A 57,671-nucleotide genomic window follows, 5' to 3' on the forward strand; every position below is an offset into this window, starting at 1 on the left:
AAGGGCCTGCCGCTGGCACTGCTCATCTTCCTCGTCGTGGTCGTCGGCGCGGACTTCGTGCTGCGCCGCACCGGCTTCGGCCGGCGGATCTTCGCCCTCGGCGGCAGCGTCGAGGCCAGCCGCCGGGCGGGCATCAACGTCGACCTGATGCGGATCGCGGTCTTCTCCGTCTCCGGTACGCTCGCCGCGGTCGGCGGCCTCTTCATGGCCTCCACCATCGCCGCGGCCAACCAGGGCGCGGGCGGCGGCACGCTGCTGATGAACGCCATCGCGGCGGCCGTCATCGGCGGCACCAGCCTCTACGGTGGCCGCGGCAGCAGCTGGTCCGCGCTGCTCGGCGTGCTGGTCATCATGTCCATCCAGTCGGGCCTGGCGCTCAAGGGCATCGACGCGCCGGTGCAGTACATGATCACCGGCTCGGTGCTGCTGGCGGCGGTCGTCATCGACTCCGTCTCCCGCCGCACCCAGAAGACGGCCGGACGCGCCTGACCGACGCCCCGCCCGCCACCCGCCGCCGCGCCCCCGTGCCGACCCCGGCACGGGGGCGCGTTGGTGCGGACGTGTGGCATACATCGCACTGTCGGATCAGCGGCCGGACATCGGGAACATTAGACTCGACCGGACGCTTCGGGCCGGGCACCTCCGCGTGGCCGTCGGGCCCGTGGCCGTACGGCCCGAAGGCAGGCTGCGACAGCAAGGAGGCACGGGTGGCACTTCTGACCCGTATCAACGGACCGCGCGATCTGGACCGGCTCGGTCCCGAGCAGCTGGAGCGGCTGGCCGCGGAGATCCGCACCTTCCTCGTCGAGTCCGTCGCCCGCACCGGCGGCCACCTCGGCCCCAACCTCGGCGTGGTGGAGCTGAGCATCGCGCTGCACCGGGTCTTCGACTCGCCCCGCGACCGGGTGCTGTGGGACACCGGACACCAGAGCTACGTCCACAAGCTGCTCACCGGCCGCCGGGACTTCGCCGCGCTCAAGCAGAAGGGCGGCCTGTCCGGCTACCCCTCGCGGGCGGAGTCCGAGCACGACGTGATCGAGAACAGTCACGCCTCCACCGTGCTGGGCTGGGCGGACGGCCTCGCCAAGGCGAACGAGGTCCGCGGTGGCGAGCACGCGGACCGGGCCGTGGTCGCCGTCATCGGCGACGGTGCGCTCACCGGCGGCATGGCCTGGGAGGCGCTCAACAACATCGCCGCCGCCAAGGACCGCCCGCTGGTCATCGTCGTCAACGACAACGAGCGCTCGTACGCCCCCACCATCGGCGGCCTCGCCGACCACCTCGCCACCCTGCGCACCACCGAGGGCTACGAGCGCTTCCTCGCCCGCGGCAAGGAACTGCTGGACCGTACGCCCGTGGTGGGCAAGCCGCTGTACGAGACGCTGCACGGCGCCAAGAAGGGCCTGAAGGACTTCATCGCGCCGCAGGGCATGTTCGAGGACCTGGGGCTGAAATACGTCGGCCCCATCGACGGCCACGACATCGCCTCCGTCGAGTCCGCGCTGCAGCGCGCCCGCCGCTTCGGCGGCCCCGTCATCGTGCACTGCCTGACCGAGAAGGGCCGCGGCTACCTGCCCGCCCGCCGGGACGAGGCCGACCAGTTCCACCAGGTCGGCGTCATCCACCCGGACACCGGGCTGCCGGTGGCCGCCGGCGGCGCCGACTGGACCTCCGTCTTCGCCGACGAGATGGTACGGATCGGCCACGAGCGCGACGACGTCGTGGGGATCACGGCCGCGATGATGCGCCCGGTGGGCCTGCAGAAGTTCGCCGACGCCTTCCCCGACCGGGTCTACGACGTGGGCATCGCCGAGCAGCACGCCGCGGTCTCCGCCGCCGGCCTGGCCACCGGCGGGCTGCACCCGGTCTTCGCCGTCTACGCCACGTTCCTCAACCGCGCCTTCGACCAGGTGCTGATGGACGTCGCGCTGCACCGCTGCGGGGTGACGTTCGTCCTGGACCGGGCCGGCGTCACCGGCAGCGACGGCGCGTCCCACAACGGCATGTGGGACATGTCGATCCTCCAGGTCGTCCCCGGGCTGCGCATCGCGGCCCCGCGCGACGCCGACCAGGTACGCGCCCAGCTGCGCGAGGCCGTCGCCGTCGACGACGCGCCGACCGTCGTGCGCTACTCCAAGGGCGCCGTCGGCCCCGCCGTCCCCGCGGTGGGCCGGGTCGGCGGCATGGACGTGCTCCGCGAGCCGGCCGGCGGCACCGAGGGCGCGGAGCGCCCCGACGTACTCCTGGTCTCCGTCGGTGCGCTGGCGCCGATGTGCCTGGAGGCCGCCGACCTGCTCGACAAGCAGGGCATCACGACGACGGTCGTCGACCCGCGCTGGGTCAAGCCCGTCGACGAGCAACTGCCGCCGCTCGCCGCGCGGCACCGCGTGGTCGTCACCGTCGAGGACAACATCCGCAGCGGCGGCGTCGGCTCCGCCGTCGCGCAGGCGCTGCGCGACGCGGACGTCGACATCCCGCTGCGCGACTTCGGCATCCCCGAGCGGTTCCTCGACCACGCCTCCCGCAAGGAGGTGCTGGCGGAGATCGGACTGACGGCGCCGGACATCGCCCGCCAGGTCACCGGCCTGGTCGCCGGGCTCGACCGGCGCGCGGGCGAGGACATCACGGCCGGGGGCCCCGGGGACGGCACGGTGCCCGAGGTCGCCAGGGACTGACGCGCGCGTCAACGCGGACGGCTCGCTCACCCGTACGTGCGGTGCGCTCCGGTTCCCGGCCGATACGCTGGACGGACCGGCGAGACTCGCGTCCATGGGAGTACCGATGACCGTGCAGCCCGAGAAGGCCGACGAGCCCGCCCCGAGCTGGCCGACGCCGCCCGTGGGCGGATACACCGCTGACGACCTGGACCGGCTCCCGAATCTGCCTCCGCACACGGAGCTGATCGACGGGAGCCTCGTCTTCGTGAGTCCGCAGACCTTCTTCCACATGCTCGTGGTGGATCTCTTCAGGAGCCGGCTGGCCGCGGCCGCTCCTCGCGATCTCCGGGTGATGCGGGAGTTCACCATCGACGTCGATCGCCAGAACCGCCCCGAGCCAGATGTCCTCGCGGTCCGCCGAGATGCGGCCAGTGACCTGGCGCTGACGCGTGTTCCAGCGGAAGCCGTGGTGCTCGCCGTCGAGGTGATGTGCGCGGAGTCGGTGACGCGCGACCGCGAGACGAAGCCCACTAAGTACGCGCGGGCCGGTATCCCCCACTACTGGCGGGTCGAGAACGACGGGGGGCGCGCCGTGGTGCATGCCTTCGAGCTGGAGCCGACCATCGGCGCATACGCCACGGCGTGTGTCTTCCGCGACCGCCTGAAGGTGTCGGCCCCGTTCCCCGTCGACATCGACCTCACGTCACTCGATCCGGATGAGGAAGACGGCGCGTAAGCGCCGTCACGGCCGCACCGTGCGCGGGCCCGCCGTGGCCGCGCCGTGGCGGTGTACTCGGTCGCGCAAGGCGCGGTCCGCCGTGACCACGAGCATCTGGCGCCCCGGGTCCCGCTCCGCGGCCTCCGCGACGACCGCCACGATCCGGTCGTCCCCGCTGCCGTCCGCCGCGACGACCCGTACCCCCGGCACCTCCGCCACGCCGCGCGCCGCGCCCTCCACGACGAGCACCACCTCCACCGGCCCCGGCAACCCCGCCACGCCCGTCTCGCCGTACGGCACGAGCCCGTCGCGCAGCCGCTCCGCCGCCCCGTGCCGGTCGCGCCACCAGCCGTCCGGCACCGATCCGACGACGTTGGCGGCGTCCACGACGAGCAGGGGGAGCGGTGCGTTCATGCCGCCCAGCCTCCCATGCCCGTACGACACACCCGTGCCCCGGCCGCCGCTGCGGCCGGGGCACGGGGGGACGTACCAGCCGCTACTCCGGGACGCTGGCGGCACCCGGCGACAGGAACCGGCGGCCCGTCACGCGCTCGCTCACGCCCGCCCGGTCCAGATACGGCGTGATGCCGCCCAGGTGGAACGGCCAGCCCGCGCCGGTGATCAGGCACAGGTCGACGTCCTCGGCCTCGGCCACCACACCCTCGTCCAGCATCAGCCGGATCTCCTGCGCGATGGCGTCCAGCGCCCGGTCGCGTACCTGCTCCTCCGTCAGCACCGTGTCGCCGACCTCGAACAGCGCCGCCACCTCCGGGTCCAGCTCCGGCTTGCCGGAGTCATGGACGTACAGCGTCCGCTTGCCCGCCTCGACGACCCGGCCCAGGTTCGCCGACGGCGTGAAGCGGTCCGGGAACGCCGCGGCGAGGGTGCCCGCGACGTGGTGGGCGACCGCGGGGCCGACCAGGTCCAGCAGCACGATCGGCGACATCGGCAGCCCCAGCGGCGCCAGCGCCCGGTCCGCGACCTCCACCGGCGTGCCCTCGTCCACGGCGCCCAGCACCTCGCCCATGAAGCGGGTCAGGATGCGGTTGACGACGAACGCCGGAGCGTCCTTGACCAGCACGGCCGATTTCTTCAGCTTCTTGGCGACGGCGAACGCCGTGGCCAGCGAGGCGTCGTCGGTGCGCTCGGCCCGTACGATCTCCAGCAGCGGCAGGACCGCGACCGGGTTGAAGAAGTGGAAGCCCACGACCCGCTCGGGGTGCTTGAGCCCGGCGGCCATCTCGGTCACCGACAGGGACGAGGTGTTCGTCGCGAGGATCGCCTCCGCCGGGACGACCTCCTCCAGTTCGGCGAAGATCCGCTGCTTGAGGGAGAGTTCCTCGAAGACGGCCTCGATGACGAAGTCGGCGTCGGCGAACGCCGCGGCCTTGTCCAGCGAACCGGTGACCAGCGCCTTGAGCCGGTTGGCCGCGTCCTGGTTCACCCGGCCCTTCAGCAGCAGCATGTCGATCTGCTCGTGGACGTAGGCGACGCCCTTGTCGATGCGCTCCTGGTCGATGTCCGTGAGCACGACTGGCACTTCGAGGCGGCGGACGAAAAGCAGCGCCAGCTGCGACGCCATCAGCCCGGCGCCGACCACGCCGACCTTCGTGACCGGCCGGGCGAGGCTCTTGTCCGGCGCCCCGGCGGGCCGCTTGGCGCGCCGCTGCACGAGGTTGAAGGCGTAGATGCCGGCCCGCAGCTCGCCGCCCATGATCAGGTCGGCCAGCGCCTCGTCCTCGGCCGCGAAGCCCTGCCGCAGGTCGCCGTTCTTGGCCGCGGCCATGATGTCCAGCGCCCGGTACGCCGCGGGGGCGGCGCCGTGCACCTTGTCGTCGGCGATGGCCCGGCCGCGCTCGATGGCGGCGTCCCAGGTCTCGCTGCGGTCGATGTCGGGGCGTACGACCTCCAGTTCGCCGCCGAGGACGGCGGCGGTCCAGGCGAGGGACTGCTCCAGGAAGTCGGCGCCCTCGAAGATCGCGTCGGCGATGCCCAGGTCGTAGACCTGCTTGCCCTTGAGCTGGCGGTTCTGGTTGAGGGAGTTCTCGATCACGACGGTGACCGCGCGGTCCGCACCGATCAGGTTCGGCAGCAGCGTGCAGCCGCCCCAGCCCGGCACCAGCCCGAGGAAGACCTCCGGCAGCGAGAACGCGGGCAGCGCGCGGGAGACCGTGCGGTACGTGCAGTGCAGGCCGACCTCGACGCCGCCGCCCATCGCGGCGCCGTTGTAGTAGGCGAACGTCGGCACGGCGAGGCCGGCCAGCCGCTTGAACACGTCGTGCCCGCCCCGGCCGATGGCCAGCGCCTCGTCGCGCCGCTTCAGCAGCTCGACGCCCTTCAAGTCCGCGCCGACGGCGAAGATGAACGGCTTGCCGGTGACCCCGACGCCCACGATGTCGCCGTCCGCGGCCTCCTTCTCGACCTGGTCGAGAGCCGCGTCGAGGTGCGCGAGCGACTGCGGGCCGAAGGTGGTCGGCTTGGTGTGGTCGAAGCCGTTGTCGAGGGTGATCAGCGCGAACCGGCCCGCGCCGCCGGGCAGGTCGAGGTGGCGTACGTGCGCCTGCGTGACGACCTCGTCCGGGAAGAGTTCGGCGGCGCCCCTGAGAAGTTCCGCGGTGCTGCTGCTCACTTGCCTGCCCCCTCGAAGTGCGGGTTCTCCCAGATGACCGTGCCGCCCATGCCGAAGCCGACGCACATGGTGGTGATGCCGTACCGCACCTGCGGCTGCTCCTCGAACTGCCGCGCCAGCTGCGTCATCAGCCGCACCCCGGAGGAGGCGAGCGGGTGGCCGAAGGCGATGGCGCCCCCGTACTGGTTGACGCGGGCGTCGTCGTCGGCGATGCCGAAGTGGTCGAGGAACGCCAGCACCTGCACGGCGAACGCCTCGTTGATCTCGAACAGACCGATGTCGGAGATGCCGAGGCCCGCCTTGGCGAGCGCCTTCTCGGTGGACGGCACCGGGCCGATGCCCATCACCTCGGGCTCCACGCCGGCGAAGGCGAACGACACGAGCCGCATCTTCACCGGCAGCCCGGCCTCCCGCGCCACGTCCTCGGCGGCGATGAGGGAGGCGGTGGCGCCGTCGTTGAGCCCGGCGGCGTTGCCGGCGGTGACCCGGCCGTGGGCACGGAAGGGAGTCTTGAGCGTCGCGAGGTTCGCCAGGGTGGTGCCGGGACGCATCGGCTCGTCCTGGGTGGCGAGGCCCCAGCCGGTCTCGCCGGCTTCTTCGTTTGTGCGGCGGACGGAGATGGGCACCAGGTCGGCCTGGATGCGCCCGTTCGCGTACGCCTTGGCGGCCTTCTCCTGCGAATGCACCGCGTACTCGTCGGCGCGCGCCTTGGTCAGGTGCGGGAAGCGGTCGTGCAGGTTCTCCGCGGTCATCCCCATGAACAGCGCGGACTCGTCGACGAGCTTCTCCGAGACGAACCGCGGGTTGGGGTCCACGGCCTCGCCCATCGGGTGCCGGCCCATGTGCTCGACGCCGCCGGCGACGGCGATGTCGTACGCGCCGAAGGCGGTGGAGGCGGCGGTCGTCGTCACGGCGGTCATGGCGCCGGCGCACATCCGGTCGATGGAGTACCCGGGCACGGTGGCCGGCAGGCCGGCGAGGATGCCGGCGGTGCGGCCGATGGTCAGGCCCTGGTCGCCGATCTGGGTGGTGGCGGCGACGGCGACCTCGTCGACGGCGGCGCGGTCGAGGGCGGGGTTGCGGCGCAGCAGCTCGCGGATGCACTTGACGACGAGGTCGTCGGCGCGGGTCTCGTGGTAGATGCCCTTCGGGCCCGCCTTGCCGAACGGGGTCCGGACGCCGTCGACGAAGACGACGTCCCTTGCGGTACGAGGCACGGGCTCTCCTCCGGAGGGGGTGCGGGTTCTCGTGGTGCCGGCGTCGCCGGAGCGGCGCTGCTCTGGGGTCATCCTACTCGTGGGTAACAGCAGGCGCCCAGGGGCCCGCCCGGAGGTGTGCCTCACAGTGCCCTCCCCGGGCGGGCCCTACCGGGTGCGGGGGGTGGGGGAGCCGGGAGCCGTGCGGCACCGGGGCGGGGACGGAGGGGGGGTGGTGCGCCGGACTGCCACGCCACGCCACGGCTGTGCCGGGCCGGCGTGCCGCGCGGGGTGTGCCGGCGTCCTGCGGCCGGGAAGCGGTCGGCGCGCGTCGAGCGAACGCTGCACTACGGCTGCGCCGGGTGAGGGTGCGGGGGCGTTGGTGGGGCGGCGGGACCGTCCGGCGCCGGGGGCGGGGACGAAGGGAAGGGGCTGGACACCGGGCGCGCCACGGCTGCGCCGGGCGCGGCACGTGTGGGCATGCCGACGACTCGCGGTTGCCGGGGGTGGCCGGCGCGCCGGGCGGGGTCGTGCGCCGCGGCTGCGCCGGGCGCCGGTCCGTGGTCTCGGCCGGTCTCCCGGGCTGCGCCGACCCGTGGTCTCGGCCCGGGCGTCAGGCCTCGCCGGGCGCCCCTCTCAGTCCTGGACCGCTGCGGTCAGGAGTGGGGTGACCTGTTCGATCTGCCAGGGGCGGGCGCCCAGGCGGGTCAGGTCCGCCGCCACCGACTGAGCGGTGGGCTCCTTCGGCGGCTCCCAGCAGATCCGCCGCACCGTGTCCGGCGCGATCAGGTTCTCCTGCGGCAGGCCCAGCTCCTCCGCGCGCGCCGTCACCGCCGCCCGTGCCGCCGACAGCCGCGCCGCCGCGGCCGGGTCCTTGTCCGCCCACGCGCGCGGCGGCGGCGGGCCGTTCAGCGGCAGCCCCGGCTGCGGCAGCTCCGACTCCGGCAGCGCGCGGGCGCGCTCCACCGCGGCGAGCCACTGCTCCAGCTGCCGCCGGCCCATGCGGTGCCCGAAGCCGGGCAGCGCGGCCAGCGCCCGGGTGGACGTCGGCATGGCGAGCGCCGCCTCCACGATGGCGGTGTCCGCGAGGACCTTGCCCGGCGAGATGTCGCGCCGCTGCGCGATGCGGTCCCGGGCCGTCCACAGCTCCCGTACGGTGCCGAGCTGGCGCCTGCGCCGTACCTTGTGCATCCCCGACGTACGCCGCCAGGGGTCCCGGCGCGGTTCCGGCGGCGGCGCCGCGGCGATCGCCGCGAACTCCTCCTCCGCCCAGTGCAGCTTTCCCTGCGCCGTCAGCTCCTCGGCCAGCGCGTCCCGCAGGTCCACGAGCAGCTCGACGTCGAGCGCGGCGTAGCGCAGCCACGGCTCGGGCAGCGGCCGGGTCGACCAGTCGACGGCGGAGTGGCCCTTCTCCAGCGCGTACCCGAGGACGTTCTCGACCATCGCGCCGAGCCCGACCCGGGGGAAGCCGGCGAGCCGGCCGGCCAGCTCCGTGTCGAACAGCGCGCCCGGGTGCATGCCTATCTCGCCGAGGCACGGCAGATCCTGGGTGGCCGCGTGCAGAACCCATTCCGCATCGCCGATCGCCGCCGCGAGGCCGGAGAGGTCCGGGCAGGCCACCGGGTCGATCAGCGCGGTGCCCGCGCCCTGGCGGCGCAGCTGTACGAGGTAGGCCCGCTGCCCGTAGCGGTAGCCGCTGGCGCGCTCGGCGTCGATCGCGACCGGGCCGCTGCCCGCGGCGAAGGCGCGGACGACCGCGTCGAGCGCCCCGGCGTCCGCGGTGACGGGCGGGATGCCCTCGCGGGGCTCGAGAAGGGGGACCGGCGCCGATCCGGAGGTCGGTGCTCCGGGTGCGGGGAGTCTGTCCTCTGCTGCGGTTTCTTGGGCGTCGGTCACGTGACAAGGGTATCTGTGAGTCGTGCACGACAGCGCCCGTCGACGGAACGTTCCGTCGACGGGCGCCGCGCGGCTGCCGGGGCGGGCCTGACCCGGGCCCGGGTCAGTGGATGATGCCGGTGCGCAGCGCGACCGCCACCATGCCGGCCCGGTCGCCCGTGCCGAGCTTGCGTGCGATGCGGGCGAGGTGGCTCTTGACGGTCAGCGCGGACAGCCCCATCGAGACGCCGATGGCCTTGTTCGACTGGCCCTCCGCCACCAGCCGCAGTACCTCGACCTCGCGGCCGGACAGCTCGCGGTACCCGCCGGGGTGTCCGGGCGGGCCGGAGTTGCCGCCAGCGCCGGGGGAGCCCGGCGGGCGGCGGTGGTGCAGCCGGCCGGCGGCGGCGCCGATGTGCGCGGCGTTCGGGCGGGTCGGCAGGCCCATGCCGGTGCGGGTGCCGGTCACGACGTAACCGCGGACGCCGCCCGCGAGGGCGTTGCGTACGGCCCCGATGTCGTCGGCGGCGGAGAGCGCGAGGCCGTTGGGCCAGCCCGCGGAGCGCGCCTCGGAGAGCAGCGTGAGTCCGGAGCCGTCGGGCAGGTGGACGTCGGCGACGCAGATGTCGCGGGGGTTGGCGATCCGGGGACGGGCCTCCGCGATGGACGACGCCTCGATCACGTCGCGCACGCCCAGCGCCCACAGGTGGCGGGTGACGGTCGAGCGTACGCGGGGGTCGGCCACGACGACCATGGCCGTCGGCTTGTTGGGGCGGTAGGCGACCAGGCTTGTGGGTTGCTCAAGGAGAACAGACACCAGGTCCCTCCAGACGGTGGTGCGGGGACGGGGCCGGCCTTGGGGGAGCCGGGACGTTCCGTGTCGCGTACGGAAGGTCTCTCACGTCTTCGGCAGGAGCCCGGAGGGGCTTTAGACAATGATCACGGACGAGTGAGGAAAAAACGGACAATTCGGATGGGCGATCGACTGCGCTCAGCGCTTGTGCGGGCCGCGGCGCTGTGGCAGCGGCACGATCGGCGCGGTGTCCGGCTCCTCGGCCGCCGGCGGCGCCGCCGACGGCGGCAGGCCGGCGCACTGGCACAGCATCTCCACCCACGCCGCCAGGTGCCCGGCCGCGTCCGGGGCGCCGTCCCCGGCCGCGCGCGAGGGCCGCGGCGTCCAGGACGCCCGGATCTCGATCTTCGTCGTCGTGCCGCGCTCCGCGAGCCCGCCGAAGTAGTGCGAGGAGGCGCGCGTGACCGTGCCGCCGGGCTCGCCGTAGCCGAGGCCGCGGGTGTCCAGCGCGCCGGTCAGCCAGGACCAGCACACCTCCGGCAGCAGCGGGTCCGCGGCCATCTCCGGCTCCAGCTCCGCGCGCAGCAGGGTGACGAAGCGGAACGTACCGCGCCAGGTGTCCTGCCCGTCCGGGTCGTGCAGCAGCACCAGCCGGCCGTCGGCGGGCTCGACGTCCTCCGCCGCCCCCTGCTCGATCTCCGCCTCCAGCGCGTACGCGAACGGGGCGATGCCCCGCGGCGCCCGCGTCGCCTGCAGCGCCACCTCGGGGCGCACCGCCGCCGACTCCAGCGCCTCGACGGCCCGCCGGAAGGGGGGTGGCAGGGCGCCGCCCGCCTCCTGGCCGTCCGGGCGTCCATCGGGTTCGTCGACGAGGTGTCCAGGAGCCGCAACCATGCCGGAAGACTAGGGGGCGCGGCGCGCGGAAGCGTTGCGGGACACCCGGCTGGCCGGATCTCGACTCCCACGCGCGTGCGAAGATGCGGGGGTGAGTGCCGACAGTGCCCCCCGCCCCGCCGCAACGCCCGACGCCGGCGCCGCTCCCGCGGCGACAGCCCCTGCGGCGACCGCCCCTTCGATGACAGCCCCCGCGGCGACTGCACCTGCGGTGACCGCCTCTGCCGGACCGGCCGCCGACTCCGCGTTCCTGCGCGCGTGCCGGCGCGAGCCCGTGCCGCACACCCCCGTGTGGTTCATGCGCCAGGCGGGCCGCTCGCTGCCCGAGTACCGGCGGCTGCGCGAGGGCATCGGCATGCTGGACTCGTGCCGGCGGCCCGACCTCGTCACCGAGATCACGCTGCAGCCCGTACGCCGGCACGGGGTGGACGCCGCCATCCTCTTCAGCGACATCGTCGTCCCTCTCAAGGCCATCGGGATCGACCTGGACATCAAGCCGGGCGTCGGGCCCGTCGTCGCCCAGCCGGTCCGCAGCCGCGCGGACCTCGCGCAGCTGCGTCCGCTGGAGCCCGACGACGTGCCGTACGTGACCGAGGCCGTGGGCCGGCTGACGGCGGAGCTGGGCGCGACGCCGCTGATCGGCTTCGCCGGGGCGCCGTTCACGCTGGCCAGCTATCTGGTCGAGGGCGGCCCGTCGCGCAACCACGAGCACACCAAGGCGATGATGTACGGCGCGCCGGAGCTGTGGGCCGAGCTGGTCGGCCGGCTCGCCGGCATCACGGCCGCGTTCCTGCGGGTGCAGATCGAGGCCGGCGCCTCCGCCGTGCAGCTCTTCGACTCCTGGGCGGGCGCGCTCGCCCCCGCCGACTACCGGCGCGCGGTCCTGCCCGCCTCGGCGGAGGTCTTCGCCGCGGTCGCGGAGTACGGCGTGCCGCGTATCCACTTCGGCGTCGGCACCGGCGAGCTGCTGACCGCGATGGGCGAGGCGGGCGCCGACGTCGTGGGCGTCGACTGGCGTGTGCCGCTGGACGAGGCGGCGCGGCGCGTCGGCCCCGGCAAGGCGCTGCAGGGCAACCTCGACCCGGCGGCGCTGTTCGCGCCGCGCGCGGCGATGGAGGCCAGGGCCGGCGAGGTGCTGCAGGCGGCGGCGGGGCTCGCGGGCCACGTGTTCAACCTCGGGCACGGCGTGCTGCCGACGACCGACCCGGACGCGCTGACGCGGCTCGTGGAGTACGTGCACGAGTCCTCGGCCCGCTGAGCCTGCCGCCGACGGCGGCAGGCCGGGAAGAGGTCCGGGGCACGCCGGGTCGCGGCCGGCGCCCCGGTTGCGCTGCCGCCGGCCGTGGCCTTCGCCTGGCCGCCGGGCGGTAGATCGAGCCGGTTGAGGCTGGCGTGCCGCTCCCGCCCGGGATGCGGCATCCGGGCCGCCCGCGCCGGCCGCGTCCACCGGGGCCGGCGCAGGCGGCCCGGCAGTGGTGGCGCGCAACACCCCGCTATCACGGCGGCGTTCGGAAAGATAGGGCTGGCGCCGTGTGCCCCCGATCGCGTAGAACACCGCCATGTGGGTGTGCTTCGCGCTCGTCGCCTGGGCGGCCGCGCTGCTGACGTGCGGACGTCTGGTCCTCGTCGGTTCCGTCGCCGCGGCGCAGCCCGAGGCCGCGCCGGCGCAGGTCCGCGGGGCGCGTGAGCTGACCCTGTACGAGGCGGCCTTCCTCGCCGGCGGTCCGGGCCGGGTCGTCGACGTCACCCTCGTGTCGCTGGCGCGGGAGCGGCGGCTGCTGCTCGCGCACACCGGCTGGGCCACCGTCGTCGACCCCGAGGGGCGCGACCCCGTCGAGCGTGCGGTGATCGCCGCCGCCGGGCCCGGGGGCCAGGGCACGATTCCGGCCATCCGGGCCGCCGCCTGCTCCGCCGACGCGCTGCGGGACCTGGATGACGGCCTCGCCGCGGCCGGGCTCGCGGTGCCCGAGCCGATCCGGTCCGCCGTCCGCGCCGCGGTGCGGCACGTGCGGGTCGCGGGGCTGGTGGTGCTCGGCGCCGGCACCGCCGCGCTGGCGCTGCGGGCGCCGGAGCAGGAGCCGATCGCGGGCTGGTTCGTCCTGCCGCTGATACTGGTCTGCGGCTGTCTGGCGATAGCGCGGCTGGAGGTCGGCGAGTACACCCGCTGGGCCACCCCCGACGGCCGCGGGCTGCTGGCCACCCTCGACGCCGCGGACTCGCTGCTGACCGGGCTCGCCGTGCGCGGCCCCGCCGCGCTCCCCGACCCGGAGATGCGCGCCGCGCTCGCGCGGTAGGCCGCTGCCGACGCGCCGCGACACCCCCGCCGGGGTCCTTTACATCAGCAACTCGGCCGAGAATTATCACTTTTACCCTCTTTTCTCCCTCGTTGCCCGCGCCGTCATCGAGCGGCTTTTCGTCGCGCCAGAAGGGTCCTTCGTGAGAGCTGCAGTGCTGTACGGAATCCTCGGTTCGCTCGCTCTCACCGGTCTCGCCACGGCCCCCGCCGCCGACGCCGCCCGGGACACGGGGACGAGAACCCCCGCCCCCGTCTCCGTGTCCCGGGCCGCCGAGGGCCCCGAGGCTCGCGGCGTCGCCGTCGCCGCCGCCCGCGCCGCCAGGGCCGGCGTCGACTTCGGCGCGTGCCCGGCCGCGGAGGGGCTGCCGGCGCCCGTCGAGTGCGGCACCGTCACCGTGCCGCTGGACTACGCCCGCCCCGGGGGCCGGCAGCTCAAGCTCACCGTCAGCCACGTCGGCGCCACCGGCCCGCGCGCCGAGCGGCAGGGCAAGCTCGTCTTCAACCCCGGCGGCCCCGGCACCTCCGGCAATTACTTCCCGCTGCTGAGCCGGTCCCCGGAGTGGCGGCGGCTGGCCGAGGTGTACGACTTCGTCGGCTACGCCCCGCGCGGCGTCGACCGCTCCGGAGCGCTGTCCTGCCAGCACCCCGACAAGTTCATGAAGGCGCCGTCGAACACCTCCGAGCGCCCCTCGGAGCGGGAGAAGAGGGCCCGTATCGCCCAAGCGCGCGCGTACGCCGACGGCTGCGCCGAGAACGCCGGGCTGCGGCACTACACGTCCCTCAACAACGCCCGCGACCTCGACGTGCTGCGCGCCGCGCTCGGCGAGCGCAGGCTCACCTACCTCGGCGCCTCCTACGGCACCTACTTCGGCAGCCTGTACGCCGCGCTCTTCCCCGGCCACGTGCGCCGCATGGTCTTCGACAGCCCGGTCGACCCCGATCCCCGGCAGATCTGGTACGGCAACAACCTGCGCCAGTCCGCCGCCTTCGAGGAGCGCTGGGCCGACTGGCAGCGGTGGGTCGCCCGGCACGACGACGTCTACCACCTCGGCGGCAGCCGGCGGGAGGTGGCGGCGGCGTACGAGCAGGCCCGCAGGATGATCGAGAAGAAGCCCGCCGGCGGCCGGGTCGGCACCGCCCAGCTGCAGGCCGGCTTCCTGCAGGCGGCGTACGCCGACGCCTACTGGGCGCCGGCGGCCACCGCGCTCGCGGACTACCTGGCGGGCAAGCCGGGGGCGCTCGTGGAGTTCGCCGCCGACGACCCGGCGGACAACGCCGCGGAGGAGAACGGCAACGCCGTCTACACCGCCGTCGAGTGCAACGACGCGCCCTGGCCCACCAACTGGAAGACCTGGGACCGCGACAACAGCCGGCTCGCGCGCGTCGCGCCGTTCGAGACGTGGGAGAACGCCTGGATGAACCTGCCGTGCGCGTTCTGGTCCGCGCCGCGGCAGCGGCCCCTCGACGTGCGTACCGACGCCGGCGAACTGCCGCCGGTCCTCCTCCTCGCCGCCGAGCGCGACGCGGCCACGCCGTACGACGGCGCGCGGGAACTCGCGCGCCGGCTGGGCGGCTCGGCGGACCTGGTGACGGAGAAGGACGCCGGGTCGCACGGGCTCGCCGGCGGCGCGAACGACTGCGTCAACAAGCACGTCGACAGGTATCTGCGCACCGGCCGCGCACCCGGCGACGTGACCTGCGCGCCGCACCCGGAGCCGAAGGCGGTGCGGGGCGGGAAGCGGTCCGTGGCACCGGGGGCGGGCGGCCCGGCGGACGGCTGAGCGGGAGGCCGCCGCGGCACGGGCCGGTGGCCCCCGCCGCGGCGGGGGCCCGGCTCTGGATCTCAGGCCAGCGAGGCCACCAACTCCGCGACGGGCTTGCGGCGGCCGGTGTAGAACGGCACCTCCTCGCGGACGTGCAGCCGCGCCTCGGACCCGCGCAGATGCCGCATCAGGTCCACGATGCGGTGCAGCTCGTCGGCCTCGAAGGCGAGGATCCACTCATAGTCGCCGAGGGAGAACGCCGGCACCGTGTTCGCGCGCACGTCGGGGAAGCCGCGGGCCATCTTGCCGTGGTCGGCGAGCATGCGGCGGCGGTCCTCGTCGGGCAGCAGATACCAGTCGTAGGAGCGGACGAACGGGTACACGCTGACGTACGCGCGCGGGGTCTCGTCCGCCAGGAACGCCGGGATGTGCGACTTGTTGAACTCGGCGGGGCGGTGCAGCGCCATGTTCGACCAGACCGGCGCGAGGGCGCGGCCAAGCCGGGTGCGGCGGAAGAGGTTGTACGCCTCCTGCAGCGCCTCCGCGGTCTCCGCGTGCCACCAGATCATGACGTCCGCGTCGGCGCGCAGGCCCGACACGTCGTACGTGCCGCGCACGACGACGTCCTTCGCGGCCAGCTGCTCGAACAGCTCGGTCACCTCGTCCGCGTAGCCGGCGCGGTCCTCGGGGAGGTTGTCGCGGAGCCGGAACACCGACCAGAGGGTGTAGCGGATGACCTCGTTGAGATCCTTGGCCTTCTTGCCGGCGTTCGCGGAGCGCGACGGCGCCGTCGGAGGGGCCGTCGGAGAGGCCGCCGGAGGGGTTGCGTCACTCATGCGGCCATTGTCCCAGGGCGCCCCAGCAGCGCGTCGGCGGCCCGGTGCGCGCTGGCGATACAGGCGGGGATGCCCACGCCGTCGTACAGCGCGCCGCACACCGCGAGCCCCGCGGGCAGGGCGCCGCGGATCCGCGCGACGCGGGCGTCGTGCCCGACCTCGTACTGCGGGAGGGCGCCCCGCCACCGGCTGACGCGGCTCGCGACGGGGCGGGCGGCGAGTCCGGTGGCGGCGCGGAGGTCGTCGAGGGAGGCGGCGACGAGGTCGGCGTCGTCGCGTTCGAGGGTCTTCTCGTCGTCGATACGGCCCACGGAGGTGCGGAGCAGGAAGAGGCCGTCGTCGCCGGCCCAGCGCCACTTGGCGGAGGAGAACGTCGATGCCTTGATGGTCCGCCCGTCGACCGGGGGTACGAGGAAGCCGGTGCCGGCGGGCAGCTGCGCCTCCGCCTCCCGGCGGGGGAGGGCGAGGGTGACGAGGGCCATGGACGCGTACCGCACGCCGTCGAACTCGGCGGCGGCGCGCGGCGCGAGACTCCGCAACAGCCGGGCGGCGGCCGTCGCGGGCACGGCGAGCACGACGGCGTCGGCGTCGTAGGCACGCCCCCCGGCGACGACCCGCCAGCGCGGGGGCGCGGACGTGCTCGGGGCGGAGGCGGTGACTTCCGGGTGGTCCGCGGGAGTGCCGGAGGCGGCGGATGCCGACGCGGCCGCGGCGGGGTCCGGGGGCGCAGCCCCGGCGGGGAACGCGGGGCGGAGCCCCGCGCCTCCGGTCGGAGCGGGGCCGGGGTGACCGTCGCCCGGCTTCGGTGCGGCGGCCTCGGCGCGGGCCTCGGCGCCGGGCGCGGCGGCTGGCGCGGGGGCCCGGGGCGGGGCGGGGTCGGGGAAACCCGCCCGCGGCTCCAGCGACGCGACCTCCGCGCCGAGCACGATCTCGCCGCCCGCGGCCCGTACCGCATCGGCCACCGCCGACGGCAGCCGGCCGACACCGCCCTCGATCCCCATGAACACCGGCGCCGGCGCCGCGCCCGGCGCAGCCGCCGCCGCTCCCCGGGACTGCACCGCCCGCGCCGCGCCCAGCAGCGTCCCCTCCGCCCGCAGCGCCGCGAACAGCTGCGGCACCGCGGCGCGCATCGACAGCCGGTACGCGTCCCCCGCGTACACCCCGCCCAGCAGCGGCTCCACCAGCCGGTCCGTGACCTCCGCGCCGAGCCGCTCCGCGACGAACGCGCCGATCGCCACGTCCTCGCCCGGCTCCGCCGGGGGCAGCTCCGCCTCCCGGCCGACCCGCGCCAGGCCCTCCGGCGACAGCACCTCCGCCGCCGCCAGCCGCTCCAGATCACCGGGGACGCCCATCACCTGGCCGCCCGGCAGCGGGCGCAGCCGCCCCCGGGTCCACACCGCCGCACCCCCCGCCGCCACCGGCTGCAGCGCCTCGCCGAGCCCCACCGCGCGCGCCAGGTCCACCGCCTCGGGGCGGCGGGCGAGCAGCGCCTCCGCGCCGAGGTCGGCCGGCACGCCGGCCAGCTCGCCCGCGTGCAGCTTGCCGCCGAGCCGGGTCCCGGCCTCCAGCAGCGTGACCCGGGCGCCGCCGGCCAGCAGCCGGTGCGCGGCGGCGAGTCCGGCGATGCCGCCGCCGATGACGACGACCCTGGGCGCGGGATCCGTGAGATCCGCGGGTTCCGCGGGCTGTGCGCTGCTCATGCGGCCACTGTCTCAGACCCCGCCGACACCCCCGTACGAGCCCGGTGGAGATCGCGCACCGACAGGCGGGTACGCCCCCGGCGCTCCCGTCCGTGCCCCCGCACCCGGCACCCCAGGCAAGCGGTGCGGCGTGACCAGACGTAGCGTGTCCCGCACGGCGACGAAAGGGAGCGTCATGGGGGCCAAGCAGCGGATGGTGGTCATCGGCGGCGACGCGGCGGGCATGTCCGCCGCGTCGCGGGCGCGCCGGATGCGGGCGCCGGACGAGTTGGAGATCACCGCGTTCGAGCGCGGCCGGTTCACGTCGTACTCCGCCTGCGGCATCCCGTACTGGGTCGGCGGCGACGTCGCCGAGCGGGACCAGCTCATCGCCCGTACCCCGGAGGAGCACCGGCGGCGCGGCATCGACCTGCGGATGCGCACCGAGGTCACCGAGATCGACCTCGACCGGCAGTGCGTACGCACCCGTGACCTCGACGACGACGACGGCGCGCAGGAGCGCTGGCACGGCTTCGACCACCTGGTGATCGCCACCGGCGCCCGCCCGCTGCGCCCGCCGCTGCCCGGCATCGACGCGGCGGGAGTGCACGGCGTGCAGAGCCTCGACGACGGCCAGGAGCTGCTGGACCGGCTGCAGAAGCAGCAGGTGCGGCACGCGGTCGTGGTCGGCGCCGGGTACATCGGGGTGGAGATGGCGGAGGCGTTCTGCCACCGCGGCATCCACGTCACCGTGCTGGAGCGCGCCGAGCAGCCCATGAACACCCTCGACCCCGACATGGGCGCGCTGGTGCACGAGGCGATGAACGGCAACGGCATCGAGACCGTCACCGGCGCCGAGGTCACCGAGATCCTCACCGGCTCGGACGGCGCGGTGCGCGGCGTGGCCACGGCGAAGGGCGAGTACCCGGCGGACGTCGTCGTGCTCGGCCTCGGCGTACGCCCGGAGACCGGGCTCGCGCGGGACGCGGGGCTGCCGCTGGGCGAGTCCGGCGGGCTGCTGACCGACCTGGCGATGCGGGTGCGGGGACAGGAGAACGTGTGGGCCGGCGGCGACTGCGTCGAGGTGCTCGACCTGGTGTCGGGCCGCGAGCGGTACATCCCGCTGGGCACGCACGCCAACAAGCACGGGCAGGTCATCGGCCGCAACGTCGGCGGCGGCTTCGCCACCTTCCCCGGCGTGGTGGGCACGGCCGTCAGCAAGGTGTGCGACCTGGAGATCGCCCGTACTGGTCTGCTGGAGGCGCAGGCGCGCGAGGTGGGGCTGCAGTACGTGACGGTGACCATCCGGTCGACCAGCCGCGCCGGCTACTACCCGCGGGCCGCGCCGATGCACGTGAAGATGCTCGCGGAGCGGCGCACGGGGCGGCTGCTCGGCGTGCAGATCGTCGGCCGCGAGGGCGCGGGCAAGCGCGTGGACGTCGCGGCGGTGGCGCTGACGGCGGGCATGACGGTGGAGCAGATGACGGCCCTGGACCTGGGGTACGCGCCGCCGTTCTCACCGGTGTGGGACCCGGTGCTGGTCGCGGCGCGCAAGGCGGCGGGGGCGGTCGCGGAGGACGCGCGGGAGACCGACGGCGGCTGACGGGAGGGCGGTGGCGTCCGCCGCGGTGGTACGGACCCGCCCACCGCCGACTCCGCCCACCGTCGGCAGCCCACGGCAGCGGTGGCCCCGCGACCCGTACCGCCGGTGTTCACTACCCCTCTGAACCGGCCAGCACCTCGATGACGCTCGCGAAGCTGTCCGAGCCGTGACCGGCGGCCTTGGCCCGTTCCATCATGGACTTCAGCAGTGCGGGCAGCGCCGTGTCCACGCCGCGGGCGGCGGCCGCGTGGATCAGGTGGTCGATGGCCGTGATCTGCACGTCCACGGTGGCGTCGTCCCCCGGGTAGCGGCCGGCGTCCACCTGGTCGGCGTACCGGCTGAGGAAGCCGTTCACCGTGCCCAGCCAGCGGATCGCGACGGGGGTGAACGCCGCGGCCGTGCCCTTCTCGGTGCCGACCAGCGCGGTGCCGTGCAGCCAGCCGGTCATGGCGGCCCACATCAGGCCGAGCAGCGCGGCGTCGTAGAGGGAGGCCAGGCCGGGGTCGGTGCCGAGGTGCAGGGGGTCGCCCAGGGCCGCCAGGGTGGCGCGGTGGGCGTCGAACACCTTGCGCGGGCCGCTGTACAGGAACATCACCTCGGCCTGCCCGACGCCCGGCGGGGTCGTCATGATCGCGCCGTCGAGGTAGTCGGCACCGTACGAGCGGAACCACGCTGCCGCCTCGTGCGCCTGCTCGGGGCTGCCGGAGGTCAGGTTGACGACCGTACGGCCGTCGAGGGCGCCGGTGGCCGGCCCGAGCAGCGCGTACAGCGCGTCGTAATCGAGGACGCAGGGGACGACGAGAGGGCTCGCCGCGATCGCCTCCGCGGGTGTCGCGGCGAGCCGCGCGCCCCGGTAGGTCAGGGGCGCGGCCTTCTGGGGCGAGCGGTTCCACACGGTCACCGGGTGCCCCCGGTCCAGCAGGGCGGCGGCCAGCGCGGAACCCATGTTCCCCAGCCCGAGGACGGTCACCGGCGGCGGGCCAGACGTCATAAGAGTTCTCCTTGGGAGGTTGATCACCTGCACCCGAGACTCGCAGCGAAGGGCCCGGCCCGACCAGTGACACCGGTGACGACTCCCACCAGGATCCCGCCAGCCGGGCTCCTACGATGGCGGGTATGAGCACCGGTTCCGTCGACGGGCTCGACCTGTGCGGTCGCGGCCGAAGGACGGGCCGCGTGCGGCGGCGCCGGAGGGACCTCCGGGCCGGCGCTGCTCCGTCCGCATGAGCAGGCCGCGGAGCGCCTACGCGCCGCGCCGGCGCCGTGGACGTACGCGTGCGTGGGACACGTGTGTCCCGCGGCCCCCGCCTCACGCGCGCGTGTCCGGTGCGTCCGCGGGTCAGCCGCGGCGCAGCGCCGGGTGGTCGGCGACGACCGTGCAGCTGCCCGCGGCGATCTCCGTGTACCCGGCGTCCCTGACGACCGGCAGCCCGCTCGCGGTCAGCTCCGCCCAGCGCTCCGGCCCCGGCGTGCGTACGGCGAGGGGGAAGCCGGCGGCGCGCCAGGCCGCGCGGTCCGCGTCGGACAGCTCCCACCAGGCGAGTTGGGCACCGTGGCCCGCCTGGGCCATCGCCTTGCCCGCGGACATGCCGAGCCCGGGCGCCAGCCACAGCACCGGAACCCCCGGCAGGGCCGGGGGAGGGGGTGCAGGGTCGTCCAGGTCGGTGCCGGAGACCTGCAGCCGGGCGAGGTCCCTGGGCCAGCCGTCCAGCGGCACGGGCGGGAAGACCCGCACCTCTGCGGCGCCCGCGGCGGCCTCGGCGCCCACGGGTGCCCCGGCGTCTCCGGCCGTGCTCCCCGGGTCGGCCGCCGCGGCTCCGGCGCCCGCTGCCGCCCCGCCGCCCGCCGACGTCACCGTGATCCCCGGCAGCGCCGCCGCCCGGCGCCACTCCGTGCCCCGCGCCCGCCTGACCACCTTGCGGATCCGGGCGTCCTGCCAGTCCCGTACCGCCCGGGCCCACTCGCCCTCGCCCGCGGCGCGCTCGTCCGCCAGCAGGACCAGCACCGCGCGCGCCGCCGTCTGGAGCGCGTCGGTGCGCGTCGGAGGGCTGCCGCGTTCGATGCGTACGACGAGGGGGAGGACGAACTGCGGCAGTGCGTCGCGGCTCACCGCCTCGTGCTGGAAGGGGCTGGTCTCGGCGCCGGTCACACGATCAAGTGTGCCAGGGGCGCCGCCTGCTTGGCGGAGGGAGGGGTTCCGGCGGATCATGCCGTATGCGCAGTGATTTGTTCGCGAAGGAAAACATGGCCGAGCCCGCGACGCAGGCCGGCATGACTCTGCAGAACTCGAAGTCGATCAAGTACGCCGTCAACGGCGAGTGCCTGGCCCGCCAGGGCGCGATGATCGCTTATCGGGGCAATCTGCAGTTCGAGAAGAAGGGCCAGGGGGCGGGGCAGTTCCTCAAGCGCGCGGTCACGGGCGAGGGGCTGGCACTGATGTCGGTCAGGGGGCAGGGCGAGTGCTGGTTCGCGCTCAGCGCGGCCAACTGCTTCATCCTCGACTTCGACCACCCCGGCGACAGCCTCACCCTCAACGGGCGCAACGTGCTGTGTTTCGACTCGACGCTGTCCTACGACATCAAGGTGGTCAAGGGCGCCGGCATGGCGGGCGGCGGGCTGTTCAACAGCGTGTTCACCGGCCAGGGCCGGCTGGGCGTGGTCTGCGACGGCACCCCGATCGTCATCCCGGTCTCCCCCGGCTACCCGGTCTTCGTCGACACCGACGCGGTCGTGGGCTGGAGCACACAGCTCCAGACGGGGCTGCACCGTTCGCAGAGCTTCGGCTCCATGATCCGCGGCGGCTCCGGCGAGGTCATGCAGCTGCGGCTGGACGGCGAGGGGTTCGTCGTGGTGCGGCCGAGCGAGATGGGCCCGGGGGCGCCCGCCGGGTGACCGGGGCCGCCGCGGCGGGCGGGGGCGGCGACCGCCGCGTCCTCCCTCCGCGACCGCGGCGTCGTCTCCGGTACGGGCCTCAGCGTCTCTGATTGGCCTAGTGATCCCCAGTGTTGCTCAGAGATGTAGCCCAATCGCCTTCGTGCCCTGGTGCCGATGGACGAGTCCGTCGGCCCGCGTGGCACGTCCCTCCGGGCGCTGACCGACCAGACACCCAGGTGCTGACCGGGGAGGGTGCCCGACGTCGCCTGGGCGCCGGCGTGCGTGTCACACTCTGCCACAGGACTGCTACGGTTGGCTCATCCGATTGGTGAGCCTGCCGCCATCAGCTCCGAGACCGTGGCGAGGCGATAGCCCCGCCGGCGCAGCTCCGGCACGATCTCGCGCACCGCCCGCTCCGTGACCGGCGCCGCGCTGCGGGTGACGTGCAGGACGACCACCGACCCCGGCCGTACCCGCGTCAGCACCTCCTGCGCCACCGCGCCCGGGTCGGTGGCGAAGGCGTCGCCGCTGGAGACGTCCCACTGCACGGCGGTCACGCCGGTCGGGGCGAGGGCGCGCAGCGCGGTGTCGTCGTAACAGCCGCCGGGGAAGCGGAAGTACGGGACGGGCGCGGGTACGCCGGCGCGGCGCAGCTCGGCGAAGGTGCGCTCGACCTCGGCGCGCATGGTGCCGGGGGCGACCTCGGGGAGCCCGTAGCAGGGGGTGGCGAAGGCGTGGTGGCTGTAGGAGTGGTTGGCCACCTCGAACAGGGGGTCGCGGCCGATGGCGCGGGCCTGGTCGGGGTAGCGGGCGGCCCAGGTGCCGGTCATGAAGACGGTGGCGGGTACCTTCAGCTGCCGGAGCGCGGCGATCAGCCCGGGGTTGTCGAACTGCTCGCCGGCGTCGGCCCGGTCGTGCTGGTCCGCCATCATGTCGGCGTCGAAGGTGAGCGCCACGAGCTTGCCGCCCGCGGCCCGGCGGGCGCCGTGCCGCCACACCGGCGCGGGCCCCGCGCGGGCCCGGGCCGGCCGCGGCGCCCCGGCCGCGCCATGCGCCTCCGCGCCCGCCTTCCCGTACGCCTTTCCGCGCGCCTTTCCGTACGCCACCGGGCCGTCGCCGTGCTTCCGGGCGGCGGGCGGGCCGGTCGGCGGCGCGGGCGCGGACGACTCGGCGCACGCCGGGAGGAAGAGGGCGAGCAGCGCGGCGAGGGCCGCGCGGGCACGGTGCGGCCGCCGGAAGTGGATCATGCGGGGAGCGTAAGAGCGCTCCTCGGGGGCGCGCACGCCGGAGCGAGCGCCCGGGTGAACGGGGGACGGCGCGCCGCGGCGCCGGCCCGGGCGGCGGACCGGGTGCAGATCCGGTCTCCGCCGGGCCGGCGCCGGGCGCCGTGCCGATGCCGCCGCGTACGGCGCGTACCGTACGGGCCGGGCTGGGCGCTACCGCCAGGGGCCGGTGATCGCGAACGTGGTGCCGGGCGCGTAGCAGTTCACGTACATCGTCCGGCCGTCCGGCGAGAACGTGACGCCCGCGAACTCGCCGTACTCCGGCTCCTCCGCGCTGCCCGTGTTCTGCCGGTTGCGCGCCACCGCGAAGACCTCGCCGCGCCGCGAGACACCGTAGACGTGCTGCTCGCCGCCGCCGTCCTCGCACACGAAGAGGCCGCCGGTGGGAGACAGCGCGATGTTGTCCGGGGACTCGCCGGGGGTGTCGACGCCGTGGTCCGGGCCGAAGCGGATGACGAGCTTCAGCTCGTTCGTCTTCGGGGTGTAGCGCCACACCTGGCCGAAGTGGTCGCCGCCGGAGCCCTCGTCGGTCCTGGCGAAGCTGGAGACGAAGTACACCGACCCGCCGCCCCAGTAACAGCCCTCCAGCTTCTGCGCGTACGTCATCGCGCGCCCGAAGTCCTGGTGGCGGATCGGGGTCCCGGCCGCCAGCGGGTCGGGCACCTCGATCCACTCGACGTCGTCGAACGTGGTGCCGATCTCCTCGACCACCGACAGGTCGGGCACGTCCGGCACCCGCATGGCCTGCAGTTCGCCGCCGGCCTGCAGGGAGCCGAGGCCGCCCCTGGGCTTCTTCGGCAGGAAGCGGTAGAAGAGCCCGAAGGGGTGCTCGAAGGCGTCCTCGGTCTCGTACACCACGCCGTTGGACGGGTCGAAGGCGACGGCCTCGTGCTGGAAGCGGCCCATCGCGGTGAGCGGGACGGCGCCGCTCGCCTGCGGGTCGGCGGGGTCGACCTCGAAGACGAAGCCGTGGTCCTTGGTGTACCCGTTGGTGCCGGCCTTGTCCTCGGTCTCCTCGCAGGTCAGCCAGGTGTTCCAGAGGCTGGGCCCGCCGGCGCAGTTGACCGCGGTGCCGGCGATGCCGACGCGCTCGCTCTTCGGCTCGCCGTTCCCGCCGGTCTCCAGCACGGTGCAGCCGCCCATGCCCATCGGGTCGTACGTCAGGCCGTCGATGGCCGGGACGCGGTACGTGGCGTTGTGGCGGTTCTCGTGGTTGCGGACGAGTTTGACGCCGGCACCGCCGCCGCGGGCCCGGAAGGCGGCCATGCCGTCGTGGTTGCTGGGCACGGTGCCCTCGCCGGAGAGCAACTGGTCGCCCTCGCGGGACAGCACCCGGTAGCGGAAGCCCTGGGGGAGGTCGAGCAGACCGTCGGGGTCGGGGACGAGCGGGCCGTAGCCGGCGCCGCTCGGGGCCTGCGCGGCGGCGGTGCCGGCGTACAGCTCGGCGACGGCGCCGGTGAAGGCGATGCCGGCGCCGAGGGCACCGGTGCGGGCGAGGACCTGACGTCGTGTTGCAGACATGCGGTAAGACCAACCCCCTGCTGGCGGACAGGAAAAACGGTGACCCGACCGTGTGTACCACCCGGTGAAGCGAAAGTGAACCAGGTGAGAGGGTGTGTGAAGGGTCTATTCCGCTGCCTGGGGCGCGTCGCCGGTGGCGGCGTGTGCGTCGCGGGTGAGAGCGGTCAGCCGGGATATCGCGCGGAAGTACTTCTTGCGGTAGCCGCCGGCGAGCATCTCCTCACCGAAGAGCCGGTCGAACGGCACGCCGGAGGCGAGCACGGGTATCTCCCGGTCGTACAGCCGGTCCGCCAGCACCACGAGGCGCAGCGCGGTCGCCTCGTCGGCCATCGGCCGCACGCCGGTCAGGCAGACGGTCCGTACGCCGTCGGTCAGCGCGCCGTAGCGGCTGGGGTGGACGCGCGCGAGGTGGCCGAGGAGGTCGGTGAAGGCGTCGAGCGTGGCGCCGGGGACGGTGCGGGCGGCGCGGGCGACGGCCTCGTCGGTCAGCGGGGCGGGGGTGGGGGTACCCCCGCCAGTGAGGGCGTAGCCGGTGGGGGAGGGAAGGCCGCGGTGGCGGTAGTCGTCGCCGTCGATGCGCAGCGGGCGGAAGCGGGCGGCCAGGCCCTGTATCTCGCGCAGGAAGTCGGCCGCGGCGAACCGGCCCTCGCCCAGCCTGCCGGGCAGGGTGTTGGAGGTGGCGGCCAGCGCGACGCCGGACTCCACGAGCTTGCCGAGGAGGGTGGAGACCAGCACGGTGTCGCCGGGGTCGTCCAGCTCGAACTCGTCGATGCACAGCAGTCGGTGGCTGCCGAGGGTGCGTACCGTCTGCTGGAAGCCCAGCGCCCCCACCAGGTTCGTCAGCTCGACGAAGGTGCAGAAGCCCTTGCGCTCGGCGACGGCCTCGGTGGCGTGCCAGAGCGAGGCCAGCAGATGGGTCTTGCCGACGCCGAAGCCGCCGTCCAGATACACCCCGCGCGGCCCGGCCGGCTCCTTCGGCGCCCGCCGCCACCACGGCCGCCGGGTACCCCCACCGACGGCGGTGGCGCCGCCGCGCAGCCCGGCGGCGAAGGCGGTGAGGGCGCGTACGGCCTCGGCCTGACCGGGGCGGGCCGGGTCCGGGACGTACGTCGAAAAGCGCACCGAGTCGAAGCGCGGCGGCGGCACCAGCTCGGCGACCAGCCGCTCGGCGGGGACGTGTGGCTCGCGGCCGGTGAGCGCGCCGGGGGAGGTGCCGGCGCCGGGCGTGTCGGCGGTGGAGGAGACGGGAGGGGGCACGTCCTCACTGTACGGTCGCCGCGTCGGCGAGCCGCACACCAGTGCGCCATGCCACACTGCCGCGTATGCGCCGCCTGCTGCCCGTGCCCGCCGACCCGTCCCTGCTCGCCGACCGCGAGTGGTCCCTGGACGAACTGGCGGACGCCTACGCCTATCCCGCGCGGGACGGCGTGTGGCTGCGGGCCAACATGGTCAGCACCGCCGACGGCGCCGCAGCCTTCGGCGGACGCTCCCAGCCGCTGTCGTCCGACGCCGACATGCGCGTCTTCGGGGTGCTGCGCGGGCTGGCAGACGCGGTGGTCGTGGGTGCAGAAACGGTACGCCTGGAGGGGTACCGGCCGGCCCGCGCCAGGGCCGCCTTCGCCGCCCGCCGGGCCGCGGCGGGCCAGACCCCCGCGCCGCCCGTCGCGGTGCTCTCCGCCTCCCTCGACCTGGACTTCTCGCTGCCGCTGTTCACCGCGCCGGCCGCCCCCACGCTGCTGCTGACGGGTGCGCGGGCGCCCGTGGAGCGGCTGGCCGCGGCCCGGGCGGCGGGGGTGGACGTCGTGGTCGCCGGGGAGGGCCGGGGCGCCGACCCGGCGGCGGCCCTCGCGGCGCTCGCCGGGCGCGGCCACCGGCGGCTGCTCATGGAGGGCGGGCCCGCCGTGCTGGGGGCCTTCGCTCGGGCGGGGGTACTCGACGAGCTGTGCCTGACCCTGGCACCCCGGGTGGCGCTGGGGGACGCGCCGCGGATCACGCGCGGCGCCGCTCCGCGGGTGGAGCCGCTCGGCCTCAGCCTGGAGTCGGTCATGGAGGAGGCCGGCTTTCTGTTCACGCGTTACCGTCGGTTCTGACAATCTGCGGAATATTACGTTCCGCTTAGTCGTGCTGGGGCAGACTAAGTCGGCAGGATCGTTTCTGACGTGGTCTTTGTGCCTGTGCGGAAGAAGGGCGTTCATCGTGTTCACCACCGTCCTGATGATCGAGAAGCCGCTCGCACCCGTGGATGCGGAGATGGTCACCACCCTCCACGGCCAAGAGACCGTCAGCTTCGTCGTGCTCCTGCAACCCCGCGGAGACCAGGGGGTGCTGCTGCGGGCCCTCGACGATGTGGCGCTCGGCGAACTGGAGGACGCGGTCCGCGAGACGGACGAGCCGGAGGGGCACGAGGCGCTGCCCACCGCCCGGCTGGCGCTGGAGCACTCCCTCCAGGCGCTGCGCGAGAAGGGCGCCGAGGCGGTCGGGGAGATCGTCGACCGGCACCCGCTGGACCTGCTGAAGTCTGTCGTGGAGCAGACCCGGGCCGACGAGGTGATCGTGCTCACCGCGCCGCACCTGGTGGAGGAGTTCTTCCACCGCGACTGGGCCTCCCGGGCCCGGCACAAGGTCGGCGTGCCGGTGCTGAAGCTGTTCGCGCACGAAAGCTGACCCGCCCGGCCCGGGGTGGTCACCGCCGTAGCCCGGCCCCGGAATGTCGGCGGGGGGTGCGAGAATCGTGGCGTCCCGACCGAGCCCAAGGAGCGCACCACATGACCCCGGGGATCCCGCCCACGCTGGAGAGTCCGCACTTCGTCGGCATCGGCGGCGCCGGTATGTCGGGCATCGCGAAGATCCTCGCCCAGCGCGGCGCCGCGGTCGCCGGCAGCGACGCCCGCGAGTCCGGCACCGTCGCCGCGCTCCGCGAGCTGGGCGCCGTCGTGCACCTCGGGCACGCCGCCGGGCACCTCGACTCGGGCGCGAGCGCCGTCGTCGTCTCCTCCGCCATCCGCGAGGACAATCCCGAGCTGGCTGCCGCCCGCGCGCGCGGCCTGCCCGTCGTGCACCGCTCCGACGCCCTCGCCGCCGTCATGGACGGGCTGCGCCCCGTCGCCGTCGCCGGCACCCACGGCAAGACGACGACCACCTCCATGCTCGCCGTCGCCCTGCGCACCGTCGGCCGCGACCCCTCGTACGCCATCGGCGGCGACATCGACGCCCCCGGCTCCAACGCGCACCACGGCACCGGCGACCTCTTCGTCGCCGAGGCCGACGAAAGCGACCGCAGCTTCCACAAGTACGCGCCCGAGGTCGCCATCGTCCTCAACGTCGAGCTGGACCACCACGCCAACTACGCCTCGCTGGAGGAGATCTACGCCTCCTTCGAGACCTTCGCCGCCCGCATCGTCCCCGGCGGCACCCTCGTCGTCTCCGCCGACCACCCCGGCGCCCGCGAGCTGACCCGGCGGCTGGCCGGCGGCGGCGTGCGTACCGTCACCTACGGCGAGTCACCCGACGCGGACGCGCGCGTGCTCGGTGTCACCCCCCGCGGCCTGGCCAGCGAGGTCACCGTGCTGCTCGACGGCGCGAAGCTCACCTTCGGCGTCTCCGTCCCCGGCCGCCACTACGCCCACAACGCCGTCGCCGCCCTCGCCGCCGGCGCCGCGGCCGGCGTGCCCGCCGCGGAGCTGGCGCCGGCGCTGGCGTCCTTCACCGGCGTCGGCCGGCGGCTCCAGACGAAGGGCACGGCCGCGGGCGTACGGGTCGTGGACACGTACGCGCACCATCCCACCGAGATGAGCGCCGACCTGGAAGCCGTACGGGCCGCCGCGGACGACGGCCACGGCGGGCGCTCCGGCCGCATCCTCGTGGTCTTCCAGCCGCACCTGTACTCGCGCACCCGCGAGCTGGGCGCCGAGATGGGTCACGCCCTCGCGCTCGCCGACGCCTGTGTCGTGCTCGGCATCTACCCCGCCCGCGAGGACCCCATCCCGGGCGTGACCAGCGACATCATCATCGACGCCGCCCGTGCCCGGGGCGCCGACGTCACCCCGGCGCCCGACCCCGACGCCGTCCCCGGCCTCGTCGCCGGAATGGCGAAGCCCGGCGATCTCGTTCTCACCATGGGGGCAGGGGACGTCACCGAGCTGGGACCGAGGATCCTGTCCCGACTGGAGGGCTGACATGACGTACGAGGTCGACAAGCCGGACGAGCAGTGGCGCGCGGAGCTGTCGCCCGAGGAGTTCCGCGTCCTGCGGCAGGCCGGCACCGAGCCCGCATTCACCGGCGAGTACACCGACACCAGGACCGAAGGTGTCTACGAGTGCCGCGCCTGCCGCGCGGAGCTGTTCCGCTCCACCGAGAAGTTCGAGAGCCACTGCGGCTGGCCGAGCTTCTACGACCCCGCGCGGAGCGAGGCCGTGGAGCTGATCGAGGACCGCTCGCTGGGCATGGTCCGTACCGAGGTGCGCTGCGCCCGCTGCGGCTCCCACCTGGGGCACGTCTTCAGCGGCGAGGGCTACCCGACGCCGACCGACCAGCGCTACTGCATCAACTCCGTGTCGCTGCGGCTGGTGACGGACGGGGAGTGAGGTCCGTACCACCCCGGCGGCGCGTGCAGGCGGGTGCCCGCACGCGCCGCCGGTCCGTCAGGACGACCCCGGGGAACGCCACTCCGCGAGTTCGTCCAGGGTGATGACGCCCGGGTCGTTGTACACCCGGTCCAGGAAGTCCGGCGGGTTGTGCTGTCCGTCCTGGATGTAGTCGCCGCTCCAGGTGGTGAACCAGCTCCAGTCGGCCTCGTACGCCCGCAGCAGCTCCGGGTCCGGGATCGACCCGGTCTCGGTGAGGGCGATGAGCTTCTGGTCGCCGCCGAGTTCGATGAGCTTCTCGTACGTGGCGCTGACGGGTCCGTGGTCGCCGACGGGCGGGTAGGTGTCGGCGCTGACGATGTCCACGGTCTCGTCGCCCGGGTACCACGCGGGGTCGACGGAGTTCCACACCCAGATCAGGTTGTGCAGCCCGTGGTGGTTGACCATCCGGTCGTACATCAGGTTCCACAGGTCCGTGGCGGGCCCGGGGCCCTTGGCGCCCCACCAGAACCAGCCGCCCTCGGCCTCGTGCAGCGGGCGCCACAGCACGGGGACGTCCGCGTCCTGCAGTCGCTGGAGTTCCTTGGCGATGGCGTCGATGTCGCGCAGCAGCAGCGCGTACTCCTCGGAGTCGGGGTCGGCCAGCGCCTGCGCCACGTCGAACGTCGTGGCGTCGGTGTAGAAGCCGCGCCACCACTCCTTGCCGGGCTCGTCGATCAGCCCGGTCGGGGCGTTCCAGTGCCAGGTGAAGGTGGTGATGCCGCCGCGTTCGTCCCAGGCCAGGGCGTTCTCGACCTCGGTGGAGGTGGTGCCGCGCTCGACGCGGCTGGGGGAGTAGTCCATCATGTCGAGCCCGGCGACGGCCGGGGTCTTGCCGACGTTGTCCTCCAGCCACTGGATGGAGGCCATGTCCTGCTGGCCGCTGAGGATGTTCTCGCCGTAGTTCGCGGTGAGGTCGGCCAGCAGCTCGCGGGCCTCGGGCGTGGCGTCGGGGTCGACGGGAACGCCGGAGACCTGGTGCGGAGGCCGGGGCTCACTGGGGGCGAGGCTGATGGCGTCGATCTCGTACCAGCCCCAGTTGTTCACGATCGTCACCGTGTTGGCGCCCTCCCGCAGGAGCACCTTGCCGGCGGGGACGGTACTGAAGGTGTCGGTGGGGGCGAAGGTGACATCTCCCGCGCCCTCGCCGTTGAGCTGCAGCGTGGCGGTCTTCTGGCCGTAGGGCGCGCGGTAGTGGATCGTCAGGTCGTGCAGGCCGCCGGGACTGTCGGGGACGGTGATGGTGAGCTGGTCCGACGCCGCGTCGAAGCCGGCGACGTAGCCGGTGCCGGAGTAACCGGGTGCGGTGGACTCGACGACGACGCCGCTGAGTTCGCCGTCCTCGGCCTCGTAGACGGTCGGGGCGGCGGCCTGCCGTGCGGTCCCGCCGGCTTCCGCGGCCTGCTGGGCACCGGCGTGGGACGGGAGGGCGGACACGGAGAGCAGACCGGCGAGGACTGCTGCCGGCACGGCGAGCAGCAGCGCCGGCCGGCGCCGTCTGCGTGGGGGTCGGGGCATGGGGTCTCCAGGTGTGGGGGGGGCGTGAGCACTCCGCTATGGGAGCGCTCCCAGGGCGCGCGTGATAGGAGAATGGCAACGTCACCATCACTCGTCAACACCGCGCGCAGAGCCACCGGCGTGATCTGCTTCGACGACGTCACGGCCATGGCCCGCCCGGCGCGGGGATGCCGCCGAGCGGAGCGCCGGGAGCCTCCCGGGCCCACCCCCGATATGTGTGCCGGGCCCGGGAGGCGTTTGAGCGTCCCCGCGTCAGCCCTCGACGCGCTCGAACGGGGTCGGGGTCTCGCCCGTCCAGCGGTAGAGGTAGACCTCGCCCTCCTGCTTGCGCACGCCGCCGTCGTCGACGGCCCGGCCTTCGGCGACGTAGTACCGGCCGTCGCCCAGCGCGTCGATGCCGTAGTTGCCGTGGAACTCCCAGCCGCGCACGCCCGTCGCCGGGTCGTTGAGGCCCGCGTCGCGCAGCGTCAGCAGCTCGCCCTTCTCCGGCTGCGCCTGGCCCTTGATCTCGCCGCGCACCGGCTCCTTCGAGCCGTCGACGGTGAAGAACGAGTAGTTCGGGAAGCCCTCCTTGACGCCGTCGTAGACCGCCATGAGCCAGTTGCGGGTGTACGGGTCGTACTGGAGGTTCTGCACGCCGTAGGTGGTGTTGCCGGTGTACGCGAAGTACTTGCCGCCGACCCGGTCGGGGCCGCTGCGGTGCGGGTCGGCCTGCGACAGCGGGCGCTCGTAGCGGCGCCAGTCGCGCACGTCGTACTCCAGGATCACCTGGTGGTCGTTGTCCGTGCGCTCGGTATGGGAGTAGACGCCGTACGCGACCATGAGCTTCTGCTCCCCGCCGCGCTCGCCGAACTCCGGGCCGAAGGAGACGCCGTCGATGCCGCTGCAGCCGTAGCGGTGGTCGGGGGTGTCCGCGGTGTCGCCGTCGAAGACGCCGTCGCCGTTCATGTCGGCGGTGAAGTCCTCGACCACCTCGTCGAGGTGGACGGCGGTCATCACGCCGTCGGTCTCGGCGTTCATGCCGACCCGGTCGATCTTGTTCACGTCGAAGACGGCGATGTAGAACGCCTCTTCGGCCTTGTATTCAAGAGAACCGTAGACCCGGCCGTCGCGGTTGTTGAGGTCGATGTCGCCGAGGTGACCGGTGAGGCCCTCGACGGTGCCGATCACGTTGCCGTCGAGGTCGGTCTTGACCAGCATCTGCGTGAACGACCAGTAGACGTAGCCGCGTTCGGTGTCGACGGTCACGCCCTGGACGTGGCTCGTCGGCCACGCCCCGCCCTCGATGTGGGTGGGCAGTTCGGCCGGGCGCGGCTTTGCTGCGGGAGCGGCGTCGGCGGCTGCGAAGCCTGCCGGGGCGGCGGTGAGGAGGAGGGCGGGGACGGCTATGCCGGCGACGACGGCCGCTCTGGCCGTACGGTGCTTGCCGCGCATGCGGGTTCCTTACGTTGTTGGTGGGCTGATTTCATCGGTGACGAACGTCCGGATTCGCGCAGTGGAGCAGGGGACGGCCGGCCAGGTGGCGGCCGACTTCGGCGGCCACCATGTCGGCCGCGTGGTGAGCGGTCTGGCGGCTGGCGCCGGCCAGGTGGGGGGTCATCACGACGCCCGGGGTACGGGGCAGTCGCGAGTCAGCGGGCAGCGGTTCGACGGGGAACACGTCGAACGCGGCGCCGAAGAGCCGGCCTTCGTCGAGGGCGTCGCAGACCGCGTCGTAGTCGACGAGGGAGCCGCGGGCACAGTTGACGAGGACGCCGCCGGCGGGCATGAGGCCGATCAGCTCGCGGGAGATCAGCCCTGCGGTCCCGGGGGTGGCGCGGGCGTGCACGGTGACGAAGGCGGAACGATTCATCAGCTCGGGCAGCCCGACCAGTTCGTCCGGCGCGACGGTGCCCGCGTCGGCGAACGGGTCGGCGACGAGCACGCGCGCGCCGAAGCCGCGGACGATGCGGGCCACCCGGGAGCCGATGGCGCCGTAGCCGACGACGCCGACGGTGCTGTCCGCCAGCTCCGGGCCGACGCTCTCGTAGCGGTAGTAGTCGCCGCGCCAGGTGCCGGCGGCCAGGTCCGCCTGGGTGGCGGGGACCCGGCGGGCGGCGGCCAGCATCAGGGCCACGGTGTGCTCGGCGGTGGCGGTGGCGTTGCGGCCGGGGGCGTAGGTGACGGCGACGCCGTGCCGGGTGGCGGCGTCGAGGTTGGCGTTGACCGGGCCGCCACGGCTGACGCAGAACAGCCGCAGTGCGGGGCTGGCGGCGAGGATCCGCTCGGTCAGCGGCGCCATCTGCGTGACGCAGACGTCGACCCCGTCGAGGGCCTCGATGAGCTGGTCCTCCGTCCCCGACGCCTCGCGGACCTCGGCGACCGGGCCGAACGGCTCGACGGGCCAGGGCAGCGTCAGCTCGCGGAACGCGGCGCCGGGCGCGACCGGGCGGAGGCGGTCGCGGAGCAGGTCGTTGCGTACGAAGTGGTCGCCGGCGGCGAGGATCACGGTCACGCGGGGACTCCGGGGGTCACGGGACGGTTCAGCGCCAGCAGCGAGGGGGTGCCGTCGCGGAGGACCAGCTCGTTCAGGGCGCAGTTGGCCAGGTACGGGAAGACGCGGCGGTAGTCGCGCAGCGGCAGACCGAGGAGCCGGCAGAGGGTGAGCCGGATGGCGGTCGAGTGCGCGACGACGAGTATCCGGCCGTCGTCGTTCTCTCCCCCGTCCTTCTCTCTCCCGCCCTCGTCGCCGGCGCCGTGTCCGGCGCGCAGCTCGGTGAGGAAGGCGACGTAGCGCTCGACGACCGCGGCCGGGTCCTCCCCGCCGGGGAAGTGGTGGGCCACGGGGTCGGTCTCGAAGGACGTCACCGCGTCGGGCATGCGCTCGCGCATCTCGGCGCGGGTCAGCCCCTCGGCGACGCCGAAGTCCAGCTCGCGCAGCCGCTCGTCGAGGTGCAGCGGCAGCCCGGAGCGGGCCGCGCTGTCCGCCGCCGTCTGCCGGCAGCGGAGCATCGGGGAGGACCACACCGCCGTCAGCCGCGCCTGCTCCGCCCAGTCGGCGAGGGCGGCGGCCTGGTCGTGACCGTGGTCGGTGAGGTCGATGTCGGTGGCGCCGGCGTAGCGGTTCTCGCCGTGCCAGACGCTCTCCCCGTGCCGGACGAAGATGACGTTGAGGCTCATGCCGCGGTCCTCTCTCGTGCGTGGGCCGCGACGACCTCGGGCAGCCAGCCGCGCCGGGCCAGCAGGCCGACGAGCCGGACGTAGCCCTCGTCGTGGGCTGATCGGTACGTGTCGCGGGGCTCGACGGTGCGGTCGGCCCGGACCATCGCGGCGGCGGCACGGTCCAGGGCGCCGCCGCTCCCGTCGAGGGCGGCGGCGGCCAGTACGGCCATGCCGAGCGCCGGCTGCGCGTGGCGCGGCAGCGTCACCGGGCGGCGCAGCACGTCGGCGCGGAGCTGGTTCCACACCGGGTTGCGGGTCGCGCCGCCGGTGAGGACGACGGCCCCGGTGGCGGGGGCGCCGAGCAGGTCGGCGTAGTCGAAGCACAGCCGCTCCACGTACGCGGCCCCCTGCAGCAGCGCCGCGAAGTCCTCGGCGCGGTCCGCCGCCGCCCGGCTGCGGAACGCCGTCGCGTCCGGGGCGACGAACGGGAACCGCTCCCCGGGCGAGACCAGCGGATACCGCAGCAGCCCGGTGGGCAGCAGCGCCGCCGCCCCGGCCGTCAGCCGGTCCAGGTCGGCGCCGGCGAACTCCCGCGCCACCAGCCCCGCCCCGACGCTGGACGCGCCGCCGGGCAGCCAGGTGCCCGCGGGCGACCGGTGCGAGTACATGACGCCGGCCGGGTCGTGGACCAGCTCGGCGGTCACGCCCTTGAGCACCAGCGTGGTGCCCATGACGGAGTTCCAGCTGCCCACCGCCGTGGCGCCGGAGCCCAGTTGGGCGGCGCAGCCGTCGGTCATCCCGGCCACCACGGCGGTGCCCGCGGAGAGTCCCGTCTCCTCGGCCGCGGCGGCCGAGACCTCCCCGAGCACCGTGCCGGGCGGCACCAGGCCGGGCAGCAGCCCGGCGGGGATCCCGAGGTCCGCGAAGACCTCCTCGGGCCAGGTCGCGGTCGCCGCGTCCGCGCCGGTCTTGAGTGCGTTGCTGGTGTCGGTGGGTACGTCGTGGCCGACGAGCCGGCGGTTGACCACGTCGCTCTGGTGCGCCAGCCGCCAGCCGTCCGCGGCTGCCCGCGGGTGGTGGTCGAGCAGCCAGCAGAGCTTGGGCAGCCCCCAGGAACGCTGCATCCGCCGGTAGCCGGCCCTGGTCCACCGCGCCTCGCCGGCCTCGTTGACCTTCTCGGCCTCGCCGGCCGCGCGCCCGTCGTCGTACATGAGCGCGGGCGTGACGGCGAGCCCGCTCCGGTCGGTCAGCGTGACGGTGCCGGAGGTGGCGTCGACGGCCACGGCCCGGATGCGGCGCGGGCCGGCGCCCGCGGCGCGGACCCGCCCGACGGCCTGCCCGACCGCGGCGCAGACCGCGCGCCACCACTCGTCCGGGTCCTGCTCGTGGCGCTCGCCGCGGCGGTCGCTGGTGAGCGGGGCCGCCCCGGTGCCGAGCAGCCGCCCGGCGGAGTCGGCGGCCACCGCGCGGACGCCCTGGGTGCCCAGGTCGATGCCGAGCCAGGCGTCCGGTGCCGGGTCGGTCATGCGCCCGCCCCGCTCGCGGGCCCGCCGTCACCGGCCGAACGCTCCCGGCCCAGCGCCCACACCGGCCGGTGCAGCTCCCGCAGCCGCAGAAACGCGGCGTAGCTCGCGTCCGCGGCGCGGGCGGGGTCCGGTTCGTACGACGCGGCGATCCGCACCTGCCGGGCCGCCGCGGTCGCGAAGTCCGGCTCCCGGCCGGTGGCGACCACGCCGGTCAGCCACGCGCCGCGGGCGCCGATCTCGGTGTCCGCGGGGATCGCCACCGGCACGCCCGTGACGTCGGAGATCAGCCGCATCCAGAACCCGCTGCGGGTGCCGCCGCCGCTGAGGGTCAGCAGGTCCGGCGCGGCGGGGGAGGCGGCGAGGCAGTCGCGGATGGCCAGGGTGACCCCCTCCACCACCGCGCGGGCCACGTCCTCCCGGCCGCTGTCCAGCGACAGGCCGGTCAGCGAGCCGCGCGCGGCCGGGTCGAAGAACGGGGCGCGCTCGCCGGCGGGGGAGAGGTACGGCAGGAAGCGCACCCCCGCGGTGTCCTCGGCGCCCCGCTCGGCCAGCTCCATCAGCTCGGCGGCGGAGGACAGCCCGAGCAGCTTCGCGCCCCAGTCGAGCATGTCGCCGCCGCTCATCGTGGGGAAGGCGCGCAGGTAGTGGCCGGGGACGCCGAGCGGGACGGTGATGCCCACGGCTTCGCCGCCGGCGCCGTCCGGCGGGCCCGCGACCGGGGGCGCGTCGGTGACGATCTCGGTGGAGAGCGTGGTGCCGAGGATGGTGCACGCGCGGCCCGCGCTGACCGCGCCGGAGCCGATCGCGGTGGCGCAGATGTCGTACGGCGCCAGCACCACGGGGACGCCGGGGGGCAGCCCGGTCTCGGCGATGGCGGCGGGGTCGAGCGCGGTGACGCGGTGGTCGTCGTCGCGCAGCGGCGGCAGCAGGTCGCGGGCCCACTCCACCCCGTACAGCTCGAACAGCCGGTCCGACCAGGTCCGCGCGGCGATGTCCAGGAACGGCGCCGCGGCCTCCGACTCGTCCACGGCCGGCTGTCCGGTGAGCTTGTAGTACAGCCAGCCGCCGCAGGTCAGCAGGTGCCGGGAGCGGGCGATACGGTCCGGGTCGTGCGCGCGCAGCCACGCCAGCACGGCGTTCGGCATGCCCGTGGACAGCCGCGAGCCGCAGACGCGGAACGCCTCGTCCACGGTCCCGTCCCGCTCCCAGTCGCCGACGATGCCGGCGGCGCGGCCGTCGTTCCACAGCACCGCGGGCCCGGTGGGCCGGCCCTCGCCGTCGACCAGCCAGGCGCCGTCGCCCTGCCCGGTCACCGCGACGAACTCCGGCGGCGCGGGCAGCGCCGCGACCACCTCCCGTACGGCGGAGGCCACCGCGTCCCACACGTCGGCCATGTCCTGTTCGGCCCAGCCCGGCCGGGGCCGCGTCACCCGGGTCGGGCGCCGGCCGACCGTCAGCTCCGCGCCGTCCGGGCCGTAGCCGACGACCTTGACGACGGTGGTGCCGGCGTCGATCGCGATCGCGGTCATGTCCCCAGCCCTCATGTCCCCAGCCCTCATGTCCTCAGCCCCTTCCGTGTGCCTGCCGCGACCGGCGGGCCGCGGAGTCCAGGGCCACGGCGACGAGCAGCACCAGGCCCGTGATGATGAAGCGGTACGAGGAGTCGAGGTTGAGCAGCGTCAGCCCGCTGGAGATCGACTGGATGACCAGCACGCCCAGCAGTGCGGCGAACGCCGAGCCGCGCCCGCCGAAGAGGCTGGTGCCGCCGATGACCGCGGCGGCGATGGCATTGAGGTTGACGTCCGCGGTGCCGGTGGACTGGTTCGCCGCCGCCAGCCGGGCGGCGGCCAGCACGCCGCCGGTCGCGGCCAGCGCGGAGCACATGACGAACGCGGAGGTGTAGACGGCGCGGACGTTGAGGCCGGCCCGGCGGGCGGCCTCCGCGTTGCCGCCCACCGCGTACAGGGACCGGCCGAACTTCGTCTTGGTGAGGACGTAGTGCACCATCAGCACCAGGCTGACGAAGAGCATGAACATCCAGGGGACGCCGCGGGTGCGGTTCAGGTAGTAGACCGTGAACAGCAGCGCCGCGGCCAGCAGCCCCGCCTGCAGCCCGACCCACTGCATCGACGCCGACGACAGCCCGGCGCGGCGCCGGCTGCGGACCCGTACCCAGCCCACGGCGAGGAAGCCGCCGGCCGCCGCGATCGCGAAGACATAGGCGAGGGCCTCGGGGACGAACCACACCTGCGCGAACTTCACCAGCGGCGAGTCGTACGGGAGGTTGATGGCGTTCTGGTCGCGCAGCAGCCACAGCTGGGTGCCCAGGAACGCCAGCAGCCCGCCGAGGGTGACGACGAAGCTGGGCACGCCGAAGCGGTTCAGTATCTGGCCGTAGAGCCAGCCGATCGCGCAGCCGCCGCCGATCGCGACGGCGATCGCCAGCACCATCGGCTGCTCGTGCTTGACCATGACGACGGCGGTGGCCGCGGCCGACACGCCGCTGACCGAACCGACCGACAGGTCGATCTGGCCGACCAGCAGCACGCATACGATGCCCAGCGCGATCACGCCGAGGGGCACCATCTCGAAGGTCAGGTTCACCAGGTTGGTGCTGGACAGGAACGTCTGGTTCAGCGACTGGAAGATCGTCCAGATGACCACGATGCCGGCGACGACGGGCAGCATGCCGAGGTCGCCGTCGCGGGTGCGGCGGACGGCGGCGCGGACGCTGTCGCCGATGCCCTGGGGCGTCGACAGCCGCTCGTCCTGCAGATCGGCGGACTTGCCCAGCGGAGTGTCCAGGGATGTCACGGCAGTTCCTTCTCTTTCCGCGGGGCGGTGTCCGGCCCCTGCGCGGCGGCAGCCCGGCGCGCGGCGCGCTGCGCGACCACGTTGTCCACCGCGCCGGTGATCGCGGCGACGACCTGCTCCGAGGTGACGGTGCGGGCGTCGAACACGCCGTTGTTGCGGCCGAGGCGGAGCACCGCCACCCGGTCGGCGACGGCGCGCACGTCGTCCATGTTGTGACTGATCATGACGACGCCGAGGCCGTTGCCCTTCAGCCGCTCGATCAGGTTCAGCACCTCGGCCGTCTGCGCGACGCCGAGCGCGGCGGTCGGCTCGTCGAGGAGGATCACCTCGGGCTTGCCGAGTAGCGCCCGGGTGATCGCCACCGTCTGCCGCTGGCCGCCGGAGAGCGCGGCCACCGGCACGTCGAGGGTGGGGATACGGGCCGACAGCTCCCGCAGCAGCTCCCAGGAGCGGGTCTCCATGGCGACGTCGTCCAGCATCCAGGGGCGTAGCTCCTGGCCGAGGAAGAGGTTCGCCTTGACGTCGAGGTTCTCGCACAGCGCCAGGTCCTGGAAGACGGTGGCGATGCCGATGGCCTGCGCGTCGGCCGGGGAGCCGAGCGAGACGTCCCGGTCGTGGAAGGAGATGCTCCCCGCGTCGGGGGTGTACACGCCGGACAGGATCTTCACCAGCGTGGACTTGCCGGCGCCGTTGTCCCCGACGACGGCCACCACCTCGCCGGCGGCCACGTCGAGGTCGATGCCGGTGAGCGCGGCGACGGCGCCGAACTGCTTGCTGACGCCGCGCAGGGACAGCACGGTGGGCGCGGCCGGGGCCGCCGGCGCTGCGGGAGCTGTCATCGTGACCCTTCGTCCTTTCGTTTCGCCGGGTGGGTGGCGGGGGGTGCGGCCTGCGTACCGTCAGCTGATGCCGAGGCTCTTGCAGTCGTCGGCGTACTCCCGGGTGCACACGTCCTCGGCCTTCAGCACCCCGTCGGGGCCGAAGATGACCTCCTTGAGGTTCTCCTGCGTCACGACCGTCGGCTGGAAGAGCTGGGACGGCGTGTCGAAGAGCCGGGTGTCCGCCTTGGGCTTCTCGCCCTGCATCAGGTCGTACGTGACCTCGGCGGCGGCCTCCGCCACGGTGGCGATCGGCTTGGAGATGGTGTTGAACTGGTCGCCCGCGATGATCCGCTGAACGGCCGCCAGTTCGGCGTCGTTGCCGGTGATCGGCGGGACCTCGGCCTCGGCGGCCTTGAACGCGGCGATCGAGCCGCCGCCGGTGCCGTCGTTGGCGGCGACCACGCCGGCGATGCGGCCGGAGTACTGCGAGATCTGGCCGCTCACCCACTGCTGGGCCTTCTCCGGCGACCAGTCCGGTGTGTCGTACTCGGCGAGCAGCTTGTAGCCGCTGTCGTCGACGGCGTTGTGGATGCCCTTCTTGATCAGCCCGGCAGCGGCGTCCGTCGGCGAGCCGTTGACCTGGAGGATGCCGCCCTCGGCGGACTCCTCGTCGAGGTGGTCGACGAGCGACTGGCCGATGGACTCGCCGATCGCCTCGTTGTCGAACGAGACGTAGAAGTCGGCGGGCTTCGTGGGGATCGGCCGGTCGTACGCGATCACCTTGACGCCCTGCGACTGCGCGGTCTGCACGATGGTCGCCGCCGACTCGGAGTCCACCGGGTCCAGGACGATCACCTTGGCGCCCTGCGCCAGGGCGGAGTTGGCCTGCTGCTGCTGGAGCGCGGCGTCGCTGTCCGCGTTCTGGTAGATGACCTTGCACTCCTCGCACAGCTCGCGCATCCGCTTCTTGAACAGCGGGGCGTCGTACTGCTCGTAGCGCGTGGAGGCGAGGTCGGGCATGAGGAACGCGACCTTGCCGGCCCCGGTGCCGCCGCCTTCGCCGTCGTCACCCGAACCGCCGGGCTCCTCGGCGCAGGCCGTCAGTGCGCCGACGGCGAGGATGCCGGCGAGAGCAAAACTGGCCAGTCGTCTCATGTTCCACTCCTTGCTCGTGTCGTCCTTGCTCGTGGGCGCAGGGAAGGCGACGCACACGAAACTCGGATGTTTCATTCGTGTCAACGGGCCTCAGAAAATGAACAGTGAGCCCCGGTAATGCCCCCCTTTGAGTGTTCGCTCGATCAGGGGCGGCTAACATCGACCCGATGGCCGACACGATGGAGGGCTATGACAGCACAGGCAGTCGCGTCGCCATCCGTTTCGCAGGCCGCTCTGGGCGGTGCGCAGGGTCCGGATACGGGAATGTTCACTTCACAGAAAGAGAACAGGAGTTTTTTATGGGGGCAGAGGCGGCGGAGGCGGCAGAGACCCGGCAGCCGGCCGACATGAGCGGACGAAAGCCGCGGGAGCGGAGAGATCGCATCAAAGGCCGCGTCGTGGACGAAGGCTTCGTGCGCATCGAGCAGTTGGCCGACGAACTCGGCGTCACCCCCATGACCATCCGCCGCGACCTCGACCACCTGCAGAGCAGGGGCTGGCTCCGCAAGGTCCGCGGCGGCGCCACCGCCCAGCCCTCGACCGCGTTCCACGGCGACGTACGCCACCGCACGCAGGCGATGACGGCCGAGAAGAGCGCCCTGGCACGGGCCGCGCTGCCGCTGGTCAAGTCCGGCCAGTCGGTCATCGTCGACGACAGCACGACGGCCCTGGCGCTGACCCCCCTGCTCGCGCAGCGGGCGCCGCTGACCGTCATCACGAACTTCGTCCCGGTGACCCAGGTCCTGGCCGGCAGCCCGGGCATCGAGCTGATCTCCCTGGGGGGTACGTACTACCCGGCGTACGACGCCTTCCTCGGCCTGCGCACGGTGGACGCGGTCACGAGCCTGTACGCCGACACGCTCTTCGCCTCCACGACGGCGATCACGCGTGGGCACTGCTACCACCAGTCGCAGGAGACGGTGGCGGTCAAGCGGGCCCTGATGGAGGCGTGCGCCCGCAAGATCCTCCTGGTCGACCACACGAAGTTCCGCCGCCGGGGGCTGTATCAGCTGGCGCCCGTGACGGCGTTCGACCTGGTGATCGTCGATGCGGGTATTCCGCCGGCGGATCTCGACGCGCTGCAGGCGGACGGGGTGGAGGTACTGGTGGCCCACCCGGAGTGAGGCGGGGCCGAACGCTGGTCAGTGCTTGATCAGTACTTGGGCGTCACGGGCCCGGGGAAGGCGTCCGCCCAGTCCTTGAGGACGGCGACCGCGTCCGACTTCACCTGCCCATCGGCGGCCTGGCCGGGGAGGGTGCGCCGGTCGGCTGGCAGGGTCAGCTCACGATAGAGCCGAAGGTCCTCGAAGCCGTGGGTCGCCACGTCGTAGCTGGTCGCGCCGTAGACGAGGCGGGGGACACGGGCCCAGTAGCACGCGACCAGGCACATGGGGCAGGGCTCGCTGCTGGCGTACATCACGCCGTCCTCGAACAGGTGCCGGTCGAGCGCCGCGCCGGCCGCCCGGAGCGCCATGACCTCGGCGTGGGCCGTCGGGTCGCGGCGCTTGACCACCGAACTGGTGCCCTCCCCCACGACCTTGCCGCCGACGACGACCAGCGCACCGAAGGGGGTGTTGTCCTCATCCTCCAGAGCGCGCCTGGAGATGTCGATGGCCCGCTGGAGGAACCCGAGGTCCGTGTCGTTGAGCTGGTTCGCCGGCAAGGTCGTGCCTCCTACATGTGCACGGACGGGTCGATGTCGCCGAAGGGCCCGCCCCAGTCGAGGTCGTATCCGGTCAGTGGGGTGGTGCGCTGCGCCCCGGTGATGATCCCGACGGCGGCGTGGGACCGTGGCGGGTTGAGCCAGCCGCCACCGGCGTGGACGTCCACGAGATCGTAGACGTCCGTGTTCTGCTGGTCACCGCCGACGATGAGACGGTGGATGTGCAGGTTGGGGTGGCGCAGCAGCGCGGCCGTCGCCGACAGCCGGTACGTCCACTCCGCGTGCGCCGCGTTCAGGCGGGCGAGGTCGCCGCCGCGGGTGCTCTGGGCCGCCGGGACACTGTGCAGCACGAGACGGTCGACACGTACCCCGGGATGGTCGGCGGCGCAGTCGACGACGAGGTTGTCGATCTCCTCGCGGAGTGCGAGGTGGCTGGGGCGTAACCAGTCGAGGGAACATTGCACGACCAGCAGCCGGTCGATGTCTTCGCGCGGCAGCCGCGGAAGCGCGTCGAGCCAGGCTGCGGAGTCCACGGCGTACGAACTCACATGGCCTCCGCGGGAGCCGGAGCCGGTAGCCGCAGGATCGCCAGTCGGCGTACGAGATCGTCGGCGGGGTCCGCCCCGGACACCGCGCCGGCCTCTTCGGGTTCGGCCGCGGGCAGGGTGCGCGATGCCAGCCGGTGCGCCGAGGCGACCACCCGGTCAGGCAGGCGGGCCAGGAACGCGCGCAACTCCTCGTCACCGTCGCGCGGAGCGATCGGGGCCAGCCGGCAGGCCAGTGCGAGGACACCGGCGGCGAGCCGCTCGTGCGGCTCGACGTGCGGCACCGGCAACCGGGAGCCGCACGCGCGCACGAGGGCGGTAGAGCGGGACCACAGCGAGTCCGGCCGCTCGGCGTGGGCGAGAAGGCGCAACAGAGCGGTGTGGGTCTGCTTGCCCGTGGCCAGGTACTTGTGGGAGGCGTACGTGCGCAGATACGCGGCGAGGAGTTGCCGGTCGGGAGTGAACTCGGGACGGACGAGTTCCGCCGGGTGCGCCGCGGCGGGGTCCCGGAGGGTGGCGAGCGCGCCGATCGAGACCAGAACCCAGATGCGGTCGAACTCCCCGGGCGTCCCGAACGCGGCCCGGGCCCGGTCCGCCTGCGGAGTCGTCACCCGCACCTCGCCCTCGCCGAACAGCGCCTCGCGCAGCTCCGTGAGGATGGACGCGCCGTCCCAGTAGTTGCCCTGGAACTTGGTGCCGGTCAGCAGCTCGTAGACCGGATAGAACGCCGCCGCCTGGGCGGAGCCGTGGAACTCGACGAATTGGCGGATCCAGGCGAACAGCCCCAGGGGGCTGGTGATCACGCTGGTCAGATCCGCGTCGGTGGCCGCATGCGGTGGATCCGGGTCCAGCGTGAAGATGATGGCGTCGCGGGTCGTGACCGCGAACGCCACCAGCTCGCGCGCGGCTGCGGGCGAGGTCACCTGTCGGGTCGACATCGACCACGCCGTACTGGCCAGCCAGGCGCAGTAGCGGCCGAGATGACCGGCGAGGGCGGCGGCGCGGTCGCTGTCCAGCTCGCCGGGGCGGGGGTGGGCGTGAGCCGACGGGATGGCCGCGGTGGTGGGTGCCGATGTGATCTGGTCGAGGAGCGAGTCGACAAGTCGCCCCCCGCACGCGGTGGTGACGGTGGTGTCGAGACGACCCGCCAGCGCGGCCCTGGCGAGCCGGTGCAGCACCTCCAGATGCAGGCCCGCACGAGCCTCCCCGCCGGCACCGACGGCCGGCGCGGCCGTCAACTCCTCCACGCGGTCACGCACCGCATTGCCGTCACCGGCGACCACGGCGGCGTCGAGTTCGCGGATGTACGCGGCCAGCACGTCGTCGTCGGCGACCTTGCCGGCGGTTTCAGCCACGGAGACGTGCATGTCCGCGAGCCGGCGCTGCAGTGTTCTGCTGAGCAGCCGTTTCCTGCCGCCGGCGCTGGCGAGGCCGAAGAGCCGCACGAAGGAGAAGATGCCGAGCGCATCCGCGAGCAGGAAGACGACGGCACCGAAGGTGGACGCCGTGTCGTTGTCCGTGAGCATCCCGACGCCGAGCACCATTGAGCCGACCCAGCCGAGGACCACCCAGATCCGGAAGCCGATGTGCCCGTCGATCTCCCGCAGGGAGGGCCACGAACTGGAGGCGGAGAAGGCCAGGGCGAAGATGACGGCCTCGCCCGTGAGTACGGTGGCGAAGAAGGCGACGCTGAACTGCGCCGAGCCGATGACGCGGTCGCTGTTCACGGGTGCGGCGACGGCCAGGGGCACCGCCACGGCAACGGACATAGCGGCGGTCCAGAGCCCGAGCCGTGAGGACAGGGCTGCGGGACGACCGGCTCCCGGCCTGAGGGCGGCGGCCATACTCCCCCTGGGTCAGAACGCAACACCGAATCAGGGCGCAATCTTACGAGGCCGTGGGGCGGCAGGGAGCTGACGCGCAAAGGCGGTCGACGGGTCGTCGCTGTTCGGGCCGCGTGCACCGGCGGGCCGGAACGAGCGGTGGTCACGCTTGGGGTGGGTTGACGCGATTCAGGGCCCGGCTTCGGGGGAGCGGTCCGCGTCCTCGTCGACGATGTGGACCGCCGCTTCCTCCGCCGAGGCGGCGGCGCCGTTGATGCCCGCGTCGGAGGCGATCATGTCCTTCTCCTCGTCCTCGTGCGCGCCCTCGTCCGGGGCGACGAGGCGGCCGGCGCGGCGGTCGCCGACCTCGTCGTCGATCAGCTCGCCGTCGGTGTCGGCGGCGTCGCCGAGGCCGTCGTCGTCGGGGAGCACGGGTAGGTCGGGGATCTCCTCGGCGAGGCGCTCGTCCAGGGACTCGCCGCGGCGCTGCTCCGCTGCGGTGACGCCGGTGTGCTCGACGCCGCGGGGCTTCTCGGGGGGAGAGTAGCCCTCGTCCAGGGGGTCGACGGTCCCGTCGAGGGTGTCCTCGGGCGGTAGCAGCCCTTCGTCGTCCTGGGATCCGTCGCCGGGCGCCCCGGAGGCGTAGGGCTGGTAGACCTCGTCACCCGCAGCGCTGCCATCCTCGCCGTCGCCGCCCGTCACACGCGCCTCCCGTGGAGATGTTCCCCGCTGGGGTCATACTCGGCGCCCGCCCGGGCCCCGGACACCCGGGGCGGCCCGATCGGGTGGCGCGGGGGCCGGTGCGGCGGGGGCCGGGGGCCGGTTTCGGGCTCGGCCGGGGCGCGGGGATCCCGTCGGACCGCTCCGGTGAGAAGGACGAAATGAGGGGGTTCATAAAGGTCGAAGGTGAAGAAAACGGGCCCATGTGTGCGCCCCGAGGCAGGGCGCGCTTCGACGGGCTGCCGAACGCCTCGTGGAAGCCGGACCGACCGTCCGTTTCGGCCGGAGGCCGCTGCCACCGCGGCGTGGGGTCCCGCCGTCCGGCTGGACGAACCGCGCCACACGATGCCGCCCGAACGCTGACCCACCAGGGGCGGGGGCTCCGGCCCCGGGGGCTCCCCGTGCGGCCCCGGGGCCCCCGTGCGGCCCCGGGCCGATCGTTGGCAGTCGCGAAGTGGCATGTGCCGCCGGCCCGTGCCGGTGCCCGCGGCGCCCTCAGCGGTTCGCCGGGTTGATCCATTGCGGCTGCGACGGGTGCAGGAACCACGACTTGTGCCCCGGCTCCCGCGCCTGCCGCTCCGGGACCGGCACGTGATCGTATGCGATCTGCTCCGGCGGCGTTCCGTACCCCTGCAGCACCTCCCGCAGGTCCGTGATGAACTGCGCCGGGCCCGACAGGTACACCCGGTGCCTCGCCCAGTCCGAGTGCTTCGCCAGTGCCGCCTCCAGGCGCCGTGCCGTCGCGCCCTGGCGTTCGCCGCGCTCCGGCGTGATCACCGTGACGTCCACCCACGAGTGGTGCTTCCGCAGCGCCTCGACGGACTCCGGGTCGTAGACGTGGGCGGGGCTGCGGGCCACGAGGAAGAGCCGGGCGGTCGTCGGTGTCCAGCGCCGGACCATGTCCTCCAGCAGCGCCCGCACGGGCGCCCAGCCGGTGCCCCCGGCGATGAAGGTCACGGGCTGTCCGGCCTGGTTCGGGAGTACGGCCGTGCCGGCCGGGGCACCCAGGCGGAGCGTGTCGTCCGGCGCGATCTCGTCGACTAACACCGGGCTGAGCAGGCCGCCTTCGACGCGGCTGACGTGCAGGTCGATGGTGCCGTCCGCGCGCGGGGCGCAGCCGACCGAGTACGGCCGCCACACCCGCGGCACCTGCGGGGCTGAGACGCTCACGAACTGCCCCGCGGCGTACGGCAGGGTGCGGTCGGGGAGGAGGGTCAGGACCGTGACGCCCGGGGCGGCCTGGTGGCGGGACACGACGCGGCAGTCCCACCAGCGCGGCGCCTGCTGTCTGTCGGCCTCCTCGCTGCCGCTGATCATCGCGTCCGAGAGGATCTTGTACGCGCCGAGCCACGCCTGCTCGGTCTCCTCGTCCCAGGTGCGCGGCAGGCCGAAGCGGAGCGCGGCGATCAGGCTCTCGCCGACCGCCGCGTAGTGCTCGGGGCGGGCGTCGAACTTGCGGTGGTCGCGCCCCAGCGACGTCAGGTAGCGGGGCAGGTCCGGGTCGTCGAGGCGCTGGACGACGAGGGTGAGGGCGGCGAAGAGACGGTCGCGCTGCTCGGACATGTCCGCGGGGAAGAGTTCGCGGACACCCGGATTGCGGGCAAACAGATGCGAATAGAAGTACTTGGCAACATGATCAGCCCTGCGTTCAACTCGGGCAAAGCTCGCCCGGATTCGCTCGTTTGCATCCACGCACACCGACGGTACTGACCCCCGGGTCACTTGTTCAACACGGCCTCGAACAAGTTTCCCAAGTCGCTACCGAATCGATGCCCTCACAGCCGCATCTGGAGCACGCGCCCCGGCCACGCCGGCCGCCCGGGCCGCTCCACCGTGAACGTCTCGCACGGCGTGAACCCCAGCCGCTCGTACTGCGCCGCCAGCGCCCCGTCCCCGCCCCCGTAGCAGTCCACCCGCAGCAGGGCGATGCCCCGCCGCTCCGCCTCGGCACGTGCGTCCGCGACGAGCGCGGCGCCCACGCCCCCGCCGCGCAGCGCCCGGTCGGTGACAAGCAGCCGCACGTACAACTCCCGCTCCGCGACCGGCGGGACGTACGGCGCCGGCTCCTCCGCGAGCACGCAGACGCCCGCGGCCCGGCCCTCCGGGGTCTCCGCGATCCGCACCAGGTGCTCGCCGGCGTACTCCTCGATGTGCGCGACGCGCTCGGGGATGCGGGAGAACGGCTCCGTGCCCCACTGCCCGGTGCGCCCCCGCTCCGTCAGCCAGGCCACCGCCCCGTCGAGCAGGGCGAGGACGGCGGGGACGTCGGCGGGGCCTCCTGTGCGTATCTTCATCCCGGGAATCTAACCGGGGACCTCCCCCGGCCGCCGCTCCAGGCCGAACACCGTCCGCAGCTCCGCCAGGTTGTCCCGCGTCACCTTCCACAGCACCCGCTGCCGGTCCCGCACGTCCGCCACCGCCGCCCCGTGGTCGTCCAGCACCGCCCCCGCCCGCTCCACCAGCACCTCCGCCAGCCGCTCGTCGTCCACCCGCACCCCCCACTCCGGGCGGTCGATGTCCGCCAGGAAGTACGCCAGCTTCGGGTGCGAGACCAGGCTCAGCACCGGCGTCCCGCAGCCGAACGGGATCATGCCCGCGTGCCCGCGCATCCCGATCACCAGCCGCGTGCGCCGGTACGCGGCGCGTATCTCGTCGTTCGTACGCTCGTACAGCGCCTCCACGGGCAGCGCTATCCCGTGCTCCCGGCGCAGGTCGTGCGCGAACTGCTCGTCCGCCGTCATGTGCGCCGCCACCCGCACGTCCACCCGCTCGCGCAGCGCGCGCACCGTCCGTGCCATCGCGTCCAGGAACCGCGGATAGCCGTCGCCGAAGCGCATCCCCGCCCGGTCGTACGCGCAGTTGACCAGCACCGTGTCGGCGCGCTCCACCGCGTCGTCGTCCCAGCCCGGCTGGAGCAGCCGCGTCAGGGTGGTCGGGCACGGCTGGTACGCGACCCGGTCGCGCAGCCGCTCCGGCAGCAGCTCGCGCACCCGCTCCACCGAGCCGCGGTTGCGCAGCCCGAAAAACGCGGACCGCTCCACCAGCGCCGCGAGGCTCTCGCGGAAGCGGCTGCGGCGGTAGGACTGGCCGGGGAAGACGTTGTAGCCGACGGCGAAGACGGCGAGCGGCACGTCGATACGGGCCAGCAGCTCGTCCGGGACGTTCCACTGCCAGGCGCTGTTGCCGTTCGGCCAGGTGTCGGGCAGGAACAGGCCGCCGCCGCCGACGACGAGGCCGCGGCGCGCGTTGACCTCCGCCAGCGCCTCCTCGTCGAAGAGCCGGTGCACGGGGACCGGGTGCCACCGGCGCGCGGAGGGGTCCGGGCCGAAGCAGAGCCGGACGGCCTCGGGGAGGACCTTGTCGCCGGCGTTCTCCTGGCCGGTGGCGTACGCGGCGGCGTGCGCGAGCTGCGTGGAGACCACGGACGCCGCGCCGTCGTGCGCCGCGAACTCCGGCAGCCCGTAGCCGCCCTGGAGCAGGGCCTTGCAGGTGCGGTTGGTCGGTTCGGCGTCCAGGCCCTCGCGCGCGTACTCCTTCGCCCGCCGCTCGTCGCCGCGCAGCCAGGCCAGCCGGGCGAGCTGGCTGAACGCCTTCGGCGCCAGCTCGGGGGTGGCGGCGGCGAGCAGGAGGTGGGTCTCGGCCTCGTCGTAGCGGGAGACGGCCATGAGCGCGGCGCCCATCGCGTCGTGGAAGCGCGGCTGGTCGGCCCGCGGGCGGGCGGCGGAGAGGGCCTCGACGGCCTCCTCGTACGCGCCGATCGCGCGCAGCGCGAGGGCGGTGCGGCGGGCCAGGTCGGGGGTGGGGCGCAGCCGGAGGAGCGGCGGGGCGTAGTGGAGGAGCAGCTCGGGGTGCTGGCGGTGGGCGGGGAGGGTGCAGTACGCGCGCCAGAACTGCTCGTCGGTCAGGTCGTGGCGGGCGCGGGCCGCGTCGGAGGGGTCGCGTATGACGGCGAGGTCGGCGGCCACGAGCCAGCGCGGGTGCAGTTCTATGACCTCGTCGTACGTGTCCTGCACGGCGCCGTCGCCGGTGGGGAGTTCGACGATCCGGGGGTGGAGCCGGCGGGCGGCGGCGAGGACGTCGTCCGGGAGGCCGTCGTGGCGGAGGAGGAAGTCCGCGCAGACGCCGGGGTTGGCGAGAGCGAGACTGCGGAGCAGGGCGGGCAGCCCGGCGGCGTCGGCGGGGTCGGCCCCGTCGGCGGCGCGCGTGGTGCCGGTCGCGTCCGTCCGGTCCGGCCCGTCGATCCGGCAGGCGAAGGCGACGCGGGGCGCCCGGCGGCGGGCGGGTGCGGCCGGTGCCGGTGCCGGGCCGGCGGCGCCGGGGGACCGGGGAGGGATCGCGGCCGTCGCGGGAGCGGTGGCCGCCGGGGCCGTCGGGGCCGCCGGCGCCGGGGCGGCGGTGGCCGCCGCGGCCGGGGCGTCGGGAGCGTCGGCGGGGGAGCGGGGCGCGGAACGGGTCATCGCAGGGCGGTCCTCGTCTTCGTACGGTCCTTCGCCCGGGACACGATCCAGCGGCGCTCCTCCGGCCGCAGCCGGCCGACGCCGTGGACGTCGAGCCGCGGGCTGACGTCGAGGTGGTCCAGCAGCCGCAGCACCGTGAACGCCGCGCTGGTCTCCGGCCCCCAGCCGCCGTCGCCGAGCAGCGCCGGGTCCTGCAGCGGGCGGCGCAGCGACACGTCGCCGAGCCCGTCCTGCGCGCCGGGCACCGCGCGGCGGGTCGCCTCCCGCCACGTCTCGCCGGGGTCGGCGAACACCAGCCGGACGCCGGCGGGCCGGTGCCACGACTCGGAGGCCAGCTCGGCGACGGCGTGCACGTCGGCGCGCTCGCCGCCGCGGAAGTCGTCGCAGCGGACGACGAGTTCGTAGTCGCCGGCCTCCTCGAACCGGCCGGGCCCGACGACGACGCAGGCGGTCTTCCCGGCCACGTGCGCGCGGAAGTCGGCGACGCCGACGGGGCGGGCGCCGGCGAGGAGCGGGTCGGCCATGCGGCCCTGGTCGAGGATGCGGCAGTACGCCCCGTACCGCCCGGCGAGTTCACGCACCCGCGGGTCCCCGGCCCCGTAGCGGCTCACCTGCTCGCCGACGTAGGCGGTGAACGCCTCCCGCACGGCGTCGGGCATCGCCTCCGCACCGACCGCCTCGGCGAACTCCCGCCCGGCGGCGGAGGGCTCGCGCGGGGCGGCGGGCTCGGTGTCGTCGGTAGGCGTGGCCGTTGCGCCCGCGACGGCCGTGGTCGTCGCCGTGCCCGAGGCCGGCGCTGCCGCGCCTCGCGCGTGTCCGCCGTCCGCGGCCCCCGCGCCGGCCCCCGCCCTGCCGGGCTCGGTGCCCGCCCCGCCGCCCGCCGGGCTCCCGGCCGCGGTGTCCTGCGGGAACAACCGCACCGCCGCCACCAGGCACTCCCGCTTCTCGCGCACCGCCGCCAGCAGCACCGGCGTCTCCGGGTGCGTGCTGCCCAGCGCCAGCTGCCGTTCGTACGCCTCCGTGGCCGCCCCCGCGCGGCCCAGCGCGTCCAGGGCGTGGGCGCGCAGCCGCCACGCGGCGCGGGACTTCGCGCGCAGCGCCAGCGCCTTGTCCGCCAGCTCCACCGCGAGCAGCAGCTCCCGCTCGCCGCCCGTCTCCACCGCCCGCTCGCCGACCCGCAGCAGCGTGTCGAACAGCTCCGTGCCCACCGCCTCGCGGCGCGGCGGCGGGGCGGTGCCGAGCAGCTCGCCGAGCGCCGCCACCAGGGCCGTACGGGCGGGGCCCGGGCCCACGCTGGGCGGCGGCCCGTCTGCGTCCTCGCCGGCCGTCAGCCCGGCCAGGTATCCGGTGCACACGCGGGCGCACTCCGCGAGCGCGAGGTCCTGTGCTGCCCTGGCCCGGCGGGACGGTCTGGATCGCGGAGTCTTCATCGTGCTCCCGGTGTCGTGCGACAGGGTGCGACTGTTCCGCAGCCGCGGACGCCGGAATCGGCCACGTGGCAGACGTGAGATGAACACTGCGCGAAGGTCAGGTCGCGGGCGCGGTGGACGGCGGCAGGGTAGGCCCGGCGGGCCTGCGGGTAGGGTCGGACGGGTGCCCGGCCGGTACGCGGCCGGAGCGCCGCGTGGCCGGGAGGCGAACGGCCGGACGGATCGAAGAGTCGACGAAGGGAACCGCCGTGGAGCAGCTGCCGCCCGAATTCCTCACCCCCGGCTCGTCGTCGTTCGCGGACTTCCTCGCCTCCTACGCCCCCGACCAGCTCCCCGCCAACCGCCGGCTGCCCGGCACCGGCTCCGCGGCGACCGACTTCCCGCACGGCACCACCATCGTCGCCGCCGCCTACGCCGACGGCGTCCTCCTCGCCGCCGACCGCCGCGTCACCCTGGGCAACGGCATGATCGCGCACCGGGACTTCGAGAAGCTCTTCCCGGCCGACGAGTTCTCCGCCGTCGGCATCGCCGGCTCCACCGGCATGGCCGAGGAGATGGTCCGCCTGCTGCGCCTGGAGCTGGAGCACTACGAGAAGATCGAGACCGTCCCGCTCTCCCTGGAGGGCAAGGCCAACCGGCTCGGAACCCTCATCCGCGACAACCTCGGCCCCGCCATGCAGGGCCTCGCCGTCGTGCCGCTCTTCGCCGGGTACGACCCGCGCAGCGGGGCCGCGCGGATCTACTCGTACGACATCACCGGCGGCCGGGCCGAGGAGCAGGGCTTCGCCGGCACCGGCTCGGGGTCGGTGTACGCGCGCGGGGCGCTGAAGAAGCTGTACCACGAGGGGATGGGCGAGGACGACACCGTGACGATGGCCGTGCAGGCGCTCTACGACGCGGCCGAGGACGACAGCGCCACCGGCGGCCCCGACGCCACGCGCCGTATCTACCCGCTGGTCTACACCGTCACCGAGGAGGGCTGCCGGCGGCTGCCGGAGGCCCGGGTGTCGGAGCTGTCGCTCGCCGTGCTGGAGGGCCGCCGCAGCCGCCCCGACGGCCCGAACGCCCCGCTGGCGTAACGGACTTCCGACCCGCCGACTTCCGCCCCGCCGACCTCCGGGCCGGCGTCACCCCCTCGGCGGCAGTCGCGCGATGTCCGACACCGGCCCCAGGTGGCGGAGCTTGTCGGGGTTGACCACGGAGCGGATCGCCAGCACCGCGCCGTCTGCCACGTCGAGTTCGAACACGCTGGCCACGCGCCCCTCCACGTCGTACATCACCGCGCCCGGCCGGCCGTTGACCCAGGCCAGGCGGAGGGAGACGCCCAGCCGCCGGGTCCGGCGGAACAGGCCGAGGACCAGCCGCAGGACGGGCTCCCGCCCGGTCGGCGGGTGCTCGACCACCTGTGTCTTGCCGCCGCCGTCCGCGTGCAGCACCACGTCGGGCGCGAGCAGGTCGAACAGCTCGTCCATGTCGCCGCCCGCGGCGGCCTCGAAGAACCGGCGGGCCAGCTCCTCGCCCTCCGCCTGCCGCGCCGGCGGCGGGGCGGCGTCCACCCGGGCCCCCGCGGCGAGGTGCCCCCGGGCGCGGGCGAAGATCTTCCGGCAGTTGACCTCGGACTTGCCGGTTATCCTCGCCACCTCCGGATAGCCGTAGCCGAAGACCTCGCGCAGCATGAACACCGCACGCTCCACCGGCGAGAGGGATTCCAGCAGCACGAGGAACGCCATGGACAGCGAGTCCGACAGCTCCGCGTACTCGGCGGGCCCCGGCCGGTCGGCGGGCACCACGACCGGCTCGGGCAGCCAGTCGCCCACGTACCGCTCCCGCCGCACCCGGGCCGAGCCCAGGTAGTTGATGCCGAGCCGCGTCACGGCAGTCGTCAGGTACGCCTTGGGATCGGCGATCTCGGTGCCCGCCCGGAGCGCCCGGGTCAGGCCGAGGAACGCGTCCTGCACGATGTCCTCGGAGTCGCCCACCGAGCCGGTCATCCCGTAGGCGATGGAGAACAGCAGCGGCCGATAGCCGGCGGTCGCCGGGCCCGCCTCGTCCCCGTCAGCCGACCCAGGCACGGAACCCCTCCCGCCAGCTCGCGTACCGCGGCGCCCAGCCCAGCTCCTTGCGCGCCTTCTCGTTCGACGACCCGCGCGCCTCGGTCATCTGCCCGAGGACGAACTCGCCGGCCAGCAGCCGCCCGAGCCGGGCGGACAGCCGCATCGGCGGCTTCGCGCCCGCGACCTCGGCGAGGTACGGCAGCCACTCCGCGACCGGCGCCGGCTCGTCGTCGACGACGTTGTACGCGCCGGGGGCGCCGGTCTCGACCGCGGCGAGGGTCGCGGCCGCGGCGTCGGCGATCTCGATGAACGACCAGATCCCGGTGCCGCCGCCGATCACCGGCAGCTGCCGCTTCTGTACGGCTTCCACCATGGGCTCCGAGGCGCCCTGCCCGTAGAACGTGCCGTAGCGCAGCACGATGCCCTCCGGTGCCCTGAGCGGCACGGTCTCGTCCACGTGCCTGACCGCCGCCAGCGTACGTGCCGCCGACGCGACGGCCGGCCGCGTGACGGTCGCGTCGTCCTCGGACTTCACCGGGCCGCCGGAGTGCTCGTAGACGAAGCTGTGGCCCTGCGCGACGACGCGGCGGGTGCCGGCCCGCTCCGCGGCGGCCAGCAGGTTGTCGGTGCCCCGGGTGCGGAGTTCGTTGGTGGCGGCGAACGCCTTGTCGACGTTGCGGAGGCTCCGCATGTCGGCCAGCGCGGTCATCTGGTGCACGACGACCTCCGGCGCCGCGGCGGCCACCGCCGCGAGCACCGCCTCGCGGTCCAGCCCGTCGAGCACCACCGGCTCCGCGCCCGCCGCGCGCAGCTGGGCGGCCTTGCCGGGCGACCGCGTGGTGGCGGTGACCTCGTGGCCCGACGCGATCAGCCCGGGTACGAGGTGCCGGCCCAGCGCGCCGGTGGCCCCGGTGACGAAGACTCGCATGATGATCTTCCCTTCCGTGGTGACAACCCCTGGAGACAGGGCAGCACCCGGATCTGTGACACCCGGCCGGGGCCGGGGCGTGCGGCGGTGCGGAAATGGGGGGGCGGCGTACGGCCCCGCGCAGGTACCGTGCGGACGGTGAGCGACCCCGACCTCTTCCCGCCCGGCCTGCCCGTCCTCACCGAGATGCGCCTGCACGCCTCCGGCCGCTCCTGGCTGGCGGAGCTGCCCGCCCTGGTGGAGAAGCTCCGCTCCCGCTGGTCGCTGCGCTTCGGCGCCCCGTTCCAGGGCGGCAGCTGCTCCTGGGTGGCGCCGGCGCGGCTGCCGGACGGCACCGACGCCGTGTTCAAGGTCACCTGGCCGCACCGCGAGGCGGCGGGGGAGGCCGAGGGCCTGCGCATCTGGGACGGCCACGGCGCCGTACGCCTCCTCGACCACGACCCCGCGCACCAGGCGCTGCTGCTCGAACGCTGCGCGCCCGGCACCGAACTCGGTGCGGCCGGCGGGCTCGGCGCCGAGCACCGGCTGCGGCTCGGCGCCGGCGTGCTGCGCGACCTGTGGAGCGTCCCCGTGCCGCGGGACTGCGGTCTGGAGCGGGTCGCCGACGTCTGCGCCGAGTGGGCGGACCTGGTCGAGGAGCGCATGGCCCGGCTGCGCCCCGGCTACGACCCCGGGCTGGTCGCCCACGGCGCCCGGCTGCTCCGCGAGCTTCCCGGGACCGCCGCCCGGCAGGTCGTCGTCCACGGCGACTTCAACCCCGGCAACGTCCTCGCCGCCGGGCGTCGCCCGTGGCTGGCCATCGACGCCAAGCCGATGACCGGCGACCCGGGCTACGACCCGTTTCCCCTGCTGGAGCAGATCGACGACCCGTTCGCGACCGCCGACCCGCACCGCACGCTCGCGACCCGCCTCGCGCTCCTCGCCGACGAGTTGGGCGAGGACGCGGGCCGGCTTGCGGCGTGGGCGGTGGCGCGCCGGGTGGAGACGGCCCTGTGGTCCGCGGAACACGACCGGGCGGAGGGCGGTGCCGGCGTCATGGCGGAGGCACGGCTCCTGGCGGACGCGGCGGGAGTGTAGAGGGCGGGACCGTAAGGCGAGGGAACGGCGCGGGACGACCCGGAACCTACGCCTCGAAGTCCCCGGACTTGACGCCGTCGACGAACGACTCCCAGGCGTCGGCGGTGAAGACCAGGGCGGGGCCGCGCGGGTCCTTGCTGTCGCGTACCGGGACCAGGGTGGCGTGGAATCCGTCCGCCACCTCAAGGCAGGCGGTCGCCAGGGAGTCGCTGTAACTGGTCTTGCGCCACCGGGCATCACTCAGGTCGAACCGGTCATTCCATGCGGTCATGCCCCGCAGTCTTTCGTCGGTGACCGGAGCGGGGCAAGGGAACGCCCCTTGGCCATACCGGCAGTCCGCCGCGGGGCGCCGGCGCGGCGCCGGAAGTCCGCCCACCCGCCCCGCGGGCGGGCGGAGAGTGGACGGATGCACCCGGTCGGGCGTGCCGGCGCACGAACCGGGTGCATCCGTCCGGCTTCAGTCGCCGCGGCGCCGCGGCTGCGGCGGGCGCGGCGGGCTCGGCTCAGACACCGGCGACGGACTGGATCCAGGAGCGGTACCGCGTGACGTTCGTGTACGCGGTGGTGGTCTGCCGGTCGCTGGTGGACGCGACGCCGACCTGGACGCCGTTCGCCATCATCGGACCGCCGGAGTCGCCGCCGGCCGTGATGCCGTCGCCGCGCCGGGCGCAGATGGCGTCGCCGCCGTAGGCGTCGCCGCAGCCGCCGGTGACGGTGACGTTGGCGACCTTCAGGTGCTGGGACTGGCAGTTGATCTCGGAGCCGCACTGCGAGGTGGCGCCCCAGCCGTAGACCTGCACGTTCTGGCCGACCGTCACCGAGCCGGGCTGGCCGAGCGTGGCGTACGTGGTGGAGACGGACCGGTCGAGCCGGACCAGCGCCAGGTCGGAGGAGTGGGTGTAGGTCTGCACACCGTTGGCCATGGTGCCGCCCGTGGTCTGGTCGAGGCTGCCGATGCGGAAGGTCAGCCCACCCCCGCCGACGCAGTGCTTGGCGGTGAGGATCCAGGTGGGCGCGATGATCGACGCGCTGCAGGTCTGCCGCCCGTCGGAGAACAGCCGCGCGGCCCAGGGGCCGCTCTGGGCGTGACCGCCACCGATGATCTTCGTGGAGGGCGGGCCGTCGGGTGTACGGACCTGCGCCGCCGCGCGGACGTCGGTGGCGCCGCCGGCGGACGTGTGGTCCGCGGCGACCGCTGTGCCACCGATGGTGAGGGCGGCCAGCAGGACGGCGACGAGTGTGGGGAGCGATCTGGTTATTCGCAAGGTTCCTCGTTTCCGAAGGCACGCGGGATCGGGTGGAGCCCGCGCGTGGAGGGCCGGGGAAGTACCGGTCGTCAGGATTCCGGAAACCTGGAGTTCGCGGCAATCACAACTTCCTATAACGCGCGGCGAGGGATGCCCCGGCCGGCGGAAAACGCCGCGCGGCGCACGGTCGCCGCGTGCTTGGCTGGTGCGCATGACCAAGCTGCTCCTCGACCGCGTCCTCGTCGTCGACGTCGAAGCCACCTGCTGGCAGGGCGCGCCGCCCGCCGGCATGAGCCCGGAGATCATCGAGGTCGGGCTCTGCGAGCTGGACGTGCCGACGGGCGAACGGGTCTCCCGGCGCTCGGTGATGGTGCGGCCCGAGCACTCCGCCGTCAGCGACTTCTGCACCCGGCTGACCACCATCACCCCCGAACAGGCCGCCGCCGGCGTGCCGTTCGCCGAGGCGTGCGGGCTGCTGCGGCGCGAGTACGGCGCGCGCCAACGGGTGTGGGCGAGCTGGGGGGACTACGACCGGCGGCAGTTCGAGCGGCAGTGCGCGGCCGGCGGCGTGTCGTACCCCTTCGGCAGCCGGCACGTGAACGCCAAGACGCTCTACTCGCTCGCCCACGGGCTCGGGCGCGAACTGGGGATGGCCGAGGCACTGGCGCACGCCGGGCGGGAGTTGGAGGGCACCCACCACCGCGGCGTCGACGACGCGTGGAACATCGCCGGGCTGCTGGCGGAGGTCCTGCGGGGCCGTCCGCGGACCGGCTGAGGGCCGTTCGCGGGCCGCCCCGCCGGCAACCGCGAAACCGGGCACGGCAGTTGGGTCGCCCCTGGCTCGATGAGGATGCGCCCGGGGGGATCGTGGCAGTACGCTGCCGTGATCGTGGAGCTGGGCGCGGAAGGCGGTACGGGCGTGGGTGCGGGCGGTCTTGAGCTGCCCCCGGCAGGCGGTCCCGAGGACGAGGGCCGCGGGGGTGCCGGCTCGACCGAGCCGCCGCCGGGCGCGCCGCCGCCCGGGACGGTGTCGCTGGCCCGGCCGATGGAGATCGGTGCGGAGATCGGCTGGGGCGAGGACGACTGGGACGAGGTACGCACCCGCGCGTCGCGCGCGGGCCGGGCGTACATCTGGCTGAACGTCGTCGAGCAGCGGCTGCGCTCCGTCGTCGCCTCGGTGCTGCGCCCCGTCTACGAGCCGGTGCACGGCGAGGAGTGGGTCGTCGCCGCGGCGGGGCCCGCGGGCCAGGAGTGGGTGCAGCGGGCCGTCGCGGTGCGGGAGGTCAGCCGGCGCAAGGGCTATCTGCTCGACCCGGCCGACGACAACGTCATCAGCTTCCTGACGCTGCCGCAGCTGCGCGAGCTGATGGTGCAGCACTGGCCGTGCTTCGAGCCGTACCTCGACGACCGGCGCGACCTCGAACTGGCGCTCGACGAGCTGGAGGTCGCCCGCAACGTCGTCTCCCGCAACCGCGCCCTGTCCGGCACCGTGCTGGCACAGGCCGAGCGCGC

At 74.3% G+C, this 57,671-nt stretch carries 51 protein-coding genes (2 of these 51 only partly in view); 17 read left to right on the forward strand and 34 right to left on the reverse strand.

All coding sequences use genetic code 11. From position 1 onward, the window contains the following. The 3 genes from T328_RS01390 to T328_RS01400 form a co-directional block, all read left to right on the forward strand. Positions 1-489 carry the 3' end of a sugar ABC transporter permease gene (locus T328_RS01390; protein ID WP_496493919.1) on the forward strand. It extends 831 nt beyond the left edge of the window, so only the last 489 of its 1,320 coding nucleotides appear in the window; its start codon lies beyond the left edge, outside the window; its stop codon occupies positions 487-489. Between the two features lie 218 nt (positions 490-707). Further along, positions 708-2,675: a 1-deoxy-D-xylulose-5-phosphate synthase gene (gene dxs, locus T328_RS01395; protein ID WP_496493920.1), complete on the forward strand. Its 1,968-nt coding sequence runs from the start codon at positions 708-710 to the stop codon at positions 2,673-2,675. Positions 2,676-2,781: 106 nt separating this feature from the next. Then, positions 2,782-3,393, forward strand: a complete 612-nt coding sequence (locus T328_RS01400; RefSeq protein ID WP_496494300.1) for a Uma2 family endonuclease — start codon at positions 2,782-2,784, stop codon at positions 3,391-3,393. A gap of 6 nt (positions 3,394-3,399) precedes the next feature. Here the strand turns inward: T328_RS01400 and T328_RS01405 are convergent, their stop codons facing one another. From T328_RS01405 to T328_RS01430, 6 genes are all read right to left on the reverse strand, one after another. Further along, complete coding sequence (locus tag T328_RS01405) at positions 3,400-3,789, reverse strand: PIN domain-containing protein (RefSeq protein WP_496493921.1); 390 nt, start codon at positions 3,787-3,789, stop codon at positions 3,400-3,402. An 82-nt stretch (positions 3,790-3,871) separates the two neighbouring features. Further along, entirely contained in the window at positions 3,872-6,004 is a 2,133-nt protein-coding gene (locus T328_RS01410; protein WP_496493922.1) for a 3-hydroxyacyl-CoA dehydrogenase NAD-binding domain-containing protein, read from the reverse strand. Then, positions 6,001-7,221, reverse strand: coding sequence for a thiolase family protein (locus T328_RS01415; RefSeq protein WP_496493923.1), 1,221 nt, complete (start codon positions 7,219-7,221; stop codon positions 6,001-6,003). The genes T328_RS01410 and T328_RS01415 overlap by 4 nt, the downstream gene beginning before the upstream one ends. Before the next feature lie 615 nt (positions 7,222-7,836). Continuing rightward, the gene (locus tag T328_RS01420) at positions 7,837-9,096 is read right to left on the reverse strand and encodes an HRDC domain-containing protein (RefSeq protein WP_496493924.1); all 1,260 of its coding nucleotides are present in this window, start codon (positions 9,094-9,096) and stop codon (positions 7,837-7,839) included. Positions 9,097-9,199: 103 nt separating this feature from the next. Further along, positions 9,200-9,892 carry a response regulator transcription factor gene (locus T328_RS01425; RefSeq protein WP_047018647.1) on the reverse strand — a complete coding sequence of 231 codons (693 nt, stop codon included), beginning with the start codon at positions 9,890-9,892 and terminating at the stop codon, positions 9,200-9,202. Positions 9,893-10,066: 174 nt separating this feature from the next. Next, positions 10,067-10,762, reverse strand: a complete 696-nt coding sequence (locus T328_RS01430; protein ID WP_496493925.1) for a DUF3000 domain-containing protein — start codon at positions 10,760-10,762, stop codon at positions 10,067-10,069. 181 nt (positions 10,763-10,943) lie between these two features. On the opposite strand from T328_RS01430, the gene hemE reads away from it, so the two are divergent. From hemE to T328_RS01445, 3 genes are all read left to right on the forward strand, one after another. Then, positions 10,944-12,020, forward strand: coding sequence for a uroporphyrinogen decarboxylase (hemE, locus tag T328_RS01435; RefSeq protein ID WP_496493926.1), 1,077 nt, complete (start codon positions 10,944-10,946; stop codon positions 12,018-12,020). A 301-nt stretch (positions 12,021-12,321) separates the two neighbouring features. After that, positions 12,322-13,056, forward strand: a complete 735-nt coding sequence (locus T328_RS01440) for a TIGR04222 domain-containing membrane protein (protein WP_496493927.1) — start codon at positions 12,322-12,324, stop codon at positions 13,054-13,056. A 142-nt stretch (positions 13,057-13,198) separates the two neighbouring features. After that, complete coding sequence (locus T328_RS01445; protein ID WP_496493928.1) at positions 13,199-14,839, forward strand: alpha/beta hydrolase; 1,641 nt, start codon at positions 13,199-13,201, stop codon at positions 14,837-14,839. A 62-nt stretch (positions 14,840-14,901) separates the two neighbouring features. Here the strand turns inward: T328_RS01445 and hemQ are convergent, their stop codons facing one another. Both hemQ and hemG read right to left on the reverse strand, forming a co-directional pair. Next, positions 14,902-15,657, reverse strand: coding sequence for a hydrogen peroxide-dependent heme synthase (hemQ, locus tag T328_RS01450; protein WP_496493929.1), 756 nt, complete (start codon positions 15,655-15,657; stop codon positions 14,902-14,904). Further along, the gene (hemG, locus tag T328_RS01455) at positions 15,654-17,357 is read right to left on the reverse strand and encodes a protoporphyrinogen oxidase (RefSeq protein WP_496493930.1); all 1,704 of its coding nucleotides are present in this window, start codon (positions 17,355-17,357) and stop codon (positions 15,654-15,656) included. The genes hemQ and hemG overlap by 4 nt, the downstream gene beginning before the upstream one ends. 175 nt (positions 17,358-17,532) lie before the next feature. Between hemG and T328_RS01460 the strand changes: the two genes are divergently transcribed. Next, the gene (locus T328_RS01460; protein WP_496493931.1) at positions 17,533-18,939 is read left to right on the forward strand and encodes an FAD-dependent oxidoreductase; all 1,407 of its coding nucleotides are present in this window, start codon (positions 17,533-17,535) and stop codon (positions 18,937-18,939) included. Positions 18,940-19,051: 112 nt separating this feature from the next. Here the strand turns inward: T328_RS01460 and T328_RS01465 are convergent, their stop codons facing one another. After that, positions 19,052-19,930, reverse strand: a complete 879-nt coding sequence (locus T328_RS01465; protein ID WP_496493932.1) for an NAD(P)-dependent oxidoreductase — start codon at positions 19,928-19,930, stop codon at positions 19,052-19,054. 348 nt (positions 19,931-20,278) lie between these two features. Next, positions 20,279-21,148, reverse strand: coding sequence for a peptidyl-tRNA hydrolase (locus T328_RS01470; protein ID WP_496493933.1), 870 nt, complete (start codon positions 21,146-21,148; stop codon positions 20,279-20,281). 5 nt (positions 21,149-21,153) lie between these two features. Here T328_RS01470 and T328_RS01475 point away from each other — a divergent pair, with 5 nt between their 5' ends. Beyond that, positions 21,154-21,831, forward strand: a complete 678-nt coding sequence (locus T328_RS01475; RefSeq protein WP_496493934.1) for an AIM24 family protein — start codon at positions 21,154-21,156, stop codon at positions 21,829-21,831. 299 nt (positions 21,832-22,130) lie between these two features. On the opposite strand, the gene T328_RS01480 is transcribed toward T328_RS01475, so the two are convergent. The 3 genes from T328_RS01480 to zapE all read right to left on the reverse strand — a co-directional run bounded on the left by T328_RS01480 (position 22,131) and on the right by zapE (position 25,874). Beyond that, positions 22,131-23,060: a polysaccharide deacetylase family protein gene (locus tag T328_RS01480; RefSeq protein WP_496493935.1), complete on the reverse strand. Its 930-nt coding sequence runs from the start codon at positions 23,058-23,060 to the stop codon at positions 22,131-22,133. A 189-nt stretch (positions 23,061-23,249) separates the two neighbouring features. Next, entirely contained in the window at positions 23,250-24,617 is a 1,368-nt protein-coding gene (locus T328_RS01485) for an alkaline phosphatase PhoX (protein WP_496493936.1), read from the reverse strand. Between the two features lie 105 nt (positions 24,618-24,722). Continuing rightward, positions 24,723-25,874, reverse strand: a complete 1,152-nt coding sequence (gene zapE, locus T328_RS01490; RefSeq protein WP_496493937.1) for a cell division protein ZapE — start codon at positions 25,872-25,874, stop codon at positions 24,723-24,725. A gap of 65 nt (positions 25,875-25,939) precedes the next feature. Here zapE and T328_RS01495 point away from each other — a divergent pair, with 65 nt between their 5' ends. From T328_RS01495 to msrB, 4 genes are all read left to right on the forward strand, one after another. Then, positions 25,940-26,707, forward strand: a complete 768-nt coding sequence (locus T328_RS01495; protein WP_496493938.1) for a pyrimidine reductase family protein — start codon at positions 25,940-25,942, stop codon at positions 26,705-26,707. Between the two features lie 106 nt (positions 26,708-26,813). Then, on the forward strand, positions 26,814-27,281 hold the full coding sequence (locus T328_RS01500) for an indole-3-glycerol phosphate synthase (protein ID WP_496493939.1): 468 nt from the start codon (positions 26,814-26,816) through the stop codon (positions 27,279-27,281). Between the two features lie 101 nt (positions 27,282-27,382). After that, on the forward strand, positions 27,383-28,792 hold the full coding sequence (gene murC / locus T328_RS01505) for a UDP-N-acetylmuramate--L-alanine ligase (RefSeq protein WP_496493940.1): 1,410 nt from the start codon (positions 27,383-27,385) through the stop codon (positions 28,790-28,792). Between the two features lies 1 nt (position 28,793). Beyond that, positions 28,794-29,201, forward strand: a complete 408-nt coding sequence (gene msrB / locus T328_RS01510; protein ID WP_496493941.1) for a peptide-methionine (R)-S-oxide reductase MsrB — start codon at positions 28,794-28,796, stop codon at positions 29,199-29,201. Positions 29,202-29,258: 57 nt separating this feature from the next. On the opposite strand, the gene T328_RS01515 is transcribed toward msrB, so the two are convergent. The 9 genes from T328_RS01515 to T328_RS01555 all read right to left on the reverse strand — a co-directional run bounded on the left by T328_RS01515 (position 29,259) and on the right by T328_RS01555 (position 40,215). Beyond that, on the reverse strand, positions 29,259-30,758 hold the full coding sequence (locus T328_RS01515) for a glycosyl hydrolase (protein ID WP_496493942.1): 1,500 nt from the start codon (positions 30,756-30,758) through the stop codon (positions 29,259-29,261). Positions 30,759-31,010: 252 nt separating this feature from the next. Continuing rightward, positions 31,011-32,192: a hypothetical protein gene (locus T328_RS01520; RefSeq protein WP_496493943.1), complete on the reverse strand. Its 1,182-nt coding sequence runs from the start codon at positions 32,190-32,192 to the stop codon at positions 31,011-31,013. A gap of 31 nt (positions 32,193-32,223) precedes the next feature. Further along, positions 32,224-33,252: a 2-hydroxyacid dehydrogenase gene (locus tag T328_RS01525; RefSeq protein WP_496493944.1), complete on the reverse strand. Its 1,029-nt coding sequence runs from the start codon at positions 33,250-33,252 to the stop codon at positions 32,224-32,226. Further along, complete coding sequence (locus T328_RS01530; protein WP_496493945.1) at positions 33,249-33,917, reverse strand: histidine phosphatase family protein; 669 nt, start codon at positions 33,915-33,917, stop codon at positions 33,249-33,251. Before T328_RS01530 ends, T328_RS01525 begins: the two co-directional genes overlap by 4 nt. Next, positions 33,914-35,425 (reverse strand): FGGY-family carbohydrate kinase, encoded by a 1,512-nt coding sequence (locus T328_RS01535; protein ID WP_496493946.1) that lies wholly within the window; start codon positions 35,423-35,425, stop codon positions 33,914-33,916. The genes T328_RS01530 and T328_RS01535 overlap by 4 nt, the downstream gene beginning before the upstream one ends. After that, the gene (locus T328_RS01540; protein ID WP_496493947.1) at positions 35,422-36,954 is read right to left on the reverse strand and encodes an FGGY family carbohydrate kinase; all 1,533 of its coding nucleotides are present in this window, start codon (positions 36,952-36,954) and stop codon (positions 35,422-35,424) included. Before T328_RS01540 ends, T328_RS01535 begins: the two co-directional genes overlap by 4 nt. Positions 36,955-36,988: 34 nt before the next feature. Further along, complete coding sequence (locus T328_RS01545) at positions 36,989-38,239, reverse strand: sugar ABC transporter permease (RefSeq protein WP_496493948.1); 1,251 nt, start codon at positions 38,237-38,239, stop codon at positions 36,989-36,991. Next, positions 38,236-39,078: an ATP-binding cassette domain-containing protein gene (locus T328_RS01550; protein WP_496493949.1), complete on the reverse strand. Its 843-nt coding sequence runs from the start codon at positions 39,076-39,078 to the stop codon at positions 38,236-38,238. Before T328_RS01550 ends, T328_RS01545 begins: the two co-directional genes overlap by 4 nt. Before the next feature lie 60 nt (positions 39,079-39,138). Beyond that, the gene (locus tag T328_RS01555) at positions 39,139-40,215 is read right to left on the reverse strand and encodes an ABC transporter substrate-binding protein (RefSeq protein ID WP_496493950.1); all 1,077 of its coding nucleotides are present in this window, start codon (positions 40,213-40,215) and stop codon (positions 39,139-39,141) included. A gap of 398 nt (positions 40,216-40,613) precedes the next feature. Between T328_RS01555 and T328_RS01560 the strand changes: the two genes are divergently transcribed. After that, entirely contained in the window at positions 40,614-41,339 is a 726-nt protein-coding gene (locus T328_RS01560) for a DeoR/GlpR family DNA-binding transcription regulator (protein ID WP_496494301.1), read from the forward strand. Between the two features lie 29 nt (positions 41,340-41,368). Here the strand turns inward: T328_RS01560 and T328_RS01565 are convergent, their stop codons facing one another. The 8 genes from T328_RS01565 to T328_RS01600 form a co-directional block, all read right to left on the reverse strand. Then, on the reverse strand, positions 41,369-41,878 hold the full coding sequence (locus T328_RS01565) for a nucleoside deaminase (RefSeq protein WP_496493951.1): 510 nt from the start codon (positions 41,876-41,878) through the stop codon (positions 41,369-41,371). A gap of 11 nt (positions 41,879-41,889) precedes the next feature. Next, the gene (locus tag T328_RS01570; RefSeq protein ID WP_496493952.1) at positions 41,890-42,426 is read right to left on the reverse strand and encodes a hypothetical protein; all 537 of its coding nucleotides are present in this window, start codon (positions 42,424-42,426) and stop codon (positions 41,890-41,892) included. Next, a complete protein-coding gene (locus tag T328_RS01575) occupies positions 42,423-44,192 on the reverse strand; it encodes a hypothetical protein (RefSeq protein WP_496493953.1) in 1,770 nt (589 codons plus the stop codon). Before T328_RS01575 ends, T328_RS01570 begins: the two co-directional genes overlap by 4 nt. Before the next feature lie 243 nt (positions 44,193-44,435). After that, entirely contained in the window at positions 44,436-44,948 is a 513-nt protein-coding gene (locus T328_RS01580) for a DUF5709 domain-containing protein (protein WP_496493954.1), read from the reverse strand. Between the two features lie 513 nt (positions 44,949-45,461). Further along, the gene (locus tag T328_RS01585; RefSeq protein ID WP_496493955.1) at positions 45,462-46,688 is read right to left on the reverse strand and encodes a globin domain-containing protein; all 1,227 of its coding nucleotides are present in this window, start codon (positions 46,686-46,688) and stop codon (positions 45,462-45,464) included. Positions 46,689-46,741: 53 nt separating this feature from the next. Beyond that, a complete protein-coding gene (locus T328_RS01590) occupies positions 46,742-47,197 on the reverse strand; it encodes a GNAT family N-acetyltransferase (protein WP_496494302.1) in 456 nt (151 codons plus the stop codon). A 72-nt stretch (positions 47,198-47,269) separates the two neighbouring features. Continuing rightward, positions 47,270-49,423, reverse strand: a complete 2,154-nt coding sequence (locus T328_RS01595; protein WP_496493956.1) for a polysaccharide pyruvyl transferase family protein — start codon at positions 49,421-49,423, stop codon at positions 47,270-47,272. Continuing rightward, entirely contained in the window at positions 49,420-50,778 is a 1,359-nt protein-coding gene (locus T328_RS01600) for a hypothetical protein (RefSeq protein ID WP_496493957.1), read from the reverse strand. Before T328_RS01600 ends, T328_RS01595 begins: the two co-directional genes overlap by 4 nt. Before the next feature lie 296 nt (positions 50,779-51,074). Here T328_RS01600 and prcB point away from each other — a divergent pair, with 296 nt between their 5' ends. After that, positions 51,075-51,932, forward strand: a complete 858-nt coding sequence (gene prcB, locus T328_RS01605) for a proteasome subunit beta (RefSeq protein WP_496494303.1) — start codon at positions 51,075-51,077, stop codon at positions 51,930-51,932. Positions 51,933-51,980: 48 nt separating this feature from the next. On the opposite strand, the gene sigJ is transcribed toward prcB, so the two are convergent. Continuing rightward, complete coding sequence (gene sigJ / locus T328_RS01610; RefSeq protein WP_496493958.1) at positions 51,981-52,925, reverse strand: RNA polymerase sigma factor SigJ; 945 nt, start codon at positions 52,923-52,925, stop codon at positions 51,981-51,983. Beyond that, positions 52,909-53,835, reverse strand: a complete 927-nt coding sequence (locus T328_RS01615; RefSeq protein ID WP_496493959.1) for an NAD-dependent epimerase/dehydratase family protein — start codon at positions 53,833-53,835, stop codon at positions 52,909-52,911. Before T328_RS01615 ends, sigJ begins: the two co-directional genes overlap by 17 nt. 138 nt (positions 53,836-53,973) lie before the next feature. Between T328_RS01615 and T328_RS01620 the strand changes: the two genes are divergently transcribed. Continuing rightward, a complete protein-coding gene (locus tag T328_RS01620) occupies positions 53,974-54,912 on the forward strand; it encodes an aminoglycoside phosphotransferase family protein (RefSeq protein ID WP_496493960.1) in 939 nt (312 codons plus the stop codon). A 46-nt stretch (positions 54,913-54,958) separates the two neighbouring features. On the opposite strand, the gene T328_RS01625 is transcribed toward T328_RS01620, so the two are convergent. Both T328_RS01625 and T328_RS01630 read right to left on the reverse strand, forming a co-directional pair. Further along, the gene (locus tag T328_RS01625; protein WP_496493961.1) at positions 54,959-55,183 is read right to left on the reverse strand and encodes a DUF397 domain-containing protein; all 225 of its coding nucleotides are present in this window, start codon (positions 55,181-55,183) and stop codon (positions 54,959-54,961) included. 232 nt (positions 55,184-55,415) lie between these two features. After that, a complete protein-coding gene (locus T328_RS01630; protein ID WP_496493962.1) occupies positions 55,416-56,177 on the reverse strand; it encodes a S1 family peptidase in 762 nt (253 codons plus the stop codon). A 193-nt stretch (positions 56,178-56,370) separates the two neighbouring features. On the opposite strand from T328_RS01630, the gene T328_RS01635 reads away from it, so the two are divergent. Both T328_RS01635 and T328_RS01640 read left to right on the forward strand, forming a co-directional pair. Then, a complete protein-coding gene (locus tag T328_RS01635) occupies positions 56,371-56,934 on the forward strand; it encodes a 3'-5' exonuclease (protein WP_496493963.1) in 564 nt (187 codons plus the stop codon). 144 nt (positions 56,935-57,078) lie between these two features. After that, positions 57,079-57,671: the start of a DUF5919 domain-containing protein gene (locus T328_RS01640; RefSeq protein WP_496494304.1), read on the forward strand. The gene runs 685 nt beyond the window's last position; the window shows 593 of its 1,278 coding nt (coding positions 1-593); the start codon lies at positions 57,079-57,081; the stop codon falls past the right edge of the window.

This window comes from Streptomyces sp. CNX435, from assembly GCF_059570575.1.

Coding starts and splice junctions, on each gene's coding strand:
- T328_RS01515 (WP_496493942.1), bottom strand. CDS start 30,758: ATGCCCCGACCCCCACGCAGACGGCGCCGGCCGGCGCTGCTGCTCGCC.
- T328_RS01635 (WP_496493963.1), top strand. CDS start 56,371: ATGACCAAGCTGCTCCTCGACCGCGTCCTCGTCGTCGACGTCGAAGCC.
- T328_RS01460 (WP_496493931.1), top strand. CDS start 17,533: ATGGGGGCCAAGCAGCGGATGGTGGTCATCGGCGGCGACGCGGCGGGC.
- T328_RS01540 (WP_496493947.1), bottom strand. CDS start 36,954: ATGACCGCGATCGCGATCGACGCCGGCACCACCGTCGTCAAGGTCGTC.
- T328_RS01440 (WP_496493927.1), top strand. CDS start 12,322: ATGTGGGTGTGCTTCGCGCTCGTCGCCTGGGCGGCCGCGCTGCTGACG.
- hemE (WP_496493926.1), top strand. CDS start 10,944: ATGACAGCCCCCGCGGCGACTGCACCTGCGGTGACCGCCTCTGCCGGA.
- T328_RS01555 (WP_496493950.1), bottom strand. CDS start 40,215: ATGAGACGACTGGCCAGTTTTGCTCTCGCCGGCATCCTCGCCGTCGGC.
- T328_RS01595 (WP_496493956.1), bottom strand. CDS start 49,423: ATGACCCGTTCCGCGCCCCGCTCCCCCGCCGACGCTCCCGACGCCCCG.
- T328_RS01405 (WP_496493921.1), bottom strand. CDS start 3,789: ATGAACGCACCGCTCCCCCTGCTCGTCGTGGACGCCGCCAACGTCGTC.
- T328_RS01535 (WP_496493946.1), bottom strand. CDS start 35,425: ATGACCGACCCGGCACCGGACGCCTGGCTCGGCATCGACCTGGGCACC.
- T328_RS01470 (WP_496493933.1), bottom strand. CDS start 21,148: ATGATCCGCCGGAACCCCTCCCTCCGCCAAGCAGGCGGCGCCCCTGGC.
- murC (WP_496493940.1), top strand. CDS start 27,383: ATGACCCCGGGGATCCCGCCCACGCTGGAGAGTCCGCACTTCGTCGGC.
- T328_RS01530 (WP_496493945.1), bottom strand. CDS start 33,917: ATGAGCCTCAACGTCATCTTCGTCCGGCACGGGGAGAGCGTCTGGCAC.
- T328_RS01575 (WP_496493953.1), bottom strand. CDS start 44,192: ATGTCCGTTGCCGTGGCGGTGCCCCTGGCCGTCGCCGCACCCGTGAAC.
- hemQ (WP_496493929.1), bottom strand. CDS start 15,657: ATGAGTGACGCAACCCCTCCGGCGGCCTCTCCGACGGCCCCTCCGACG.
- T328_RS01430 (WP_496493925.1), bottom strand. CDS start 10,762: ATGGTTGCGGCTCCTGGACACCTCGTCGACGAACCCGATGGACGCCCG.
- msrB (WP_496493941.1), top strand. CDS start 28,794: ATGACGTACGAGGTCGACAAGCCGGACGAGCAGTGGCGCGCGGAGCTG.
- T328_RS01475 (WP_496493934.1), top strand. CDS start 21,154: ATGCGCAGTGATTTGTTCGCGAAGGAAAACATGGCCGAGCCCGCGACG.
- T328_RS01485 (WP_496493936.1), bottom strand. CDS start 24,617: ATGTCTGCAACACGACGTCAGGTCCTCGCCCGCACCGGTGCCCTCGGC.
- T328_RS01550 (WP_496493949.1), bottom strand. CDS start 39,078: ATGACAGCTCCCGCAGCGCCGGCGGCCCCGGCCGCGCCCACCGTGCTG.
- T328_RS01480 (WP_496493935.1), bottom strand. CDS start 23,060: ATGATCCACTTCCGGCGGCCGCACCGTGCCCGCGCGGCCCTCGCCGCG.
- T328_RS01495 (WP_496493938.1), top strand. CDS start 25,940: ATGCGCCGCCTGCTGCCCGTGCCCGCCGACCCGTCCCTGCTCGCCGAC.
- hemG (WP_496493930.1), bottom strand. CDS start 17,357: ATGAGCAGCGCACAGCCCGCGGAACCCGCGGATCTCACGGATCCCGCG.
- T328_RS01520 (WP_496493943.1), bottom strand. CDS start 32,192: ATGCGCGGCAAGCACCGTACGGCCAGAGCGGCCGTCGTCGCCGGCATA.
- T328_RS01615 (WP_496493959.1), bottom strand. CDS start 53,835: ATGCGAGTCTTCGTCACCGGGGCCACCGGCGCGCTGGGCCGGCACCTC.
- T328_RS01465 (WP_496493932.1), bottom strand. CDS start 19,930: ATGACGTCTGGCCCGCCGCCGGTGACCGTCCTCGGGCTGGGGAACATG.
- T328_RS01625 (WP_496493961.1), bottom strand. CDS start 55,183: ATGACCGCATGGAATGACCGGTTCGACCTGAGTGATGCCCGGTGGCGC.
- T328_RS01400 (WP_496494300.1), top strand. CDS start 2,782: ATGACCGTGCAGCCCGAGAAGGCCGACGAGCCCGCCCCGAGCTGGCCG.